General features: G+C 48.0%; 49 protein-coding genes, 1 tRNA gene and 1 riboswitch (1 of these 51 running past the window's edge). Of the genes, 36 read left to right on the plus strand and 14 right to left on the minus strand.

Annotated elements, in window-relative coordinates; genetic code table 11:
• The first annotated feature begins 49 nt into the window (after window positions 1–49).
• The 4 genes from Q3O60_RS01260 (at window position 50) to rimI (ending at window position 3190) form a co-directional block, all read left to right on the plus strand.
• Window positions 50–2080, plus strand: a complete 2031-nt coding sequence (locus tag Q3O60_RS01260; RefSeq protein ID WP_305892091.1) for a S9 family peptidase — start codon at window positions 50–52, stop codon at window positions 2078–2080.
• Between the two features lie 149 nt (window positions 2081–2229).
• Window positions 2230–2306, plus strand: a tRNA-Trp gene (locus Q3O60_RS01265).
• Window positions 2307–2361: 55 nt separating this feature from the next.
• Window positions 2362–2745 carry a DNA polymerase III subunit psi gene (locus Q3O60_RS01270; RefSeq protein ID WP_305892092.1) on the plus strand — a complete coding sequence of 128 codons (384 nt, stop codon included), beginning with the start codon at window positions 2362–2364 and terminating at the stop codon, window positions 2743–2745.
• Entirely contained in the window at window positions 2732–3190 is a 459-nt protein-coding gene (gene rimI, locus Q3O60_RS01275; RefSeq protein ID WP_305892093.1) for a ribosomal protein S18-alanine N-acetyltransferase, read from the plus strand. Before Q3O60_RS01270 ends, rimI begins: the two co-directional genes overlap by 14 nt.
• Here the strand turns inward: rimI and Q3O60_RS01280 are convergent.
• Together Q3O60_RS01280 and Q3O60_RS01285 are read right to left on the minus strand one after the other, a co-directional pair.
• Complete coding sequence (locus Q3O60_RS01280; RefSeq protein ID WP_305892094.1) at window positions 3171–4109, minus strand: sodium-dependent bicarbonate transport family permease; 939 nt, start codon at window positions 4107–4109, stop codon at window positions 3171–3173. The genes rimI and Q3O60_RS01280 overlap by 20 nt on opposite strands.
• Before the next feature lie 125 nt (window positions 4110–4234).
• Window positions 4235–5134: a cation diffusion facilitator family transporter gene (locus Q3O60_RS01285; protein WP_305892095.1), complete on the minus strand. Its 900-nt coding sequence runs from the start codon at window positions 5132–5134 to the stop codon at window positions 4235–4237.
• 165 nt (window positions 5135–5299) lie between these two features.
• On the opposite strand from Q3O60_RS01285, the gene Q3O60_RS01290 reads away from it, so the two are divergent.
• The 5 genes from Q3O60_RS01290 (at window position 5300) to Q3O60_RS01310 (ending at window position 11064) form a co-directional block, all read left to right on the plus strand.
• Window positions 5300–6181: a LysR family transcriptional regulator gene (locus tag Q3O60_RS01290; protein ID WP_305892096.1), complete on the plus strand. Its 882-nt coding sequence runs from the start codon at window positions 5300–5302 to the stop codon at window positions 6179–6181.
• Window positions 6182–6305: 124 nt separating this feature from the next.
• Window positions 6306–7892 (plus strand): peptide chain release factor 3, encoded by a 1587-nt coding sequence (gene prfC / locus Q3O60_RS01295; protein WP_305892097.1) that lies wholly within the window; start codon window positions 6306–6308, stop codon window positions 7890–7892.
• Window positions 7893–7904: 12 nt separating this feature from the next.
• On the plus strand, window positions 7905–9644 hold the full coding sequence (gene argS, locus Q3O60_RS01300; RefSeq protein WP_305892098.1) for an arginine--tRNA ligase: 1740 nt from the start codon (window positions 7905–7907) through the stop codon (window positions 9642–9644).
• Window positions 9644–10282, plus strand: coding sequence for a pyridoxamine 5'-phosphate oxidase (gene pdxH, locus Q3O60_RS01305; protein ID WP_305892099.1), 639 nt, complete (start codon window positions 9644–9646; stop codon window positions 10280–10282). Before argS ends, pdxH begins: the two co-directional genes overlap by 1 nt.
• Window positions 10273–11064 carry a TatD family hydrolase gene (locus tag Q3O60_RS01310; RefSeq protein ID WP_305892100.1) on the plus strand — a complete coding sequence of 264 codons (792 nt, stop codon included), beginning with the start codon at window positions 10273–10275 and terminating at the stop codon, window positions 11062–11064. The genes pdxH and Q3O60_RS01310 overlap by 10 nt, the downstream gene beginning before the upstream one ends.
• Here the strand turns inward: Q3O60_RS01310 and Q3O60_RS01315 are convergent.
• Complete coding sequence (locus tag Q3O60_RS01315; RefSeq protein ID WP_305892101.1) at window positions 11044–11634, minus strand: AhpA/YtjB family protein; 591 nt, start codon at window positions 11632–11634, stop codon at window positions 11044–11046. The genes Q3O60_RS01310 and Q3O60_RS01315 overlap by 21 nt on opposite strands.
• 48 nt (window positions 11635–11682) lie before the next feature.
• Between Q3O60_RS01315 and serB the strand changes: the two genes are divergently transcribed.
• Together serB and Q3O60_RS01325 are read left to right on the plus strand one after the other, a co-directional pair.
• Window positions 11683–12783 (plus strand): phosphoserine phosphatase SerB, encoded by a 1101-nt coding sequence (gene serB, locus Q3O60_RS01320; protein WP_305892102.1) that lies wholly within the window; start codon window positions 11683–11685, stop codon window positions 12781–12783.
• Complete coding sequence (locus Q3O60_RS01325) at window positions 12780–13685, plus strand: alpha/beta fold hydrolase (protein ID WP_305892103.1); 906 nt, start codon at window positions 12780–12782, stop codon at window positions 13683–13685. Before serB ends, Q3O60_RS01325 begins: the two co-directional genes overlap by 4 nt.
• Before the next feature lie 29 nt (window positions 13686–13714).
• Here the strand turns inward: Q3O60_RS01325 and Q3O60_RS01330 are convergent, their stop codons facing one another.
• Window positions 13715–16195, minus strand: a complete 2481-nt coding sequence (locus Q3O60_RS01330; protein ID WP_305892104.1) for a PilZ domain-containing protein — start codon at window positions 16193–16195, stop codon at window positions 13715–13717.
• Window positions 16196–16387: 192 nt separating this feature from the next.
• Between Q3O60_RS01330 and radA the strand changes: the two genes are divergently transcribed.
• Window positions 16388–17752 carry a DNA repair protein RadA gene (gene radA / locus Q3O60_RS01335; RefSeq protein WP_305892105.1) on the plus strand — a complete coding sequence of 455 codons (1365 nt, stop codon included), beginning with the start codon at window positions 16388–16390 and terminating at the stop codon, window positions 17750–17752.
• Window positions 17753–17828: 76 nt separating this feature from the next.
• Here the strand turns inward: radA and Q3O60_RS01340 are convergent, their stop codons facing one another.
• A complete protein-coding gene (locus Q3O60_RS01340; protein WP_305892106.1) occupies window positions 17829–18590 on the minus strand; it encodes an outer membrane protein assembly factor BamD in 762 nt (253 codons plus the stop codon).
• 127 nt (window positions 18591–18717) lie between these two features.
• Between Q3O60_RS01340 and rluD the strand changes: the two genes are divergently transcribed.
• The 6 genes from rluD to Q3O60_RS01370 all read left to right on the plus strand — a co-directional run bounded on the left by rluD (window position 18718) and on the right by Q3O60_RS01370 (window position 26629).
• Complete coding sequence (gene rluD, locus Q3O60_RS01345) at window positions 18718–19692, plus strand: 23S rRNA pseudouridine(1911/1915/1917) synthase RluD (RefSeq protein ID WP_305892107.1); 975 nt, start codon at window positions 18718–18720, stop codon at window positions 19690–19692.
• Between the two features lie 28 nt (window positions 19693–19720).
• Complete coding sequence (gene pgeF / locus Q3O60_RS01350) at window positions 19721–20452, plus strand: peptidoglycan editing factor PgeF (RefSeq protein WP_305892294.1); 732 nt, start codon at window positions 19721–19723, stop codon at window positions 20450–20452.
• Between the two features lie 101 nt (window positions 20453–20553).
• Window positions 20554–23124, plus strand: a complete 2571-nt coding sequence (clpB, locus tag Q3O60_RS01355; RefSeq protein ID WP_305892108.1) for an ATP-dependent chaperone ClpB — start codon at window positions 20554–20556, stop codon at window positions 23122–23124.
• A gap of 214 nt (window positions 23125–23338) precedes the next feature.
• A complete protein-coding gene (gene pssA, locus Q3O60_RS01360) occupies window positions 23339–24157 on the plus strand; it encodes a CDP-diacylglycerol--serine O-phosphatidyltransferase (RefSeq protein ID WP_305892109.1) in 819 nt (272 codons plus the stop codon).
• 129 nt (window positions 24158–24286) lie between these two features.
• A complete protein-coding gene (gshA, locus tag Q3O60_RS01365; protein WP_305892110.1) occupies window positions 24287–25882 on the plus strand; it encodes a glutamate--cysteine ligase in 1596 nt (531 codons plus the stop codon).
• A 126-nt stretch (window positions 25883–26008) separates the two neighbouring features.
• A complete protein-coding gene (locus Q3O60_RS01370; RefSeq protein ID WP_305892111.1) occupies window positions 26009–26629 on the plus strand; it encodes a transglycosylase SLT domain-containing protein in 621 nt (206 codons plus the stop codon).
• 41 nt (window positions 26630–26670) lie between these two features.
• On the opposite strand, the gene Q3O60_RS01375 is transcribed toward Q3O60_RS01370, so the two are convergent.
• The gene (locus Q3O60_RS01375) at window positions 26671–27948 is read right to left on the minus strand and encodes an HlyC/CorC family transporter (RefSeq protein ID WP_305892112.1); all 1278 of its coding nucleotides are present in this window, start codon (window positions 27946–27948) and stop codon (window positions 26671–26673) included.
• 69 nt (window positions 27949–28017) lie between these two features.
• The gene (locus Q3O60_RS01380) at window positions 28018–28830 is read right to left on the minus strand and encodes a cytochrome C assembly family protein (RefSeq protein WP_305892113.1); all 813 of its coding nucleotides are present in this window, start codon (window positions 28828–28830) and stop codon (window positions 28018–28020) included.
• Window positions 28831–28997: 167 nt separating this feature from the next.
• Between Q3O60_RS01380 and ffh the strand changes: the two genes are divergently transcribed.
• The 8 genes from ffh to tyrA all read left to right on the plus strand — a co-directional run bounded on the left by ffh (window position 28998) and on the right by tyrA (window position 35605).
• Window positions 28998–30365: a signal recognition particle protein gene (gene ffh, locus Q3O60_RS01385; protein ID WP_305892114.1), complete on the plus strand. Its 1368-nt coding sequence runs from the start codon at window positions 28998–29000 to the stop codon at window positions 30363–30365.
• Window positions 30366–30477: 112 nt separating this feature from the next.
• Entirely contained in the window at window positions 30478–30729 is a 252-nt protein-coding gene (rpsP, locus tag Q3O60_RS01390) for a 30S ribosomal protein S16 (protein ID WP_305892115.1), read from the plus strand.
• A 27-nt stretch (window positions 30730–30756) separates the two neighbouring features.
• The gene (rimM, locus tag Q3O60_RS01395) at window positions 30757–31284 is read left to right on the plus strand and encodes a ribosome maturation factor RimM (RefSeq protein WP_305892116.1); all 528 of its coding nucleotides are present in this window, start codon (window positions 30757–30759) and stop codon (window positions 31282–31284) included.
• Complete coding sequence (gene trmD / locus Q3O60_RS01400; RefSeq protein WP_305892117.1) at window positions 31284–32060, plus strand: tRNA (guanosine(37)-N1)-methyltransferase TrmD; 777 nt, start codon at window positions 31284–31286, stop codon at window positions 32058–32060. Before rimM ends, trmD begins: the two co-directional genes overlap by 1 nt.
• A gap of 22 nt (window positions 32061–32082) precedes the next feature.
• On the plus strand, window positions 32083–32442 hold the full coding sequence (rplS, locus tag Q3O60_RS01405) for a 50S ribosomal protein L19 (RefSeq protein ID WP_305892118.1): 360 nt from the start codon (window positions 32083–32085) through the stop codon (window positions 32440–32442).
• A 116-nt stretch (window positions 32443–32558) separates the two neighbouring features.
• Window positions 32559–33152, plus strand: coding sequence for a DNA-J related domain-containing protein (locus Q3O60_RS01410; protein WP_305892119.1), 594 nt, complete (start codon window positions 32559–32561; stop codon window positions 33150–33152).
• Between the two features lie 267 nt (window positions 33153–33419).
• Window positions 33420–34478 carry a 3-deoxy-7-phosphoheptulonate synthase gene (locus Q3O60_RS01415; RefSeq protein WP_305892120.1) on the plus strand — a complete coding sequence of 353 codons (1059 nt, stop codon included), beginning with the start codon at window positions 33420–33422 and terminating at the stop codon, window positions 34476–34478.
• Window positions 34475–35605, plus strand: coding sequence for a bifunctional chorismate mutase/prephenate dehydrogenase (tyrA, locus tag Q3O60_RS01420; protein WP_305892121.1), 1131 nt, complete (start codon window positions 34475–34477; stop codon window positions 35603–35605). The genes Q3O60_RS01415 and tyrA overlap by 4 nt, the downstream gene beginning before the upstream one ends.
• A 17-nt stretch (window positions 35606–35622) precedes the next feature.
• On the opposite strand, the gene Q3O60_RS01425 is transcribed toward tyrA, so the two are convergent.
• Window positions 35623–36537 carry an LOG family protein gene (locus Q3O60_RS01425; RefSeq protein ID WP_305892122.1) on the minus strand — a complete coding sequence of 305 codons (915 nt, stop codon included), beginning with the start codon at window positions 36535–36537 and terminating at the stop codon, window positions 35623–35625.
• 158 nt (window positions 36538–36695) lie between these two features.
• Here Q3O60_RS01425 and Q3O60_RS01430 point away from each other — a divergent pair, with 158 nt between their 5' ends.
• The 3 genes from Q3O60_RS01430 (at window position 36696) to Q3O60_RS01440 (ending at window position 40372) form a co-directional block, all read left to right on the plus strand.
• A complete protein-coding gene (locus tag Q3O60_RS01430) occupies window positions 36696–38303 on the plus strand; it encodes a Na/Pi cotransporter family protein (protein ID WP_305892123.1) in 1608 nt (535 codons plus the stop codon).
• The gene (locus Q3O60_RS01435) at window positions 38293–39699 is read left to right on the plus strand and encodes an MBL fold metallo-hydrolase (protein WP_305892124.1); all 1407 of its coding nucleotides are present in this window, start codon (window positions 38293–38295) and stop codon (window positions 39697–39699) included. Before Q3O60_RS01430 ends, Q3O60_RS01435 begins: the two co-directional genes overlap by 11 nt.
• Window positions 39700–39781: 82 nt before the next feature.
• A riboswitch (cyclic di-GMP riboswitch) is annotated at window positions 39782–39872 on the plus strand.
• 128 nt (window positions 39873–40000) lie between these two features.
• Window positions 40001–40372 carry a DUF3718 domain-containing protein gene (locus Q3O60_RS01440; protein WP_305892125.1) on the plus strand — a complete coding sequence of 124 codons (372 nt, stop codon included), beginning with the start codon at window positions 40001–40003 and terminating at the stop codon, window positions 40370–40372.
• 67 nt (window positions 40373–40439) lie between these two features.
• Here the strand turns inward: Q3O60_RS01440 and Q3O60_RS01445 are convergent, their stop codons facing one another.
• Both Q3O60_RS01445 and Q3O60_RS01450 read right to left on the minus strand, forming a co-directional pair.
• Window positions 40440–41588, minus strand: coding sequence for a chorismate mutase (locus tag Q3O60_RS01445; RefSeq protein ID WP_305892126.1), 1149 nt, complete (start codon window positions 41586–41588; stop codon window positions 40440–40442).
• A gap of 175 nt (window positions 41589–41763) precedes the next feature.
• Window positions 41764–44121, minus strand: a complete 2358-nt coding sequence (locus Q3O60_RS01450; protein ID WP_305892127.1) for a penicillin acylase family protein — start codon at window positions 44119–44121, stop codon at window positions 41764–41766.
• Between the two features lie 53 nt (window positions 44122–44174).
• Between Q3O60_RS01450 and Q3O60_RS01455 the strand changes: the two genes are divergently transcribed.
• Complete coding sequence (locus Q3O60_RS01455; RefSeq protein WP_305892128.1) at window positions 44175–44831, plus strand: cytochrome b/b6 domain-containing protein; 657 nt, start codon at window positions 44175–44177, stop codon at window positions 44829–44831.
• A gap of 52 nt (window positions 44832–44883) precedes the next feature.
• Here the strand turns inward: Q3O60_RS01455 and Q3O60_RS01460 are convergent, their stop codons facing one another.
• The gene (locus tag Q3O60_RS01460) at window positions 44884–45345 is read right to left on the minus strand and encodes a c-type cytochrome (protein ID WP_305892129.1); all 462 of its coding nucleotides are present in this window, start codon (window positions 45343–45345) and stop codon (window positions 44884–44886) included.
• 139 nt (window positions 45346–45484) lie between these two features.
• On the opposite strand from Q3O60_RS01460, the gene Q3O60_RS01465 reads away from it, so the two are divergent.
• The 3 genes from Q3O60_RS01465 to Q3O60_RS01475 all read left to right on the plus strand — a co-directional run bounded on the left by Q3O60_RS01465 (window position 45485) and on the right by Q3O60_RS01475 (window position 52981).
• Window positions 45485–48451: a bifunctional diguanylate cyclase/phosphodiesterase gene (locus Q3O60_RS01465; protein ID WP_305892130.1), complete on the plus strand. Its 2967-nt coding sequence runs from the start codon at window positions 45485–45487 to the stop codon at window positions 48449–48451.
• Between the two features lie 73 nt (window positions 48452–48524).
• On the plus strand, window positions 48525–51659 hold the full coding sequence (locus tag Q3O60_RS01470) for an amidohydrolase family protein (protein WP_369812609.1): 3135 nt from the start codon (window positions 48525–48527) through the stop codon (window positions 51657–51659).
• On the plus strand, window positions 51659–52981 hold the full coding sequence (locus Q3O60_RS01475; RefSeq protein WP_369812610.1) for an amidohydrolase family protein: 1323 nt from the start codon (window positions 51659–51661) through the stop codon (window positions 52979–52981). Before Q3O60_RS01470 ends, Q3O60_RS01475 begins: the two co-directional genes overlap by 1 nt.
• Window positions 52982–53038: 57 nt before the next feature.
• Here the strand turns inward: Q3O60_RS01475 and Q3O60_RS01480 are convergent, their stop codons facing one another.
• The 3 genes from Q3O60_RS01480 to Q3O60_RS01490 form a co-directional block, all read right to left on the minus strand.
• The gene (locus Q3O60_RS01480) at window positions 53039–53773 is read right to left on the minus strand and encodes a PEP-CTERM sorting domain-containing protein (protein WP_305892131.1); all 735 of its coding nucleotides are present in this window, start codon (window positions 53771–53773) and stop codon (window positions 53039–53041) included.
• 192 nt (window positions 53774–53965) lie between these two features.
• A complete protein-coding gene (locus tag Q3O60_RS01485) occupies window positions 53966–54760 on the minus strand; it encodes a response regulator (protein WP_305892132.1) in 795 nt (264 codons plus the stop codon).
• 92 nt (window positions 54761–54852) lie between these two features.
• Entirely contained in the window at window positions 54853–55257 is a 405-nt protein-coding gene (locus Q3O60_RS01490) for a translation initiation factor (protein ID WP_305892133.1), read from the minus strand.
• Between the two features lie 160 nt (window positions 55258–55417).
• Between Q3O60_RS01490 and Q3O60_RS01495 the strand changes: the two genes are divergently transcribed.
• The 3 genes from Q3O60_RS01495 to Q3O60_RS01505 form a co-directional block, all read left to right on the plus strand.
• Window positions 55418–56161, plus strand: coding sequence for a GAF domain-containing protein (locus tag Q3O60_RS01495; RefSeq protein ID WP_369812611.1), 744 nt, complete (start codon window positions 55418–55420; stop codon window positions 56159–56161).
• Window positions 56162–56177: 16 nt separating this feature from the next.
• Window positions 56178–57371 carry an amino acid aminotransferase gene (locus Q3O60_RS01500; protein ID WP_305892134.1) on the plus strand — a complete coding sequence of 398 codons (1194 nt, stop codon included), beginning with the start codon at window positions 56178–56180 and terminating at the stop codon, window positions 57369–57371.
• 93 nt (window positions 57372–57464) lie between these two features.
• Window positions 57465–57671: the 5' portion of a CBS domain-containing protein gene (locus Q3O60_RS01505; RefSeq protein ID WP_305892135.1), read on the plus strand. The gene runs 210 nt beyond the window's last position; the window shows 207 of its 417 coding nt (coding positions 1–207); its start codon is at window positions 57465–57467; its stop codon lies beyond the right edge, outside the window.

Raw genomic sequence — 57671 nt, forward strand, 5'->3', positions numbered from 1 at the left:
GTGTTCTGCTCTACTATGGTTTTGAAACCTAGGTCTGGAAAATATAACTATGCAAAAAATAATACAATCTATATTAAGTGTCAGTTTGTTGCTGCTTACGCTGCACTTATGGGCTGATACAGTCCACCCCCTGAAATATGATGATGTATTCCATCTTGAGTTAGTGACTGATCCTCAGGTCAATGCCAAAGGCGAACAGGTGGTGTTTGTTCGGAACTGGATGGATCGTCAAACGGATCGGCGTCGAATGGCGTTGTGGATCATGAATACCGATGGTTCATCAATGCAGCCATTGACTCAAACCGAAAACAACGCCAGCTCTCCTCGTTGGTCGCCTGATCAGCAACGTATTGCTTATGTGCAGGATGGCCAAATTCATGTGTTGTGGCTTGACTCCGGTCGTTCGGTGCAAATTAGCCAATTGCCTCATGCCCCAAATAATTTGATGTGGTCACCCGATGGTAAATGGCTATCCTTCTCTATGTTTACGCCAAAATCATCACCTGCACCGGTCACGTTGCCAGGCAAGCCTGCTAATGCTACTTGGGCAAAGCCACCTATCTATATTGATAGCATGCAATATCGCGCGGATGGTGCTGGTTACTTACCGAGCGGTTTTCGCCATCATTACATGATCGCTGCTGACGGTGGTTCTGCCATTCAATTGACTGATGGTGATTACAATCACAGTGGTGAATTGAGCTGGCAAGCAGATGGTAAAGCGGTCTATTTCTCCGCCAATCGGCGTGAGCAAGCGTATCGGGCACCAGTGAACTCAGCAATTTACCGGCTGGAGCTTGAAAATCGTCAGGTTGATGTGGTGTATGATCCAGATGGTCCTGCATCTCAGCCGATGCTATCACCAGATGGTAAACTTATCGCATTCCTCGGCTTTCCTGACCGGAAGCTCGCTCACCAAGCCAGTCGTCTTTATGTCATGAATGTTGATGGCAGTAATGTTCGGGCATTAACGGATGATTTGGATCGCCATATTAATGCGTTTCAGTGGCAGAGCAATAACCGTGGACTTTACATTCAATTTGATGATAAAGGTTTAGGTCAGATTGCTTTACAGCCACTGCGCGGTAATCGTGAAGTACTGGTTCAGGATCTTGGTGGTGTTAGTTATAGCCGCCCCTACAGCGGTGGTCAGTTTAGTGTAGCGGATAATGGCTACATCGCGTATACCCAAGCCAGTACTAATCGACCAGCTGAACTTGCGATGCAGCATCGACGCAGTCAGCGCACATTGACTAATTTCAATGCTGATTTACTGTTTAAACGAACCATTGGTCGTGTTGAGGAGATCTGGTACGACTCTTCTATTGATGATGAAAAGATTCATGGCTGGATTATGTATCCACCGGGTTTTGATAGCAGTAAGAAGTATCCACTGATCTTAGAGATCCATGGTGGGCCCCATACGGCTTATGGACCCGTGTTCGCTATGGAACTGCAGCTGATGGCAGCCCAAGGCTATGTAGTGCTATACACCAACCCTAGAGGCAGCACCAGTTATGGTGAGGACTTTGCCAATTTGATCCATCACAACTATCCAAGTCATGATTACAATGACTTAATGGATGGTGTTGATGCGGTCATCGCGCGTGGTTATATCGATGAAGACGAGCTTTTCGTTACCGGAGGCAGTGGTGGAGGAGTGTTAACCACCTGGACCATAGGTCATACTGATCGTTTTGCAGCTGCAGCCGCTATCAACCCAGTGATCAACTGGTATAGCTTTGTACTCAATGCTGATATGTACAACTACTTTACACAGTACTGGTTTCCGGGTTTACCTTGGGATATTCCTGAGCATTATTTAAAATACTCACCCATCTCTTATGTTGGTAATGTGAGTACACCTACCATGCTATTTACCGGCGAATCTGACTATCGAACACCTATTTCAGAGACTGAGCAGTATTATCAAGCATTGCAGTTGCGGGGTATTGAAACGGCTATGGTACGTATTCCTGATGCTTCGCATTCATTGCATGCGCGACCAAGTAACCTGATGGCAAAACCAGCCTACGTGATTCACTGGTTTGAACGTTATCGGAAGTCCAATAAAGATTAACAATAGATTGATACACTGAAAGCCCAATGCATGCATTGGGCTTTCTTCTTTTATTGAAGAGGTGTATGTTTTGTATGCATTCAACTGGAGATAGCATGAATTCTGCTTTACCTTTCAGCCGGCTTTTGTATAATGGCGCGACCAAAAGTAGGGGCATAGTTCCAATTGGTAGAACAGCGGTCTCCAAAACCGACGGTTGGGGGTTCGAATCCCTCTGCCCCTGCCACTTTGGTCTGAATCATCTGATTCAGCCAGCGCCAGACCAGCAATAGGTAAAGACCGTGCTTAGTCCAGCTCAACATCAATTACTTCAATTGCTAAAAATTCAGCCGCTGCAACTGCGTTCTCAGTTTGCTAGCCAGTCAGATACAACTGCAGTAAAACCTCCAGAGTTAGAGTATGCAACCGTATCCGAGCCACAACCCTATGTGCCCGATCTTTCTGATGTCATTTGCCAGGACATTATGAGCCTGTTTCAGCAGACACCCGTTAAAAGCGAGTTATCCTTTCAGTTGGGGTCATTAAGCTGGTTCATTGATCATCGCGCGACAGAGTCGCTGTTGACTGAAAGTCAGCTTATCACGCCACCGCTGTCATTATTGCGACAGCCCGCTATGAAACGTCAGCTATGGCAACAATTAAGTTGTTACCTTGATCAGCTTTAAACCCGTTGAGCCTGCTGAGATTGACGTGCTGGTTGCGCTGGAGCAACAAGCCACTGAATATCCATGGAGTCGGGCCTTATTCGAAAGCTGTCTGCAGCCCGATTACTCTAATTATGTGCTAAGACAGGGCCAGCAAGTGCTTGGCTACTACTTTGCGCAGCAGGTGCTCGACGAAGTGACTCTATTCACCATAACTGTTGCTGCTGATCAGCAGGGTAAAGGGTACGGCAGATCACTGTTACAGCATATGATACAACAAGCAAAAAGTGCTGGTTGCCGCCAAGTCTGGCTGGAAGTTCGTGCATCAAATCAACCGGCAATTAACTTATACCACTCTGCCGGCTTTCAACCGGCAGGGGTACGTAAAGGGTATTATCAGAATGCTGCGGGCAGCGAAGATGCTGTTGTGATGCAGCTTTTGTTGACTAAATCCACCACTGAATAAGCTGTAAATACAGCGGGATCCCCAAAAGAACATTCAACGGGAAGGTAATACCTAACGCCGCCAGTAAGGATAAGCCAACATCAGCATTTGGTATGGCAGTTCGAATCGCCACCGGCGCCGCAATGTAAGATGCACTCGCCGTCAGGCTTGCCAGAATGAGAATTGAGCCGACGGGTAGATCCAGCCAGAACCCGGCAAAAATTCCTGCGATCCCTAAAAATACCGGGGCGACCAGTGCAAAACAAATGACCCGCCAGTAGCGTAAGGACAGTCTGCTCATGGTATCGGCAGCTGTTAAGCCCATTTCCAATAAGAATAGTGCCAGTACCCCTTTAAAGGCATTGGTAAAGAGCTCGGTCACCGCTGAGCCTTGCTGTGGCCCGTACATGTAACCAATAATGACGCCACCCACCAGTAAAATCACCCCACGGTTGGTCAGCGTCTCATGCCAAAGTGCGCTCTGGCTACTTTTCGCTTGCTCCGTTTGACGCCAGCGGTACAAGGCCAGTGCAACCATAATCGCTGGCAACTCAAGCATCACCAGATACAGAGTAACCTGAGCACCAATGGTGAGCTGCATGCTCTCTGCATAAGCTAAAGCGACAGCAAAGGTACCAGCACTGGCCGAGCCATAATGGGCGGCAAAACTGGCGCTATCGGCCGATGAAAGGCGAACCAGGCTTCGTAGTAATGGATACAGTAGTAACGGGAACAGGGCGCCGATCAGGATCACACTACCAAGCTCAGGCAGTAGCTGTAGGTTGAGATTGCCATGCAGCGCCATACCGCCTTTTAAGCCGATGGTCAGCATTAGCAGTAAACTAAGAATATCGTAGGCAGCTTTAGGAATCGTTAAATCAGAGCGAAGCAGACCAGCGACTAAACCAAGTACAAAAAACATCACGACTATATCAGGCATGGCTCCTCCCCATTAGCTACAAGCAAAACCTGCGCATTGTATACCTCGTTGAGCAGAAAGTGAAACATAAGCGCTAAGAGCAGACCAGTTTGTGTGATGCTAAGGGGGATGCAACGGTAATTATGTTAAGCAAGTCGTTGCGGACTAGCACTTTGCTTGCAGTAAAAATCCAGCCAAATCACCGGCTCCAGTGGCAGCCGCGCTAATTTACGTTCCAGCTGCTTTTGCACCCCCTGCATTTGTTCAACCCGCTCAATGCCGATGCGAACTTCCAGCAGCAGATAGCTGCCGCTTTTGGCCATCTTGCACTGGCGGTGGGAAATGCCGAGGATTTCCAGTTCACGGTATACTTGCTTACGAAGCTCAGCCGGCGGGCTGACCATCAAGAGCTCATTGACTGAATTTTTAACCATCTTGAGCGGTACCTGAATAAAGTAACCGGAAACCAGGATCACCAGCACCGGATCGGCGTACAGCGCCCAGTGTGCAATGGGCGTATAGTACAGCGACCAGGTCAGCACAAAGCCCAGCAACACTGCCAAACTCAACACGCCATCCATCCACCACTGGTTCTGTTCGGCTTCAACCAGCATTGATTGCAAGTTAGTATTGGCTTTACGCAGCCGCCACCAGATAAAGAAACACAGCAGCACACTGAACAGTGCAAAGAAAATTGCTTTGCCCGCGGCTACTTCCCGTCCACCATGCACTATCGCCAGTACTGCAGCGCCAAACGACACTATGCAAACCAATAAAATCACCAGTCCTTTCACGGCAATAGCTAAAGGCTCAGCTGGTAAGCGGCCAAAGTTAAAACGACTGTCGGCTGGTGAGGTCGCTACCCGCAACGCCATTAAGGATAGCAGCGACAGACCCAAGCTAACCAGTGAATAACTACCATCAAAGACGATAGCCATGGAATGGGCCCATAGCCCCCAACCAATACCTGCCAGTGCAAATAAACCAGCGCCGGCAGCAGAAAACTTTATAATCGATGACTCCGAACGGATGTTCAGCGACAGCATAGCAACCTCGATTTATGGAAAAAAGTGACAGTTTATTCGTCAGCATATTATGCTGGTGAATGAAGCAGATCTTGTTGGTCTGCCTCTATGGCGCTATTCTAAGTGAGGTGTAACGGTAGCAGATAATCGCCGGCCGACGATTTTTTCGGCGCTGATAGGGGTGGCATGAAAGTTATTCAGGCTGAAGTATTTTTGGTGGTGCTGGAGGAGGGGTCGGTAGCCGCGGCTGCTCGTCAGCTTGGCCGCAGCCGCACCACCATCAGCAGTGTGCTCAGCAGCTTTGAAGATGAGCTGGCAGTGACTTTGTTTGAACGCTCCGGCAATGAGCTGGCGGCTACGCCGATTGCCTGGGCCATCAAGCCGGATTGCATTCGGCTATTGCAATCGGCCAGACAGATTGAGCAGCGGTGTCAGCAACAGCGTAGCGGTATTGAGTCGACATTACGGATAGCCCGTGATGATGCACTACCAGAGAGCTTCTGGCGTGAGACTATGACGGCACTGAAACAGCAGTTTCCACTGACTGGGATTTCAGTTTATCTGGCACCGCCTCAGGAATTGCCGGAGTTGGTCGATTGGCAGTCGGTCGATCTCGCCTTTGGCCTGGCGCAGCAAAATGAACCGCACGAAAGTCTGCAGTTTCGGCCGCTAGGTGGGCTTAGAGTGATGATGGTGACCTGCCCGGAGCACGCGCTCTACCGTTTACCCTTGGTGCACGATGATGACTTGCAGCAGTACACACAGGTGACCACCGCCTATTTGCAGGATGATTTGCTGGTACCGCAATTATCAGGGGCGTCCAACTACTTGGCGCTAACCCAGTTTGAACTCATTCGTGATGCGGTGATCAGTGGTGCAGGTTGGTCGCGTTTGCCGCAGCCGGTCATTATGAAGCAACTTAAAGCTGAGCAGCTGCGGGTGCTGAAGCATCCAGGGGCGTTGAACTGGCAGTCCTATCAGTTAATTTGTGAACAGGGTTATGCCATCGGGCGTGTGGCTAGCTGGCTAGAACAGCAGGTTGTGCGTTATTTGACCCAGTTTGGCTAAGTTAAAGTCGACAATAAGGTTTCCCCCGATCCATCATTCGCGGTAAAATATGGCAACTTTTTTATGCATTGCAGCGGATCCAAGGATCCTTTGCTTTTTTTGCTATTGTCGCTACGAGTATTGAATGAGCAACCAACAGTTACAGCAGGAAATCAACAGCCGGCGTACCTTCGCTATTATCAGTCACCCGGATGCCGGTAAAACCACCATCACCGAGAAGGTATTATTATTTGGCGAACTGATCCAAAAAGCAGGTACCGTCAAAGGCAAAAAGTCAGGTCAATATGCTGCATCAGACTGGATGGAGATGGAAAAAGAACGGGGCATTTCTGTCACCACCTCGGTGATGCAGTTTCCATACAATGATTGCTTAGTCAATCTGCTGGATACCCCCGGCCACGAAGATTTCTCCGAAGATACCTATCGTACCTTGACGGCGGTTGATTCCTGTTTAATGGTGATTGATGCCGCCAAAGGGGTTGAAGAACGTACCATCAAGCTGATGGAAGTAACGCGGCTGCGTGATACCCCTATCCTGACCTTTATGAACAAAATGGATCGTGATATCCGCGACCCTATAGATCTGCTGGATGAAGTAGAAAGTGTCTTGAATATCGCCTGCGCGCCCATCACCTGGCCGATTGGGTGTGGCAAGGAGTTTAAAGGGGTCTATCACCTGCAGCGCGATGAAATCATTTTGTATAAATCGGGTTTGGGCCATACCATTCAAGATCTGCAAGTGATTAAAGGGCTGAATAACCCCGAACTGGATGCTCGCATTGGTTCTTTAGCCGATGAGCTGCGCGAAGAGCTTGAGTTAGTGCAAGGGGCCAGCCATGAGTTTGATCAGGAGCTGTTTTTAAAAGGCGAATTAACCCCGGTATTCTTTGGTACTGCCTTAGGCAACTTCGGTGTGGATCATATGCTGGATGGTTTAACGGCCTGGGCACCAACGCCTCAGCCACGTGACACTAACACCCGTACTGTGTTGCCAAGTGAAGCTGGCTTTACTGGCTTCGTTTTTAAAATTCAGGCGAATATGGACCCAAAACACCGTGATCGGGTGGCTTTTTTACGGATTTGCTCCGGCAAGTACGAAAAAGGCATGAAAATGCGCCATGTACGAATTGGCAAAGAGGTACAGATCTCACATGCATTGACCTTTGTCGCCGGTGATCGTGAGCATGTTGAAGAAGCATGGCCTGGCGATATCATCGGCCTGCACAACCACGGTACCATTAAAATTGGTGATACCTTTACGGTCGGTGAAGACATGCAGTTTAGCGGTATCCCCAACTTTGCACCTGAACTGTTTCGCCGGATCCGCTTGCGTGATCCTTTGAAACAAAAGCAGCTACTAAAAGGTCTGGTGCAGCTATCGGAAGAAGGTGCCGTGCAGGTTTTTCGACCCATTGATAGCAATGATTTAATCGTTGGAGCTGTCGGTATACTGCAGTTTGATGTGGTGGTGCATCGCCTGAAATCTGAGTACAACGTAGATGCCATGTATGAAAGTGTGAACGTCTCGACGGCGCGTTGGGTTTACAGCGATGACAGTAAAGCGATGGCTGAGTTTAAGAAAAAAGCCAGCCAGAATTTGGCGCTGGATGGCGGTGATAACCTGACCTATATAGCTCCAACTATGGTGAACCTGAATTTGTCGATGGAGCGCTATCCAAAGATTCAGTTTATGAAAACCCGTGAACACTAACAGGCAGAGCGCATGAATATTAAGCAATTATTGACCGAGAAAACTCAAGCTGCATTTGCCGTGCTGGGGGTACCCGCCGAAACGAATCCTGCAGTCACGGTAAGTACCCGCACGGAATTTGGTGATTATCAGATCAATGGCGCTATGAGCGCTGCTAAGCAATTGAAAACTAACCCGCGTCAGTTAGCACAACAGTTGGTGGATGCGTTGGATCTGGATGCAGTAGCCGACAAGGTGGAGATTGCCGGTCCTGGCTTTATCAATGTGACGTTAAAAGCGGACTGGCTGGCAGCACAGTTAACCGAGGCTGCGGCTGACCCACGACTTGGCGTCAGAGAAAATCCTCAGCCGCAGCGGGTGGTGGTGGATTATTCAGCGCCAAATCTGGCGAAAGAGATGCACGTTGGCCATTTACGTTCGACCATCATCGGTGATGCAGTAGTGCGTTGTCTCGAGTTTTGGGGCGATACGGTGATCCGCCAGAATCATATGGGAGACTGGGGTACTCAGTTTGGTATGTTGATTGCTCATCTGGAAGATCAGCTGGCTGCTGGTGTTGATTTAGAGCAGGTGGCGCTGGCTGATCTGGAAAATTTTTACCGCGAAGCGAAAAAGCGCTTTGACGATGAAGACGGCTTTGCCGATAAATCCCGTGACTACGTGGTGAAGTTACAAAGTGGTGATGCGCATTGTCAGAAGCTGTGGCAATTGTTCATTGATACGTCGATTAAGCACAGCGATGAGCTGTATCGTAAGCTCAATGTCACCCTGACCCATGATGATATCAAGCCGGAAAGTGCTTATAACCCGATGTTGCATGACATTGTGGATCAACTGAAAGCCAGTGGTCTGGCGGTGGAAGATCAGGGCGCTCTGGTTGTATTCTTGCAGGAGCTGGCCGATAAAGAAGGCAAGCCATCCCCTTTTATTATTCAGAAAACCGGTGGCGGCTTTCTATATGCCACTACCGATTTAGCCGCGTGTCAGTACCGTAGTCATGACCTGGCGGCAGATCGCATCATTATTTTTACCGACGCACGCCAGGGCTTGCACTTCAAGCAAGTTGAACTGACTGCGCGTAAAGCTGGCTTGTTGCGCGATGAAACGGCCTACCATCATTGCCCGTTTGGCACCATGATGGGCGAGGATGGCAAACCCTTTAAAACCCGTACCGGCGGCACCGTCAAGCTGACTGACCTACTGGAAGAAGCCGTGGTTCGGGCTGATGCCGTGGTGCGGGAAAAATCTACCGGGCTGAGTGAAGCCGATATGCAATTGGTGGCTGGTAAAGTGGGGATTGGAGCGGTTAAATTTGCCGACTTATCAAAAAACCGTACCAGCGATTACATCTTCAGCTGGGATGCGATGCTAAGCTTTGAAGGTGCCACAGCGCCATACTTACAGTACGCCTATAGCCGGGTACGCAGCATCGTGCGAAAAGCCGAATTGGCTGATGATTTCAGTGCTGTGATTCAGCTGCAACAGCCGCAAGAAAAGCAGCTGGCGGTAAAGCTACTTCGTTTTGAAGAAACACTGCAGCTTGTCATCAAGGATGCGCAGCCGAACCTGCTATGCAACTATCTGTATGAGCTGGCAAGTTTATTTATGAGCTTCTACGAAGCGTGCCCAATTTTGAAAGATGGGATTGAACCAGAGCTACGGGCCAGCCGTTTAATGCTTAGTATCGTATCGGCCCTGATGTTGAAGCAAGGTCTGGATTTACTGGGTATTGAGGTGATGGAGCGGATGTAATGAAAATTGATGCCATTCGGCGTAATTACACCAGAGATAAGTTGGATATGGATAAGCTAACGGCTGATCCACTGGTGCAATTTGAACATTGGTTGCAGGATGCTGTTGATGCTGAATTACCCGACCCGACTGCGATGTGTGTCGCTTCCGTGGATGCATCAGGTCAACCGTCGCAGCGGCTGGTCTTACTGAAAGATCTCAATCCGAATGGCTTCGTTTTCTACACCAACCTTGGCAGTAAAAAGGCCACTGAGTTAGCAGCCAATCCGAAGGTGTGTCTGCACTTTCCCTGGCACCCACTGGAAAGGCAGGTGATTGTGTATGGCACTGCTGAGCGGGTACCGAGCAGTCAGGTGATGAAATATTTCTTATCACGACCGAAAGAAAGTCAGCTGGCGGCCTGGGCCTCTGAACAAAGCCGGCCCATTTCTACCCGCCAGGCGCTGTTGCAAAAATTTGCGGAAATAAAACACAAATTTGAACATGGTGACGTCACTCTGCCCTCATTCTGGGGTGGTTTTTTAGTGCGTCCGCATCAGATCGAATTCTGGCAGGGCGGTGAACATCGTTTGCATGACCGTTTTATGTACTCTCAGCAGGACGACGGCAGTTGGTCGATTGACCGGCTATGTCCCTAAAGCTGTTTGATAGTCATTGCCACTTGAACCTTCCAGAGCTTGCCAAAGAGCAAGCTCTTCACTGGCAACAGGCACAGCAAGCTGGTGTCGCTGCCTTACTTATTCCGGCGGTTGAGCGTGCGGCCTGGGTGGATTTACTGCAGTTGCATCGTAAGCATCCGCAGTGGCCTGTCGCTTTGGGGATTCACCCCTGGTGGGCTCATTCGCATCGTTTGAGTGATGTGGATGAACTGTCCGTGTTGCTGCAACAGCAGCGCGATAACGTCTGCGCTATCGGTGAAATCGGCCTTGATTTTGCGCTGTCCGCAGATACCTTCGATATTCAACAACAATTGTTTGAAGCGCAACTGGCGTTGGCCGCAGAGCTTGGTAAGCCAGTGGTGCTGCATCATCGTAAGTCACAACCACATTTACTGGCAGCTATTAAGCATATTGGCTTTGGTGAAGGGGGGATTTTGCATGCATTTTCCGGTAGCCCCGAGCAAGGGCAGGCGTTTATTGAACAAGGGTTTAAGTTAGGTATTGGTGGCACCATTAGCTATGAACGTGCGCAAAAAACTCGCAAGGCCGTGCAGCAATTGCCACTAAGTACCTTTGTGCTGGAAACCGATGCACCATCGATGCCATTGGCGGGCTTTCAGGGGCGAGTCAATACACCCGCCCGGCTGGCACAGGTATTTCAGCACTTTTCTTCCTTAAGGGCTGAACCCAAAGAGCAGTTGGCAGAACAACTGTGGTTCAATACTTGTCAGGTTTTACGGCTAGGGCTTGCGTACTCGTAGCGATAATCTGGAAAAGCGGGAATGACCCCGCTTTAAAAAAAACGTCACCAGACCAGCCAGCACCAATAACCACAGTACTTGTTGCATCAGTTGATGCCAGCCTCGTTGTAATGGCAGATTTTGCTGCTCTGTGCGCAGGCTTATGCGGATATAGCCCAGCAATTCGCCATGCTCATTACGAATATCATGCAGCAATGGTAGTAGCTTTTCCTGGTAATCCAATGCATAGAGTTGGCGTGCTGGCAGTGTTGGCTCTGAGCCACTGATCCGACTGCCATTACTATCATACACTGCTACATCATAGACGTAAGGGTTGGTGGCAATATGGTGATTAAGCTGATTCAGTGCATCTAGTTGATCATTTTCCAGTAAGTAAACTGCTGTATCAGCCATCGACTGCAACGTGCTTCGCATTAACTGTTCGGACTGTTGCTGCAGCAGCAGGGTCCCTTGAGCTTTCAGACTGACCCAGCTGTGCAAAATAAGCCACAGGCCTAATACCGCTAGCAGCAATTGCAACAGCTTTACAAGGCGTGATGTTTGACTTAATTTCAGTGATTCTGTCTGCATTGGTCTCCTGAAACACTGACAGCTAGGGTGTTTTTTGAGTAGAATGCCATGGTGTATAGCCAAAGTATAGGTGAAAAGGTGTCGTATTGTTATCAACTGGACCCAGCCGCATGGTCTGATTTGTCCCTGTTATCCTTGTGTCAGAGTCGTGGCGGAGCATGGCTGCATTGGCAACCAGGCCAGTTACAATTGCAACTGACTCAGGATGTCGCCGTGTTGAGTGAGGCGCAATGCAAGCTAGAACCATTACAGACTGAAACACATGCAACTATTCGGTTATTTGGTACAGAACTGACTCTGAAACCACTGCATCAATTGCTGGAATCGCTCGATGTGTTACAAGGGGAATCCATTTGCATGAGCGTGTTGCAGCCGCATGCTGAGCTTGAGCCTGCCTTATTATTGTCATTGCCTGTGACCTTAGATCATCATGCGCAGCAACAATTGATGTTGCTGGGACAAAGTATGGAATTGGAGTTAGTGTATTTGGAGCAGGCACCTAGTTTGCTGCAGCCAGGTTTACTGGTGATGGACATGGACTCTACCGCGATTCAGATCGAGTGTATTGATGAAATTGCCCGGCTAGCTGGCGTTGGGGAAGAGGTTGCCAAAGTGACTGCCAAGGCTATGCATGGCGAGTTAGATTTTGCGGCTAGCTTACGCGAGCGGGTTAGTGCATTAGCGGGAGCGGAAGAAAAAATCTTAGCTGAAGTGCTAAGTACATTGCCTTTGATGCCGGGGCTAACTGAGTTGGTTCAGACCTTGCAACAGCATGGCTGGCATGTCGCCATTGCCTCCGGTGGCTTTACCTATTTTACCGATGCTTTGCAGCAGCAGTTGAAGCTAAGTGCAACCTTTGCCAATCACTTAGAAGTTGTTCAAGGGAAACTGACTGGCCGGGTAAAGGGAGAGATTGTCGATGCAAGCAGCAAAGCTGAAGCGCTGAGGCAATTGGCTATTCAATACCATATTCCTAAACCGCAGCAGGTTGCGATTGGTGATGGGGCCAATGATCTGCCTATGCTGGCGGCTGCCGGCCTTGGAGTTGCTTTTCATGCCAAGCCTTTGGTCCAGGCTCAGGCTAAAGCAGCTATTCGGCAGGGATCACTACTACAGCTGTTGTACCTGTTGGATGATGTGCCTGCATGAAACATCAGCAGCATTCTTACTATCTCCCAGTAAGCAATTATCAGTTGCATATTCGCCGATTGCTTCCGCTTGCAGAACCGAAAGGCTCGGTATTAATGTTGCATGGCGCCATTGAGAATGGGCGTATTTTTTACAGCTCCTCAGGAAAGGGATTAGGCTGTTATTTAGCGGATCATGGTTTTGCTGTCTATTGTGCTGATTTTGCGGGCCGAGGCCGTTCGTTGCCTCACAGCTCCAGTGGCTTTGATCACAGTCAACAGCAACTGATTTGTCAGGATATCCCTGCCTTATTGCAGCATGTACAGCAGCTCCATCAGCAGCCTGTGCATATTATCTCGCATTCTTGGGGCGGTGTGCTGGCTGCAGCTAGTCTGAGTCGTCATCCAGAACTGTTGAGTCAGGTGCGTTCTAAAGTCTGCTTTGGTACCAAGCGAAAAATCCACAGACGAAGTTTGGAAAAGCGACTAAAGATTGATTTGATCTGGAATCAGCTGGGCTCTTGGCTGGCTCGTAAGCATGGTTACTTTCCAGCCCGGCGTTGGCGCTTGGGAGGGGATGATGAGCCACGTCAATTTTTAGCTGATTGTATCCATTGGATACAGTCGGATGACTTTGTCGATTGCAGTGATGGCTTTGACTATGGTGCAGCAGCACAGCAGGTGTCATGGCCACCCTTATGGCATTTTGTTGCCGAGCGTGATCGGGTACTCGGTCATCCTGCTGATGTTCAGGCTTTTATCACAGAAGCGGGCCAACATCAGACAAAGTTAACTCACTTGGGATTGGCTGCAGGGGCCTTGCTTGATTACGATCACATAAGCATGCTGACCCACCCGAAGGCAATGAATGATCACTTTCCTCAGCTTGTGCAATGGCTATCGGAGCTCTGCCGGGCGCCTTAAGCGGTTTACACTGAAGTTGGTCTTTTCCGTTATCCAGTGATGCGGTGTTGACGCATTTGATGTTGTTCAGCGCGCTGTTCTGGGGGAATGGCAAATCGAAGCAGCACTTCATCGGTGATATCGATTAACTCGCCGACACCGACCACGCTCCATAGCTCTTCCTCGATCATTTTTGCTTTGTGAATGGCATACTGGCTAATGTAGTCCAACTCTTGGGAGATATAATCGCTATCAGGCCTGCCGGTGCGAGATAACCATATTTTATACGCCAAAACCAGACTGCCTGACGCAATGGCTTGTTGGAAAAATGCCTGCTTTTCTGGTTCAGTGGAAAACTCATAGTCGTAATTACAACGAAACCCTTGTTCTGGCTGCTGTTGCCAATTGTCCGACAATTGAATATACAGCTCATAAGTCGTCGGTGGGTCTTGTCGCTTCATATTTTTCAGCTGGTTGGCAAAATGCAAACTAACGGCATTGTGTTTAATCAGTGGCTCGATGATCAAATGCTCTTTATCGGCGTTCAGCTGCTGCAAAAGCAAGTGCAGACTGTTTAGTTGGCTGCCAGCCGCCACAGCTTTTAAGTCGTAACGGATCCCTTTGCGGTGAATATAGAATGGAAAGCTATCCAAGGCTTTGACATACATATTGCGCAGTGCGGGAGCCAGCCCCGGGTGCTTCACTGGCTCTTCTGCCACCGTGAGCTTACTACGATTATTCTGGATCAGCAGTTGAAAAAACTGCTTACCTGCATGGCCCTCATCTGTGCTTAACGCTTTAAGGTTCATGATGGTGCCACTTTTACTCACCGCCATTACTTCGTAAGGGAGGTGGCTAAGCGTATATTTATTGCTGATTTTTTGCAGATCAGGCAGGTTTAGTCGAACGATATCCCCTTTATTGATGTGCAGAGGCAACATACTTTCAATTTGCATACCGTTAGGAGAGAAATCCCGGCTAAAGGATTGAGGAAGTGCCTGTTGCGCTGAATCAAATAACTCGACAGTGGTTTTGTACAGGTAGCGTGCCTCAAAGCGTAAATTGACATACTTAACCGGAATGGCTTCGCAAAAAGGTAGTTTGGCGAGCTTGGCATGCGCAAAACGATTGAGTTGACTCAATTGCGCTTTATCAAAGCGGATTTGTTGGTACCAAGAGTTGCTTTGTTCGCTGCTAATATCTGCCATACTGACGATAAAGCGTAAATTTTTTAGATAACCATCCAGTAAATGGGGGCTTCCTTTAGTTTGCTCCTTGGCTGTTGTGCCCGGAATTTGGAACTGCAACTGACTGAATTTAAGCGATGTAGGTTGTAAACTCAGTTGGAAGACTTTCCAACTTTTTTTACTGGCACCGAAACCAAGAAATAAAGCGCTTAACTCCGGTTGCTCGGCCAGCTCCTGCGCTGTGGCGCTGTAAAAGTACAATTTACCCTTGGAGGCATGGGTAAAACAAAACAACTGGCTACTGCGTTGAGTGGATGGTTGTTGCAACAGTTGTTTTAACCGTTTGGCATTGAGCACTTGCGGCAGCACTGAACGCTGCAGCTCGTCTTGAAAATAGTGGAAGCTGGGGCGACTGTTTTCGGTGGTAAGGACACATTGAGGGTTCGATTTGCCTTCATGCACCGAAACAAATACGGCAAGAGCACTCATACGAGGGACGAAAAATTGCTCATATCCTTTGATCACCACAGCATCAAGGGTGTTATCTAAATTCAGCTTATAGCGGCGTTTATTGCCCCTGATAAATTTATCCAGAAAGTTAGAAAATTCAATGTCCTGCTCGCTGGTACCATCTAGTCGTTTCAGCCGTAGCTGTTGATACTTAGAGTCCAGTGGGCTGACCTCAAGGACCTTATAGCGAATAGGAGTCTGCCTATCGAGAGTATACTCTTGCTCTAGCTCCCGAAAAAAAATGCCCAGGTTACTATTCAGTTCTACGTCGATGGCTTTCGCCAACTTAAGTTTGCACCCTTGTACGGAGATATCGGTGGTTTGAGCGCTGTATTTCTTGCCATCATCAAGCATCACTTCTACGGTGATGCTGTAATTCATTCGTTCTTCAATCCGGTTAATGTAGCTGGCAAATTGAAAAAAACGAGCTTGATGTTGGTTGGTTGGTTCCGCCTGCTGCTCCGGCTCAAGTTCAGACTCACTGGCATTGAGTGCTTTTCGAATACGTTGTTCTGTTTCTTTACGATGCATGACCCGATAGTTATTATCGGTGTTCATTACTTCTTCGTACAAGCCAAGGGTAAAGGTACCGTATTGTTTGATACCTTGCTCAAAAATCTTAATGGCTTGCTCATCCATGTAATGAGTTTTCCCTTGAAAAGGGAAAGGCTTCACATCACCATCAACATGGCCACGTAGATCAATAAAATAGTCACAAGGTTGAGCCAGACGTTTCAGCTCCATCTTGAGCAGAAATTGTTTGGATTTAGGCAAATCACTGGTCAGCATAGTAAACATCTGATCAAAATCAGATGTCTGGACTAAGCTTTTCATACGCTCAATAATACTGAGGTGTTCTTGTAAGTCAGGGGCTGTCATAATCTCAATGATTCAGCGTCATCGTATTGGCACCATGCCTGTATAATGACAGTACGCTACGTTTTTCTTATTTGAAAAGCAATATCTATGCCTTTAATTCCAATACTTAGTATGATTTATCATCTACTAGGGTAGCTAAGGAGCATCATGGCCAAAAGTAAAACCGCTTATGTCTGCAATGACTGCGGCGCCGACTTCATGCGTTGGCAAGGACAATGCAATGAATGCGGGGCCTGGAACACCATCACCGAGGTAAGGTTGGGGCCTGCAAAAGGGAAATCAAGCCGCTTTGATGGCTATGCAGGAACTGCCGCCGCTAAGGTGTTGCGACTGGATGAAGTTGATCTGCAAGATGTCCCTCGCTTTAGTTCCGGCTTTTCTGAACTGGACCGCGTGTTAGGCGGCGGAATTGTGCCGGGGTCTGCCGTATTGATTGGCGGTAGCCCTGGTGCGGGTAAGAGTACGTTATTGCTGCAGATGATGTGTGGTTTGGCAGAGCAACACTCGGTGTTGTACGTGACTGGTGAAGAATCATTGCAGCAGGTTGCATTGCGAGCGAATCGTCTCAGCTTGCCAACGGCACAGCTGAAAATGCTGGCAGAAACCAATGTGGAAACCATTTGTCATTTGGCACAGCAAGAACAACCGAAAGTCATGGTGATCGACTCGATACAGGTCATGCATATGGCCGATATTCAGTCCGCGCCGGGCAGTGTGTCTCAGGTGCGGGAAAGTGCCGCCTATTTAACCCGCTTTGCCAAGCAGCATCATATCGCGGTGATCATGGTAGGTCATGTCACCAAAGACGGCAGCCTGGCCGGGCCAAAGGTGCTCGAGCACTGTATCGACTGCTCTATTATGCTTGAAGGCGATGCTGATAGTCGGTATAGAACTTTACGTGGCCAAAAAAACCGCTTCGGAGCTGTCAATGAGCTGGGGGTGTTTGCTATGACCAGTCAGGGTATGAAGGAAGTTAAAAACCCATCGGCGATTTTTTTAAGCCGTAGTGAAGAAGTGCAATCTGGTAGTATCGTTATGGTGTTATGGGAAGGGACCCGACCGTTGCTGGTTGAAATTCAGGGCTTGGTAGATCACTCCCCGCTCAATAACCCGCGACGTGTTACCTTGGGGATGGATCAAAATCGTATCTCCATGTTGCTGGCTGTGATGCACCGCCATGCTGGTATGCAAATGGCGGATCAGGATGTCTTTGTCAATGTAGTCGGTGGGATCCGCGTGCAAGAGACCAGCGCAGATTTGGCGACGTTACTGGCCTTGGTATCGAGCTTTCGCAATCGGCCTTTACCGCATGATTTGGTGGTATTTGGTGAAGTAGGTTTGTCTGGTGAAATCCGACCGGTACCCAGTGGGCAGGAGCGATTGCGTGAGGCGGCTAAACACGGTTTCCGTCGAGCCATTGTACCGAAGTCGAATGCACCAAAAGAGCCGATTGAGCACATGACGGTCACCGCGATTTCTACCTTGGCTGAGGCATTGGAAGCGATCAGTTAGGTCGCCAACAAAAAAGGTGTCCAGCAAGGGACACCTTTTATTATCAAATCGTCAGAACCCTGGTTATGAATAGGATTTAAATACGAGTATTGTTGGCTGGATAGTTCAACTTTAATACGGCATAGGCATCGTCACGTAGTTTCACCAAGCCTAGTTTGTCGTAACCTTGCACCATAAGTTCCAGTGCTTGCTCAACCTGTGGTGATTCGCGGAAAAACTCCACCACGTATTTACCGCGGTTAGCCGCAGCCAGATAAGCACCGCGGCGCATGTAGTAATCGGCAATCAGCAGCTCATGTCTGGCCAGCGTTTCGCGAATGTGTTGCATCCGGCCACGCGCATCTGCACTGTATTTGCTGTCCGGATATCTGGTCAGCAGAATGCGGAAATCATCAAAGGCTTGGCGGGTGCTGGCTAAATCTCGATCCGCTTGATCAATGCCAAAGAATGATTGAAAGGCGTTCTCATCTGCTTTTAAATTTGTCAGGCCACGCATGTAATAGACATAATCTAAATCTGGGTGGTTCGGGTTTAACCGAATGAAGCGATCAATGTTAGCGAGTGCCTGTGGTAAATTGTTGGCACTGTAGTAAGCATAAATTAAATCCAGCTGGACTTGGCGAGCCATAGGGCCAAATGGATAACGACTTTCTACCCCTTGCAACAGCTCTATGGCGCGGTTAAATAAACCAGAATCCAGAACTTGTTTGGCTTCAGCATACATTGCTTGAGCATTCTGCGTGGTAGAAATAGGCTCACGCTTGGTTTTCCCCGCGCAGGCACTGAGGGTGACTGCCATTACGACAACCAGTAATATCGTCGAAAACTTAGTATTCATGTATAAATCCATAACTCCGTCAGCCTTTAGCTGTCCAGTTGTTGGTAAAACCGTTAAAATAATACCTAGAGAAACCCGATTCTAACTCAGAGCTATCGGGAATGCACACAGGATAACTGCTTCCGTCATGACAAAACAAATTAAACTATCAGAAATCGTCCCTGATCACCTTTTTGGTAAGCGCTTAGATCAGGTCTTGGCCGAATTGTTCCCGGAATATTCACGATCACGTATTAAAAGTTGGATCCAAGCCAACCAAGTGCGTATCAATGGGGAGATTGAGGCCAAGCCCCGGCTGAAATTGATGGGTGGAGAACAAGTGGATATCGATGCAGAGCTGCAAGAAGAAGTGCAGCATAAAGGAGAGGATATAGCGCTTACTATCCTGTTCGAAGACGACGATATTTTGGCACTAAATAAACCAGCAGGGCTGGTGGTGCATCCGGGAGCTGGTAACCAAGCGGGTACCTTATTGAATGCATTATTGCATCATGCGCCGGATATTGTGGAAGTGCCACGGGCTGGCATTATCCACCGACTAGATAAAGATACGTCGGGAGTGATGGTAGTGGCTAAAACGGTGCCAGCACAAACCGCTCTGGTTGCCGCGATGCAGCAACGTTTTATTACGCGCGAATATGAAGCGGTATGTCACGGTACTCTGACGGGGGGCGGCATGGTAGACGCACCGATAGGACGGCATCAAACGCAGCGCACGTTGATGGCCATTGATGAAGGTGGCAAACCAGCCGTCACGCATTATCGGGTGATGGAAAAGTTTCGCGCTCATACCCGACTGCGTTTACGTCTTGAAACCGGCCGTACACACCAGATCCGGGTCCATATGCAATCGTTGCACCATCCATTGGTAGGAGACCCTGTGTATGGTGGTCGTCCTCGCCCGCCGAAAGGTGCCAGTGAGGTCTTTAAAGCCAACTTGAGAAGCTTTCAGCGGCAGGCTTTGCATGCAGCTTTGCTGCGCTTGGATCATCCTATCACAGGTGAAAGCATGGAATGGCAGGCGCCGATCCCGGATGACATGCGTGAACTGGTTGAAACGTTACGGGCAGATACGTTAGAGCATGGTATGGAAGATGCCTGAGTTGTCACGGTATCAGCAGCGGAATGCCTTGCAATTGATCACACCTGACTGGCCGGCTCCTGCTTGTGTAAAAGCATTCAGCAGCACGCGCTTAGGTGGGTGTTCGTTGGGCGATTTTGCCTCGCTAAACCTTGGTGACCATGTAGGTGATAAGCCAGAGCTGGTGCGTCAGAACCGACAAGTTTTGCAACAGCATGCGGGCATGCCCACTGAACCCGTCTGGTTGCAGCAGGTGCATGGTATCAATGTAGTGCGCTTGCCCGAACAAGCCAAGACTTCATTGCAAGCTGATGCTGTGGTTAGTTCGGTAGAGGCTCAGGTATGTAGCGTAATGACGGCTGATTGTTTACCAGTATTATTTTGTGACCGCTCAGGCCAGCAAGTTGCTGCAGCCCATGCTGGTTGGCGGGGCCTGCTCGGTGGAGTTTTAGAGGCTACGGTGGCCCGGTTTGAGCAGCCTGCTGAAGTGTTGGCATGGTTAGGGCCAGCGATTGGGCCTGAAGTATTTGAAGTCGGGCCAGAAGTACGGCAACAATTTATTGCGACTCAGGCGACTGCCGAAGCGGCTTTTCAGCCGAGTAAAGCTGATAAATGGTTGGCGAATTTATACCTGTTAGCTCGGCTGCGTTTGCAAGCGATTGGTGTAACCGCCATTTATGGCGGTGACTACTGCACCCTGAGCCAACCCGAATTGTTTTTTTCTTACCGCCGTGATGGCCAGACTGGCCGGATGGCCAGTTGTATCTGGCTGCAATCATAAGTTTGATCTCAGTCAATAATTTGACGCATCCTGCTTGAAAAGTACCCAACCACACACAATATAAGCTATAACAGTTGTTATTGTTTTTCTTGGAGAGCGTCATGAGACTTGACCGTTTAACCAGCAAGTTCCAGCAGGCCATTGCCGATGCGCAATCATTGGCTTTGGGGCGGGATCATCAGTTTATAGAGCCAGTCCACTTAATGCATGCCTTATTGAATCAAGATGGCAGCACAGTTCGTGATTTACTAAATAAATTAGGCATTAATTTTAATGAGTTGCGTTTGAAGGTCACTCAGGCCATTGAGCGCTTGCCGACGGTTGAAGGTGTTGGTGCCGATGTGCAGCTTTCTGCCGCCATGGGCACCTTACTCAATCTATGTGATAAATACGCGCAAAAACGCAAAGACCAGTACATTTCCAGTGAATTGTTTGTATTGGCAGCTACTGAAGACAAAGGCACTTTAGGTTCTATTTTACGTGAGCAGGGTGTCACCAAAGACGCCCTTATGAAAGGCATTGATGATATGCGTGCTGGTCAAAAGGTCGAGGATCCTAATGCTGAGGATACCCGGCAAGCTTTGAACAAATATACCGTGGATCTAACCGCTCGGGCAGAAGCAGGTAAATTAGACCCTGTGATTGGGCGGGATGAAGAGATTCGTCGCTGTATACAAGTGCTGCAGCGTCGTACCAAAAACAACCCGGTCTTGATTGGTGAACCCGGAGTCGGTAAAACCGCGATTGTCGAAGGGCTGGCGCTGCGTATTATCAACAAAGAAGTCCCATCTGGTCTGCAAAATAAGCGAGTGCTATCGCTTGATTTAGGCGCTTTACTGGCTGGAGCCAAGTATCGTGGTGAATTTGAAGAACGGTTAAAGGCTGTGCTAAATGAATTGGCCAAAGAGGAAGGTCAGGTCATTTTATTTATCGATGAAATTCACACCATGGTTGGTGCAGGTAAAGCCGATGGTGCTATGGATGCGGGTAATATGCTCAAGCCAGCCTTAGCTCGAGGCGAGTTGCATTGTTTGGGCGCGACTACGCTTGATGAGTACCGGAAATACATTGAAAAAGACGCCGCCCTTGAGCGCCGCTTCCAAAAAGTGTTGGTGGATGAACCCAGTGTTGAAGATACCATCGCCATTTTACGTGGTTTAAAAGAACGCTACGAACTGCACCATGCCGTTGAAATTACCGATCCCGCCATAGTGGCTGCCGCCACCTTGTCACATCGTTATGTCAGTGATCGGCAGTTGCCTGATAAAGCCATCGATCTGATTGATGAAGCGGCATCGAGTATTCGTATGCAGATGGACTCGAAGCCAGAGGAAATGGATCGCTTAGAGCGGCGTATTATCCAACTGAAATTGGAAGATAACGCACTGGCTAAAGAGGTGGACGATAGCAGTAAAAAGCGCCGTGAAGCCATTCAGGAACAAATTCAGGAGCTAGAACAGCAGTACAAAGATTTGGATGAAATTTGGGAGTCTGAAAAAGCCGCTTTGCAAGGCACGCAAAATATCAAAGCAGATTTAGAGCAAGCTCGGCTTGATTTAGAAGTTGCACGCCGTGCCAGTGATTTACAGCGAATGTCTGAACTGCAGTATGGCCGAATTCCTGCACTGGAAAAACGGCTTGATCTGGCAAGCCAGGCAGAAATGCAAGACATGCAACTGTTGCGCAACCGGGTAACCGAGCATGAAATTGCCGATGTATTGTCACGAGCGACGGGTATACCTGTTAGTAAAATGCTGGAAGGTGAGCGCGATAAACTACTACAGATGGAAGACGCACTGCATCGGAGCGTGGTTGGGCAAGAAGAAGCGGTCGCTGCTGTTGCCAATGCTATTCGTCGCTCGCGCGCGGGTTTGTCGGATCCGAACCGGCCAATTGGTTCGTTTTTATTCCTTGGGCCAACTGGGGTAGGGAAAACCGAGCTGACCAAATCATTGGCTACGTTCTTGTTTGATAGCCCGGATGCCATGGTTCGTATCGATATGTCAGAGTTTATGGAAAAACATGCGGTGTCGCGTTTGGTCGGTGCTCCGCCTGGTTATGTTGGTTACGAAGAAGGGGGCTATTTGACCGAAGCCGTGCGCCGTAAGCCTTATTCAGTGATTTTATTGGATGAAGTGGAAAAAGCGCATCCGGATGTGTTTAACATTCTGTTGCAGGTGCTGGATGATGGCCGCTTAACTGATGGTCAGGGCCGTACCGTCGACTTTAAAAACACTGTGATTATTATGACATCAAATTTAGGTTCCGATGTTATTCAGGAGCATAGTAGCGAGTCTAGCTATCAGGATATGAAACTGATGTTATTAGATGTACTTGCTAAGCAGTTCCGGCCTGAGTTTTTAAACCGGGTGGATGAAACGGTGGTCTTTCACCCACTGGGGCATGCTCAGATCAAGTCCATTGCCGGTATCCAACTGCAACGGTTGCGTCAACGTTTAGAGGATCGCGATTATCAGTTGGAGGTGAGTGAAGCCGCTTTGGATAAACTAGCCGCAGCAGGCTTTGATCCCGTTTACGGGGCTCGGCCATTGAAGCGGGCCATTCAGCATTATCTGGAAAACCCGCTAGCACAAGCCCTATTGAAAGGTGAAATTGTGCCAGGCAGTACCGTGTCCATTGACACTGATGGCGATGATTTTGTAATTCGTTAAGCTAGCGTTGTCTGTCCGTACTGAGAAAATGCCCACCGTATTGGTGGGCATTGTTTTTGAACGATGGCCAGGCTGTAGTCTATCAGACCGTTCCTGGCCGTAATTTTAAAAATCAGTTTGCTATACTGAGTGCGACAGCTTTTCTTTTGCGATTTTCCGATCCATGATACATTAAGCGATTAAAACTCCGTTTCTTTCTTCGTTAAGTGGACTTATGACCGAATCCAATAAAGCTGATACTCAGCCCCGTAAAGGCATTTATTTATTACCCAACCTACTCACTACAGCAGGTTTATTTTCAGGCTTTTACGCTATTATTTCTTCGATGAATGGCTCCTTTGAGGCTGCTGCAATCGCTATTTTCGTTGCTATGATCTTCGACGGCCTGGATGGACGAGTGGCTCGCTTAACCAATACTCAAAGTGAATTTGGTGCCCAATACGATAGCATGGCGGATATGCTCTCTTTTGGTATGGCGCCTGCCATGGTGGTATATACCTGGGCCTTATCCGATTTAGGTAAGTTTGGCTGGCTAGCGGCATTTTTGTTTGTGGCATGTGCTGCGCTTCGGCTGGCACGCTTCAACGCCAACTTGTCGGTCACAGATGGCCGTTACTTCCAAGGTTTAGCCAGCCCTGCGTCTGCTGCCCTTTGTGCTGGTATGGTGTGGACGGGCGCCTATTACGAAATTGATGGGCAATCTTTGGGCTATCTGGTTGGTTTAATCACGATTTTGGCAGGCTTATTAATGGTGAGTAACCTGCGCTACCATTCTTTTAAAGATGTAAACTGGCGCGACAAGGTGTCATTTATCACCATCTTGGTGGTGGTGCTAATTTTCGTGGTGATAGCTGCCCGTCCGGCTGAAATGTTGCTGTTGATATTCTTGATATATGCCTGCTCAGGCCCAATCACCACCTACCGAAGTGTGAATAAACTGACGTTGGAGCATGTAATCGGTGATGCTGAAGATGTCGAACTTACCGAGGTAAAGACGACTGAAGCTATTGATGACCCAAAAAAGCCAGAGTAATCTGAGCCGTAAGCTTTAGCAGACAGCGCCTGAGGGGGACTGTTTGAGTGTTTGTCCACAGCGCAACAAGCCTCAGGAATTGAGGTTTGTTGGCATTGACCACCATGATGATTAGGTAAGGGTGTTTTTTTGAATCCAATTCTGAAGCAACGTTTAGCAGACTTGTCTGCCGCTGAGCATGTCAGCAGTATTGTTGGGATCCGTCGAGGTTTGGAACGAGAGTGTTTGCGAATTCAAAGCAATGGAACTTTGGCGCCAACATCCCATGCGAATGCACTGGGCTCTGCGTTGACGCACCCGATGATTACCACTGACTTTTCTGAGTCACTGCTTGAGTTTATTACTCCGGTTGATACGGATATCAACACTACGCTAGCGCAACTGGCTGATATTCACACTTTTACCCTGCGACAGCTCGGTGATGAGCGACTGTGGCCTGTGAGTATGCCGTGTTATATCTCCCATCAAGATGAGATCGAGCTGGCGCAGTATGGCTCTTCCAATGTCGGGCGAATGAAAACCTTGTATCGACAAGGGCTGAAAAATCGTTATGGCAGCATGATGCAGGCCATCAGTGGTGTTCATTTTAACTTCTCATTCCCGGCGGGCTTCTGGCCACATTACCGTCAGGTTTTGGGGGCTGTAGCCGCTGATCAGGCTTTTATTTCTGAGCAGTATTTGGCGCTGGTCCGAAACTACAAACGGTTGGCCTGGTTGATTGTGTACTTGTTTGGCGCCTCTCCGGCGCTTTGCCGCTCATTTTTGCAAGGAAATGAAAGTCGTTATGCATTTCAGGAAACAGGCAAAGGAACCTTGTATCTGCCCTATGCCACTTCACTTCGAATGAGTGATTTGGGTTACACCAATAGTGCGCAATCCAGCTTAAAAGTAACCTATAACTCGCTGGATGAATACATTGCTGGACTACATCAGGCTATCACAACGCCATCGGCTGAATATCAGCAGATCCCCTGCGATGCAAGTGCTGGCTATCAACAGCTCAATAGCAACATTCTACAGATTGAGAATGAGTTTTACTCGACCATTCGGCCCAAGCGTACTGCTGAAAGTGGTGAGCGACCAACCTGTGCGCTGGCTGCCCGGGGAGTCGAGTACATTGAGGTTCGTGCTTTGGATGTCAACCCATTTAGCGCGGTGGGCATTTCCGCCGATCAGATGCGTTTTTTAGATGTGTTTCTCTGTTATTGTTTATTGAGTGATAGCCCTGACCTTAGCCACGAGGAACAGCTCATCACCGAGCAGAACTTACGTAAAGTTGTCACCGATGGTCGCAAACAGACGTTGGATTTGATTGATTCAGGTCAGCCCAGATTGATGCTTGACTGGGCAGAGAGTGTGTTTGATGAGTTGATGGCTGTTGCTGGCTGGTTGGATCAAGCTTATGGTGGTGATCACTATCAGGCCACGATAAAACAGTTTTATATTTGTTTACTGGATCCTGCGCAGACGTTTTCGGGGCAATTACTCAATACCTTGTTATCCAGCCAGCAAGATAATGGCCCATATGCATTGAAGTTATCCGAGCGGTACCGTGATGAATTGACACAGCGTGATTATCAATGCTTTAGTGAGCAAGACTTTCTGGATATGGCTAAGCAATCGCTGTTGCAACAGCAAGCAGTTGAAGCTGGGGATACCGTAAGTTTCGATGCTTATCTACAGGATTATTTCGCTCCCAAGCCTTGCTCTTTAGAGAGTGAGTAGCGCAAAAAAAAAGCGGCCACCAGGAGAGTAGTGGCCGCATAACAGGAATAAAATCCAGGGAAACGTAAAACTTGTTTTGCATCCTTGCACCAGATTAGAAGCTATTGGATGATGAAAGTTCACACCATGAAAAAAATATTTGTAATGAGTTCGGCTGCAGCGGTGATGTTAGTGCTTTCCGGTTGCAGTACTCCACCGCCACAAAATAGTAGTAATATCTGTGATATTTTCAAAGAGCATCGCTCCTGGTACCGGGCAGCGGCAAACACCCGTGATAAATGGGGAGTACCCATCCATGTGCCGATGAGCATGATGTTTCAGGAGAGTAGCTTCCGTCACAATGCTCGTCCTCCGATGCGCTATTTCCTTGGTTTTATTCCTTATGGTCGCGCTAGTTCTGCTTATGGGTACTCACAGGCAAAAACGGAAACCTGGGCGGATTATCAACGTGAGACCAACCGTCGTTTTGCCAGCCGGAGTAATTTTGCTGATGCCATTGATTTTATGGGTTGGTATATGGATAAGACACATCGGATTAATGGGGTATCCAAGTGGGATGCGTACAACCAGTATCTTAATTATCACGATGGCTGGGGAGGGTATCAGCGTGGAACCTATCGCAGCAAAACCTGGTTGATATCGGTAGCTCGCCGGGTGGATGATCGAGCTAAAATGTATGCAACCCAGCTGAGTAGCTGTGAAAAAGAGCTGCAGCGTGGTTGGTTCCGGCGCTTAATCGGTTTTTAAGCGACTGGTATCGTCTTACTGTCAGTCGAGATAGCGTCGTATCAGTGATCGCGACGCTTCTTCATATGAGGCAAGATGCGGATGGTTTTAATCATATTGTCTTGCACCTCAACAATTTCGAGATGGTAGCCCGCCAGTTTGAGGCTGAGGCAGCCTTGCGGGATCTCTTCTAAATACTCCAGCACCAGACCATTCAATGTCTTTGGCCCATCGGTTGGGAATTTGAGTTGCATTTCACGGTTGAGATCGCGCAGGTTGATACCCCCTTCGATCAGAAAGCTGCCGTCAGGCTGAGCAATGATTTCTTCATGTTTGTCATCAACAATGTCAGTGGTGAAGTCACCGACCACCTCTTCCAGGATATCTTCCAATGTCACCAGCCCCTGAATATCACCATATTCATCCACTACCAGACCGATGCGCTCTTTTGAGGCTTGAAACTTCAGCAATTGAGTACTGAGCGGTGTGCCTTCGGGAATAAAGTAAATATCCCGTACCGAACGAAGTAGGCTGGCCTTGGTTAATTGCTTTTTCAGCAAAGGGCGTACTAAGTCTCGCGTATTTAAAAAGCCTAATGCGTCATCGATGGTATCGCGATACAGCAGCAAACGACTATGTGGCGAGTTGGCCAGTTGCCGAACCAGCTGCTTCCAGTCGTCATTGACATCAAGGCCATTGATTTCGTTACGTGGGATCATAATATCCTCTACCGTGGCATGCTCCAAATCGAGCACACCAACCAGCATATTCTGGTGTTGCTCCGGGATCATTGCTCCGGCCTCATGCACCACAGTACGCAGCTCTTCTGAACTTAAACTATGGCCTTTGTGTTGCTCGGCACTCACCCCTAACAGCCGTAAGAGGTTATTGGTGATTTGATTGATCAGCCAGACCAAAGGGTAAAGTATTTTGAGTAAAGGCTTTAATAACGCTGAGCTTGGAAAGGCTATCCGCTCCGGATGCAAGGCGGCAATCGTTTTTGGCGTGACCTCAGCAAAAATCAGGATCACCAGTGTGAGTACAACGGTCGCCAACAAAATACCAACATCACCAAACAAACGCATACCAATAATGGTGGCAACTGCAGAGGCAGCAATATTCACTAGGTTATTGCCAATGAGGATCAAACCAATCAACCGGTCAGGACGCTTCAGAAGCTGAGTGACCCGGATTGCGCCTTTATTATTTTCATTGGCTTGATGTTTCAGGCGATACGGGTTCACAGACATCATACCGGTTTCAGAGCCGGAGAAGTATGCGGAGATGAAGATAAGTACGCCAAGAATTACAAATAAAGTACTGGTGGAAATCGCGTCCAAAAGTGGGTTACCTATATGGCCTGAAAGCTAAGAATGGATAGTATGGACCTTTGCTTTTCACAAGTAAAATCATCCGACCACTCCGGCGATAAGAAACTCCCGCACAAAGCGGCTACCAAAATACGCTAGGGTCAGCACGATGCTACCTATTAAGGTCAGCGTGATAGCAATCTTTCCACGCCAGCCTAAGCGGGCATGGCCCCAACTCAAAACGGCAAAAAGCAGAAAGGCCATAAGGCTCAGCACATTCTTATGCAGGTTTTGTTTCGCAAACCAATCCGCAGTGAAGAGCGCGCCACTGAGTAAGGTTAAACCCAATAACAAGGTTCCAATGAGTAGTAATCGAAATTGCAGCACTTCAGCCTGCATTAAAGGCGGCAAATAGGAGGGCATGGTTAGCATTGCTTTATGTTTGAGCTTATAGCTGATGTAACTGACTTGTACGCTATACAAAGTCGCTAGAATTAAAATGACGTAGGCGATAAAGGCAATCAGGATATGCAATAACAGCACGGGGTTATGTTCAACATTCACCATCTGTGAGCCCTGAGGCAATAGCATACTTGCTAATTGCACTAAGGCGGCACAGCCATAAACCACGGGTAACAGTAAAATCAGGGGCGAGCGCAGTGCGGTCAGAGTGACAGCGACGGTAATGAGCCAACTCACCAATGAGCTGACATTGAGCAGGCTAAAGTTCTGTCCTTCAGCGGTAAACAAAGCTGCTGATAGTACTATTGCATGCAGCAATAAACCCAGACAAGCTGCACTAAAGGTGAACTTTAACTGGGGGCCTGCTGGATGGAACAGGCGACTTAATACAGCCCCGGCTGCTAGCGCATAGGCAAGCATGGATAATAGAGGCAGCAACAGCGTGTACATGCAAAACTTTCCCTGAATTACAGTCAGATAGCCATTGTATTGCAAGTCGCCAGTGAATACCAATGCCTTTACCAGGGTATGTACTTGGTACTGCGTGCCTTGGGTGGCTGACTGTATGAAGTGAGTCAGGTATACTAGGAGTAATGTGATGATTCAAGGTAGTGACTATGTTTGAAAATTTGTCTGATCGCCTGACCAAAACACTGAAAAACATCAGTGGTCGGGGTCGTCTGACCGAAGATAATGTGAAAGAGACCTTGCGTGAAGTCCGAATGGCTTTGCTGGAAGCAGATGTTGCTTTACCGGTGGTGCGTGACTTTGTCAGTCAAGTAAAAGAGAAAGCCGTAGGTCTTGAAGTCAGCAAAAGCCTGACACCTGGACAAGAATTTATCAAGATTGTCCGTAAAGCGCTGGAAGAAGCAATGGGGCAGGCTAATGAGGAGTTGGCCTTAAATGCTCAGCCGCCCGCTGTGGTGCTGATGGCCGGTTTACAAGGGGCGGGTAAAACCACTTCAGTCGCCAAGTTGGCTCGCTATTTAACGCAGCGTAAAAAGAAGAAAGTACTGGTAGTTAGCGCTGATGTCTATCGCCCTGCAGCGATTAAACAGTTAGAAACTTTGGCGATGGAGGTGGGCGTAGAGTGCTTCCCGAGCGATATCTCGCAGCAACCAGTGGATATCGTCAATCATGCTATTGCCCATGCCCGGACCAGAATGTTCGATGTTTTGCTGGTGGATACTGCTGGTCGTTTGCATGTCGATGACAGCATGATGGCAGAGATCCAAGCGCTGCATGCGGCGGTAAAGCCGATTGAAACGCTGTTCGTGGTCGATGCTATGACGGGACAAGATGCGGCCAATACGGCTAAAGCATTTAATGATGCCTTGCCGTTAACCGGTGTTATTTTAACTAAAGCCGATGGTGATGCCCGCGGTGGTGCTGCTTTATCCATTCGTCATATTACGGGTAAGCCCATCAAGTTTATTGGTATGGGCGAGAAAGTTGATGCGCTGGAGCCCTTTCACCCTGATCGCATTGCGTCGCGTATCTTGGGTATGGGCGATGTACTGAGTCTGATTGAAGATATCGAGCAAAAAGTCGATAAAGACAAAGCGGCTAAAGTCGCGCAGAAGATGATGAAAGGCAAAGGCTTCAGTCTGGAAGACTTTCGTGATCAATTAAGTCAGATGCGCAACATGGGCGGCATGATGTCGATGATGGATAAGCTACCCGGCATGAAAAACTTACCTGCCGGCGCGGCCAGTCAGATGGATGACAAGCAGTTTGTCCGAATGGAGGCTATTATTAACTCGATGACACCAAAAGAGCGGCAATTCCCCGACTTGATCAAGGGCTCGCGGAAAAAGCGCATCGCGGCAGGCTCTGGTAATCAGGTGCAAGAAGTCAATAAGCTGTTGAAGCAGTTCAGTCAAATGCAAAAGATGATGAAGCAGATGTCTGGGAAAGGTGGCTTATCCAAGATGATGCGTAGCATGGGCGGCAAGTTACCACCTGGTATGTTGCCCCCCCGATAAGCCGCGAAACTCCTTGCAATTGGGATGAAAATCCGTACAATGCACCAGCCCTCCGAACCGTCGGAGGTGTTGTTGTTTTTTTAAAACCTGAACGATAATTTTAGAGGACGGTATGGTAACTATTCGTTTACAACGTGGTGGCGCGAAAAAGCGTCCTTTTTACCAAGTTGTGGTTGCGGACAGCCGTTTTTCCCGTGATGGCCGTTTTATTGAGCGTATTGGTTTCTTTAACCCAATCGCCACCGGCACGGAAGAAAAACTGCGTCTGGACCTGGAGCGCGTGAACCACTGGGTTGCACAAGGTGCATCTTTGAGTGAGCGTGTGACTAACTTGGTAAAAACCGCTAAAAAAGCAGCTGCTTAATTTAGCGTTGTCTGTGGAGTTGTCGGCTTGAGTGAGAAAGATTTCATCGTTCTTGGCAAGTTTGGTGCTGTTTACGGCATCAATGGCTGGCTAAAACTGAACAGCTACACGGATATCCCGGAAGGGATTTTTGATTACACACCCTGGTTCGTTAATTTTCAGGGTAACTGGCAACCAATGCAGGTATCCAGCTGGAAACGCCATAGTAATGGTTTGATTGCCAAGCTGGAGGGTATTGCTGATCGTGATCTGGCACAGCGTTATGTCAATGCTGAGATCGCAGTGCAACCAGAGGTGTTACCGCCGCTTGCGGAAGGTGATTACTACTGGAAAGACCTGATGGGTCTGGCTGTGGTCAATGAAGCAGGCTATCACCTGGGTGAAGTGACTGATTTGATGGAGACTGGCTCCAACGATGTTTTAGTCGTGAAAGCCAATCGAACCGATGCATTTGGTAAGAAAGAACGGTTGTTGCCGTACTTAGCCGATACAGTGGTTAAGCACGTTGATTTAACCGAGCGTCGTATTCTTGTCGACTGGGATCCAGCGTTTTAATGCCGGAACAACACAAGCTTTGGGTTGGAGTGGTTTCACTGTTTCCCGAAATGTTTCAGGCCATTACAAACTTTGGTGTCACTGGGCGCGCAGTAAAGCAAGGGGTAGTTCAGCTGCAATGTTGGAATCCGCGGGATTATGCCACGGATAAGCATCGCACGGTGGATGACCGGCCTTACGGCGGCGGACCAGGTATGTTGATGATGGTACAGCCACTCACCGATGCTATTCGTGCTGCAAAACAGGCAGCCGATGGTCCGGTACACACGGTTTACCTGTCGCCGCAAGGTCGTAGGTTAGATCAGCAAGGTGTAACAGAGTTGGCAAAGCACGCACGGCTACTTTTAGTCGCTGGCCGTTACGAAGGGATTGACGAGCGCGTAATCGAAACTGAAATTGACGAAGAATGGTCAATTGGTGATTACGTGTTAAGTGGGGGCGAGTTGCCAGCTATGACATTGATCGATGCAGTGTCGCGATTGGTACCCGGCGTGTTAGGACATGATTTATCGGCAGAGCAAGATTCATTTGCTTCCGGTTTACTGGATTGTCCGCACTATACCCGACCAGAAGTGTTATCAGAGAAAGAGGTGCCTTCAGTGCTGCTGAGTGGTCACCACGATAATATCAGACGCTGGCGTTTGAAACAGGCCCTTGGTAGGACCTGGTTACGACGGCCAGATATGTTAAATTCCCTGGCTCTGACTGAGGAGCAACGAAAACTACTGGCAGAGTTCCAACAGGAACACCAGACGTTGCAGCGGCAAGACAGTTAATTCCAGGTATAGAGAGATTGTTATGAGCAAAGTTAGCCAAAACATCATCAAAGAACTTGAGCAAGAGCAACTGAAACAAGATGTTCCTGCATTCGCCCCGGGTGATACCGTGGTTGTTCAGGTGAAAGTAAAAGAAGGTGAAAAAACGCGTCTTCAGGCCTATGAAGGTGTCGTGATTGCTAAGCGCAACCGTGGCCTGCACTCTTCATTCACAGTACGTAAAGTATCCAGTGGTGAAGGTGTTGAGCGTGTATTCCAGACGCACAGCCCGATGATTGATAGCATCACTGTTAAGCGTCGCGGTGCGGTACGTCGTGCCAAACTGTACTACTTACGCGATCGTTCAGGTAAATCAGCGCGTATCCGCGAAAAGCTTAACTAAGATTGTTTTAGCAAAGCAATGCAAAAAGGCTGGCCTTATGGGCCAGCCTTTTTTGTATCCATTCACTCTTATCATTTTAACTTGTAAACTGCTTGCTGCTTTGGCATGGTAGTTCTATGCAATGTCCACTCCCCGAACCTCAGCTTCGCTTATTGCGTGGTCAGCTTGAAGCCATTGTACTGCAAAGTAACGAGGTACAAACCGAGCAATCCTTATTGCAAAAACTAGGGTTGCATCTAACCTCGGCACCATCCGACCCTCAGCTGGCTTTGTTTCAGCGGCACTTTATTGTGCAGCATTTATTGTATCAGCTACAGCTGCAATGGGCTGAACAGCAGTTTGCCTGGCTGGAGATTGGTCTGGCTAAAGTGCAGTTGCATACCTACCAGGCTCAGCAACCAACTGAGTATGATCAGGGCCGGGCCGGTTATTACCTGGATTGGCAGCACTTTTATCAGATGAGCTCGGCTACCTTAGAGCAACAGCTGGATGATTTTTGGCGTTATGTGCAGCGACCTGCCGAGGCTGATCCTCTTTCGCTGCAACAAGCCTGTCAGGTGCTACAACTAAGCTGGCCTTGTTCTCTATTACAGCTGAAGCGGCAGTATCGTAGTTTAGCCTTGCAATACCATCCTGATCGTGGCGGTGACGGAGAGCAGTTTTTGCAGGTACGACAGGCTTATCAGCGCTTACGGACAGAGTTTCGTTAAATCACTGACATTGATTGTGTTCTCTTTACTTCTGTTTGTACACTTATTTATACGTTTTTCATTCTCCCATGATTTGGTTTTCCCCTTTGTTTTATTGGCTTTCATGGGTTGACCTGACACCGGATGGCAAGTACTATGCTTTAATTGTAATTAATTTAGTACGAAATGTACTCTTAAGTTTACGGTTGTCTGGCGCTGGTGTAATACGACAGCATGACTCCAGCTTCTACCTTACACTTAAGGGTGCTTCACAATCAGGAGTTTTCCATGACCACCCGCGTTGATGATCTGCGCATTGCTGCAGAAAAACCATTAAGCCCACCTATTGTTTTAAAACAAGCACTGCCGTTATCTGAGCAAGGCGCTGAATTTGTCCAGCAAGCAAGGCAAACCATTGCCGATATTATTCATGGTCGTGATCCCCGTTTACTGGTGATCACCGGGCCATGTTCCATTCATGATCCCGTTTCTGCTATCGAGTACGCCGAGCGATTAAAGCAGTTGCAACAGCAATACAGCGACAGCTTGTACATCGTAATGCGGGTGTATTTTGAAAAACCACGTACCACAGTGGGTTGGAAAGGATTTATTAACGATCCGCATCTGAATGATTCATTTGATTTGGAAACTGGCCTGACTTGGGGGCGTGAATTGCTATTGAAACTGGTTGATATGGAATTACCGACTGCGACTGAAGCATTGGATCCTATCAGTCCACAATATATGTCCGATTTAATCAGTTGGGCTGCGATTGGTGCTCGTACTGTAGAGTCACAAACGCACCGGGAAATGGCCAGTGGCTTATCCATGCCTGTTGGTTTTAAAAATGGTACTGATGGCAATTTAGGGATCGCTTTGAATGCTCTGCAATCGGCGGCGAGCCCACATCGTTTTATCGGTATGAATCAACGTGGTGAAGTGGCGTTGGTGGAAACCGAAGGCAATCCTGATGGCCATATTATCTTGCGTGGCGGCAAAAAGCCGAACTATGATGTAGCCAGCATTGCAGAGGCGGTAACTGCGTTAAATAAACTTGATTTAGCGACTGCAATCGTAGTGGATTGCAGCCATGGTAACTCGAATAAAGATCACAACCGTCAGGGCGCTGTTGCTACGGATGTCATTGCTCAGCGTCAGGCAGGTAATGCTGCCATTATTGGTATTATGCTGGAAAGTCACTTGCATGCGGGCCGACAAGATCTGATTGATGGTAAAGCTGAAAAATATGGCGTATCGGTTACCGATGCCTGCATTGATTGGGACACAACCGCTGAATTGTTAGCCCGTTGCCATCAGCAAATGCAGGCGCTGGTTGCTGCGGCATGAGTCAGACCCCGGAACAAGCACTAACACCACTGCGTCAGCAAATTGATGCATTAGACAGTGAACTGGTGCAGTTGCTGGCCAAACGTGCAGCAGTAACGGCTGAAGTAGGTCGGATCAAACAGCAGTTTGGTTTACCGGTTTATATGCCAGAGCGTGAGCAGTCTTTGTTAAAAGCCCGGCGTCAGCAAGCTGAGCTCAATCAGGTCTCACCTGAGCTGGTGGAAGATGTACTTCGCCGTATTATGCGTGAGTCGTATCAAACGCAAGAAACTGGCTTTGTTTGCAGTCGCTCTGGCGGTGGCAAAGTCGTCGTCGTCGGGGGGGCTGGTGCGCTAGGACGTCGGTTTGTCAGTTTGTTTCAACGTTCTGGTTATCAGGTTGAAGTGATAGAAAGTGCCGACTGGGCTCGGGCAAGGCAGATATGTGCTGATGCTGTCTTGGTATTGATGGCTACGCCTATCACCCTGACCTGTCAATTGATACAACAACTACCGCCATTACCGGATGATTGTATTTTAGCAGACTTGACCAGTATCAAAGCCAAGCCATTGGCATGCATGCTGGCACAGCACCAAGGTCCGGTGATCGGTTTGCACCCGATGTTTGGACCGGATGTAACCCACCTGGTCAAGCAAGTCATTGTTGTTTGTCCGGGGCGGGCTTCTGAGCAATGTGATTGGTTAGTGAATCAGCTGTCGATATGGGGAGCCGAGCTTACCGAGCAAAGTGCAGACGTGCATGATGAGCGTATGCAGCTAATCCAGGGAATGCGTCATTTTACTTCCCTGGTGTATGGTGTGCACTTGGCTGAAGAGCAGGCTGATCTGACAGAGTTGCTGCGATTGAGTTCACCCATCTATCGATTAGAGCTTGCGATGATAGGGCGCTTGTTTGCTCAGAACGCTGAGCTGTATGCTGATATCATGTTGTCCTCGGTACAAACAGCAGAGCTGCTGCAACGATATCTACAGCGCTTTCAGCAGGTATTGCAACAGGTACAACAGCACGATAAAGCAGCGTTAATGGCTGAATTTAATAAAGGCCAGCAGTTTTTTGGTACACTAGCGGAACAGTTTTTAGGCGAAAGTCGGCAACTTCTGCAAAAAGCCACCGATGGTAAGGGATAGTCAACAAGCTCTGTTCGCTAGGTAGCCCCTAAATCGTAAAAATCATAAATGACCTGCCAAGCGTGCTCAGGTGAGTCGACAAAGGTGATCAACTCCAAATCGCTGGCGCTGATCACGCCAGTTTCGACCAACATGTCAAAGTTAATCAGTCGACGCCAGAATTGTTCGTCATACAGGATGACCGGTACGGCTTCCGCTTTGCGGGTTTGCAATAAGGTCAAGGTTTCAAATAACTCATCTAAGGTGCCAAAACCACCAGGAAAAGCAACCAAAGCGCGGGCACGCTGCAAGAAGTGCATTTTCCGAATGGCAAAGTAGTGAAATTGAAAACAAAACTCTGGTGTAATGTAAGGGTTGGGGTGTTGCTCTCTTGGCAGCACAATATTCAACCCAATGCTTTTGCCACCCGCCTGCATGGCTCCACGATTGGCTGCTTCCATAATCCCCGGACCACCGCCACTGATAATCATTAATGAACAATTCGGATTCAACTCACTATGGGTCGTCACTTGATGGGCAAACTGTTGTGATGCCTGATAATAACGACTATTCGTTAGATCGCGCTTCGCAGTTTGCAACTGCTTTTGATGGAAAGGATCGTCTGGCTCTGCTGTGAGTGCTGCTTCAGCTTGCTCTAACGCAGCATTAGCATCTTCTGGTGCCAAAAAGCGAGCACTACCAAACACCACAATGGTTGCTTTCACTTGATGTTGTTCCAGTACCAGTTGAGGCTTCAGATACTCCAGTTGTAGCCGGACATGGCGTAACTCATCCTGCATAAGAAACTCATGATCAGCAAAGGCTAACCGATAGGAGGCATGATCTTGCAAGGTATTAATGGCTTCAACTGAGTTTTGAGCTGAGTTGAGATGGCGCCGATACAGTTGACTTTGTTCACCATGGGTGGATTTGTTGTGATTGGATTTTGACATCTGTACTCCAGACTAAAAGCGACAAGGCTATTTCAGCCTAAGCATAAGTTATCATCAAGCGAACGTCATCTTGTTTGATATAGGCTAAGCTTAGGTGAATAGTAATCCTGTATAAATAGATGAAATAAAATAGTATTTATGGAGTTGATGACAAGCTGATGATCACTGACCTCTTTATGGCGCTGGGCGCACTTGGCCTTATTCTGCTGGGCATGGACTGGATGACACAGGGGCTGAAGCTGGCTGCGGGGCCAGGGCTGGTGCAAGGATTGCAGCGTTTTACCGGCTCGCCATTATCTGCAGTGGCGATAGGAACCGCTGCGACTGTCGCGGTTCAGTCTTCCAGCGCAGTGACCGTGACTATCATCGGTTTTGTCAACGCTAATATCCTTTCGTTACGTAATGCCGCTTATGTCATTTATGGCAGCAATGTCGGGACTTCATTTACCGGGTGGTTTGTCGCCTTGGTTGGTCTGCAATTTAAAATTGATGCACTGGCATTGCCTGTGATTGGTATCGGTATTGTAGCGAAAACCTTCGTCAACAAAGCTTTGTGGCAGGGTATCGGGCAGGGGATTGCAGGTTTTGGCTTATTGTTTTTGGGCATTGGCTTTTTAAAAACCAGTTTTGATGCTGTATTTCTTGATATCGAATTTGATGCATTGGCGCAACTAGGGATTATGGGGCTGCTGTTAGCCGTTCTTATTGGTGCCGTGTTAAGTACGCTCATGCAAGCTTCAGCTGCGGTAATTGCTTTAGTGATTACTGCGGTAGCCACCGGGGCACTGCCGCTGACGCTGGGTGCTGCTTTTGTGATAGGAGCCAATCTGGGCACCACTTCAACGGCTTTGCTTTCAACGCTGGCTGCTACAGCTAAAGCGAAACGCCTTGCCTGGTTACATCTCATTTTTAATGTACTGACTGGCGTTGTGGCTCTGCTGATCTTGCAGCCATTACTCTGGCTAATTGTCTGGTTGCAGCAGTACTGGTTTGACAGTAGCCATGCCGCTTTCAGCCTGGCTTTATTTCATACCTTGTTTAATGTGTTGGGTGTGTTACTGATGTGGCCTATTACTGGTCGGCTGGTGATTTGGCTTAATCAAAAGTTTCGTGGTCAGGCTATGCTGCAATTAACCGTATTGGATCGATCCAGCCTTGCCTTGCCGGCCCTTGCCCTGAAAACACTAAGCATGGAGCAACAGCGCGTATTGCAAGGGTTTTGCCAGTTGATGGCGCAGATGATCAAGCAACCTATCGACCAAAATAATCTGGATGAACTAAAGCAACTGCAACGCGATATTGCCAGTTTTGCAGGGCAGTTGGGACAGCAGGCATTAAGCTCCGAAGAGTCGAAAGCTTTACAGCATGTCACGCAAAGCCAATTGCGCCTTGAAATGCTCTTTCAAATGGTGCCGCAGCTTGAAAAGCAAGTATCAGACAGTCCCGCTGCTTTTCAGAGCTCAGCCACTTTTTGGCAGCAGCTCGCTCAATTGCAGTTACCTGAAGAGGCGGAGCAAATTGCGCGTCTGTACCGAGACATTAGCCGTTCCAGACTCGAATTAAAACAACAGCTGCATATTATGGTGATGACGGATCGTTTGAGTCATGATGATGGCGGTAGACAGTTATTGCAATTGGCCGAGCTACGTCGCTTTCATCATCAACTGACCAAAGCAATGTACAGCATTGCATCAGTGCAACAGTTATACAGCCAAGCTCATACAGAGCAAACTACTATCTTATCGGAGGTTACCAATGCCCATTAATGCTCAGTTAACTTTTATTGGGGGGGCTGGGCAGGTTACCGGTTCCTGCTATTTGCTTGAACTCAATGGCAAAAAAGTTTTGCTCGATTGTGGCATGGTGCAAGGACGTGATCAGATCCGCGAGTGGCATAAGTTTCGCTTTCAATTTAAACCAAAAGACATTGATGCCGTGATTTTATCGCATGCCCATATTGATCACAGTGGCTTATTGCCCTTGCTGGTTGCTAAAGGCTTTCAAGGCAAAATTTATTGCACTAAAGGGACTGCTGAACTGTTGCCAGTGCTATTGAAAGATTCCGTATTTTTGTATTTAAAGGATCTCGAGTGGCAAAACCGAAAGGCTGCGCGAGCGGGCAAGAAACAGCATGATCCAGTGATGCAAATCATCGATGCTGAGCGGGTGTCGGCTCTGTGCGAAGCAACCACTTACAACAAGCGTATTCATCCCCTACCGGGTTTGGAGCTGGAGTTTAGCGATGCGGGTCATATTCTAGGATCTGCTATTGTTCAGCTTTGGTTGAAAGGGCAGCAAGGCATGCGTCATCTGGTATTTTCAGGTGATTTAGGGAACCCGGCGACGGTGCTGATGAATGATCCTGCTCAGATTTCGTCGGCAGATATCGTGTTGATGGAAAGTACCTATGGCGATCGTAATCATAAGGTTTTAGAGGATACCGTGAATGAATTTTCCGCTGCGCTTGATGAAGCTTATGAATCCGGTGGTAACGTATTTATTCCTGCGTTTGCGCTTGGGCGCTCCCAGGAGATACTGTATTATTTAGGTGTGTTGTATCATCAAGGTAAGTTGAAGCAAAAAATCGTTTTCCTCGATAGTCCAATGGCAATTGCCATTACTGAAGTATACAACCGACACTTCCATAGCTTTGACCAAGACGACACCAGAATGATGAAAAAAAAGCAAGTCAATGATTTGGCTTCATTTCTACCGATTCTGAAGTTATCAGAATCGGCTGAAGACTCTATGGCGATCAATCGTTTTAAACAAGGAGCCATCATTATTGCAGGCAGTGGCATGTGCAATGGTGGTCGTATTGTGCATCACTTCAAACACAACCTTTGGAAAAACTCGAATCATCTTATTTTTGTTGGTTTTCAGGCGCAAGGCACACTCGGACGACGGTTAGTTGATGGTGAGCAGCGTATTAAACTGTTCGGTCAAGATATCATGGTCAAAGCGAAGGTACATACTATCGGTGGCTTTTCGGCCCATGCTGGTCAAAGCGAGTTGCTGCAATGGGCTCAAGCGATCGGTGGTCACCCTCAGTTTTATCTGGTGCACGGTGAACCTAAGGCGCAAGAGGTGTTGCAATCATTGATGCAACAGCAAGGTTGTGCTGTGGCAATTGCTGAGCAAGGACAGACTATCCCGCTGTAGTGATGCGATAGTTGTCATGGTGTAACGGATAAAATGCAACAAAATAGCTTGCGAAGTTATTTTGCATTGTATAAAATACACTCACTTCGAAAGGCACGACATCCGAAAGGGTGCTCACGCAAAGCCTCAGATCTAAAGGAAACTTTGTTTCCCATGATAGCTGGGCTGCCATTGAGCTTCTTCCTGAACTCAATGTGAACTGCAACAGCAGTAGTCTGATAGACCTTTCGCAAGCACGACCTAGCATATCATTCACTGACGAATGTATTCTGACTATGTACTATTGTTTTGGAGCCAGAAAATGAAATTGAAATTTGTAGCTTTAGCGTCTGTTCTTGCCGCCACTGGTGTTTTTAGTTCACAAGCCTCTGCTGATCAGCAGCTGGCTGAATCTATTTGTTCCTATGTTGCTGCCGATAGCCGCAACAACTTGCGTAAAACGCTGAGCGATCACCGCCTGCGTCTGCGTAACGTTTACGACGGCATTTTATGCGATGGCCTGCCACTGGTACGTCATGCAATCCGCCACAGTGCTAATGACACTGCTGACTTTATTATTAAGCAATTACCAGGTAGCCAGGTAGCTGCTTCAGGTGATATCGAGTGGGCCGAAAGCAATGGCTTCTCAGGTTCACCGGTGATTGATGCTATTCGTACTCGCGCGAACAGCTAATTTTATACACGGTTTACCTCCCTGTTGTTTTTGAAGGCGCCTTAATGGCGCCTTCTTTTTTATGGCTTTAGCTGACTTGAGTAGGCTCAATGTCTTCGCTTGGGTAACAACCCAATACTTTAATAAACTTGGTAATGCGGTTTAACTCTTCCAAAGCTCTGGTCATGGCGTAGTCATTCAGGTTGGCAAAGACATCGACATAAAACATTTCTTCCCAAGGGTTGCCAGGAATGGGGCGTGATTCTAACTTGGCCATACTAATGCCATGCTGTTTTAAAATAGTCAGTGCATCGACCAGCGCCCCCGGTTGCTGACCGGTAAACATGATAAAGGTGGTCTTGGCAGGAATGGCTTTGGCAACAGTCACCGCTTTGCGAGCCACGACAATAAAGCGACTGACGTTGTCTCGTTGATTGGCTAAATCGCTAGCGAGCACCTGTAAGCCATATATTTTTCCACCAGCCTCACCACCAATAGCAACGATGGTAGGATCATTTTTTTGCTGGACACGTTGGAAGGCATCGGATGAGCTATCACAGTATTCAACTTTGACGTTGGATAACCCGAGCAGAAATTGGCTACATTGAGCGATAACCTGAGGGTGAGCACAGATTTGACGGATCTGATTGAGATTGGTTCCTGCCAGACCTAGCACACAGTGATCAATCGGGTGAGTGAGCTCACCAACAATGGATAGGCGAGTATGTTGTAAGATATCATACACTTCATTGATACTGCCGGAAGAGGTGTTTTCAATAGGTAACACGGCATAGTCTGCATGGCCTGTTTCCACTGACTTCACGATGTCGTTAAAACTATCGCAACCGATATCCACTATCTGCTCTGCTCGGCGGGTAAAGTATTTATGGGTAGCCCAATAACTGTAAGACCCCTGGCCGCCCAAATAAGCCACTTTCACACTTGGGCCCTGCATTCCCTTCAGCTCGCCTTGCAGCTTGGCTTGTTGTTGCAGTACCGAGTCTTCAATAATGACATGAAAAAGGCGGGTCACATAGTGGGCATCTAACTCCAGTGGTTTACCTGCCTCAATCAGCCGCAGCAGCAATTCTTCTTCACGCTTTTGATCTCGAATGGCTTTATTTTGATTCAGCTTGGCATCCGCTACAGCCAATGCTAGCTTGCGGCGTTTGGATAGCAACTCCAGCAGTTGTTGATCGGTTTGCTGAATATGTTCTCTTACTTCATTTAGTTCCATGGGTTGCACGTCCTCATTAAAAGCTGGCAAAAAAAAACCTCCCGACAGGGAGGTTTTAGTGTTCACGCGCCCGCGACTCACTACCTCCCGAATAGGGTGGTAAAGAGAGTAAAAAAGAAGCGGATGGCGATATATCTGTTCATAGAAATACTTTTATCAGTCTGGATGGCTAAAGTCAATGTTTAGGCAGTAGCTGCAAGCTATATTTTACTGGCCCTGGTAAAAAGGGCAGTGGCTGCTCTTGCAGCCAAAAATCATGATCAGCTCGATAAAAGGGGGAAAGTGGATGACCTGATTGTCCGGTCGGGATGGTTAAAATGCCGTACTTTTCATGCCCGGGCGCGACCACCATGCGCTGTGACTGACCAAAGCCAGGCCGTTGCACGCGCGGCATATGGCTATCGCCAGCCAAATCGCTGCTGGGCATATTTAATCGCTCTCCAAGCCATGGAATGGCGGATGCTAACGGATGCAGGATACGAGCCTGATTGAGCCTGCCCCAGTTTTGTTGTGATAAAGGACCATAGCGCTGCGTAAGCTCAGCCTGACTTTGCAGTATGGCTTGCTCAAACAGCACAGACCAGCTATCGAATGCCTCTGGCAAGGTATCTGGACGTTGCTGTTGAATCATGGCCCAGCCCGCGGTTGCCAGTGGGTACTTTAGATCCCAGCTTCTTAAACCTCGTTGTTCCAGATAACTTGAGAGAGGAGCGAACAATAACTCCAATGTTTTTTGCCGAAAGGCTCGAACCAGCGTGTAACCGACCGCATCGATTGCTGCATAATCACTGCTTTCAAACACGGCCGTTTGGTAGGCATGCAATTGATGCTGTTGCACAAAATCATCATCGAGGTGGTGTAGCAATAATTGTTGCCAAGGCGCCAGCATCAAGGCTTGGTGATCTAGCTGGATGGCATGTAAATCCTGTTCATTAAATTGTTCTTTGGCAAACAGGCGTTGTTTAATTTGCCAGTTACGGGCCCCTAAATCGTAGCCACCATTACCAAGCAACGCGTAGTAGTCGCCACCCACTACCCGGGCATTTGCCGACCATAACCGATGTTCTGGTGGATTCACCACGTTTGGATACTGCTCGGCGGTTAAATAGCCATGCCATTGATTCTGTGGTTGGCTCCAGTCTTGTGGTTTGTCCCAATTTTGCAAGGTATGTTCAGGGATGGGGCCCATGATGGTCCATCCCAATTGCCCTGATTTATCGGCGACCAGAAGGTTTTGCGCAGGGATCCCAGCTAAAGGAGCGATAGCCATGGCTTGTTGCACCGTGGTTGCCTGCTCCAACCGGACTAGCTCCATGTTATTGGCTTGAATATCGTAACCAACCCAACGCAATGCATAAGAATGGTTCTGGGTTGCAGCGCCGGTCATTACTGGTCCCCAGATTGTTTCTTTCACTCTGATCACGGTGGCAGGCTGACCTTTGACCTCGATGATCTCTTCATATCCATCAAAATCTTGCCAACCAGCCGGGGTTTTATACTGGGATTTTGAATCATCCAGTTGCAAACGGATCACATCATGCCAGTCAGCAGTACTATTCGTAAAACCCCAAGCAATATGCCCATTGGAACCAACAACGATGGCTGGAGCACCCGGCAAACTTAGCCCAGTGACTTTATGCTCGCCGCTGCCAGATGACCAGTTTAGCTGAGTTTTAAACCAAGTGCCCGGAACCCGGATCCCCAAATGCATGTCATCGGCTAGCATCGCTGAACCATGTAAGGTTAGGGCACCACCAACCGCAAAATTATTACTGCCAATATCAACACTGTCTTTGATAGTACAGTCGAGGCACGCTGTCTTTATTGCTTTCAGTACATCGGGGTAGAGAGACTCAGGCATTGGTACGGCGGCTTTGTTTGAACCATCAATAGCTGCATGGTACTCGGAGGCATACTGTTGTAAAAAAGCCATCCAGTCAGCGGGAATGGCCTCTGCCAAAGCAGCCATCGCCAGCTCGTCTTTACCCAGTGAGCTTTGTAAGTCGAGATACATGCTGTATATGGTGAGTAATGAGTCTTCCTCACGCCAAAGCTCAGGCTGAGCACGCAGTATCATGTATTCAAACGGGCGAACGGTCAGGCTTTGTAAGCCATCATTCACGCCACGACTATAGGCTGTTAGCAGTTGCAACTGCTCTAACGATAACTGTGCCAGTGCCTGTTCTGCCCGGTAACGAAAGCGATGCTGGCGTAATTGCAAATCAGCACTAAGTGCCCGCTTGCCAAATAAGGCTGCAAGTTCTCCCGCTGCATTGCGGCGTAATAAATCCATTTGAAAAAAGCGCTCTTGCGCATGCACAAACCCCAAAGCATAAGCAGCGTCAGGCCGATTGCCAGCATGAATTTGTGCATAGCCTTGAGCATCTCGTTGAATGGATACGGGATCAGATACGGCAACCTGAACACTGCCTTGATAAAGGGGTAAGCTGGCCCTGAGTAGACCATAGAGGCTTATTGCGACTACACCGGCCACAATAAGCAGACCAGCCAAGATCCATTTCAACCAACGCATATGCTAAACTCTTTGACATAAATCAGAAGGTTAGCATAAATCAGGAGCAATGCATGACAACACTCAAAAAAGTCTGGGATCCAGCCGTGCGTTTTTTCCATTGGAGCCAATTGCTGTTGCTAATTGGCCTTTGGTACACCGGCTCTGAAGGGTTAATGGATTGGCACCAGTTGTTGGCTTACACCTTGGCTTCGGTGCTGGTCGCAAGGTTGCTATGGGGATTTTACGGTAGTCGCAGTGCTCGTTTTAGTGAGTTTGCCGCATCTCCAAAACGGGCCTGGCATTATTTCCGTCAGCCGACTCCGGTGATGGGACATAATCCGGCATCGTCATATATGATCTTTGCTTTGCTGCTATTGGTTAGTCTGCAGTTGATTTCCGGCTTGATGACCACGGATCATATTTTTACCGACGGTCCTTTAGTGCGTTATGTACCTAGCGATGTGGTGTCATTGGCAACGCGTTGGCACAAATTGGGTATTGATCTCATTATCATTGCTTCTTTGGTCCACATTGCTGCTGCTATATGGCATAGCTGGCGCCATCATAACGTGATCATGGGGATGCTGCATGGCAAGCTATCGGAGGTCGAATCATCAACGGTGAAACCGCTGAAGTCGAGTTGGAGTTACTTTGTCTTGGTTGGGGTGTTTATGCTGTTTTTTTATTGGTGGCAGGGCGCTGATTTGATTAGGATGCTCAGCTACTGACTGATACTTCAAAGGGGCCGACAGGGCCCCTTTGTATTCAACAAACGCTGGATTAATCCGCTCGATAGTTATCGTGGCAAGCTTTGCAGTTATTGGCAAACTCACGAAAAGCGCCTTGGATTTGGCGACGGTCACCGGCTTGGGCGGCCTCATGCAGTGCAGCAGCATCAGCAGCAAATTTATCGCCCCGGCTATTAAAGTCATCCAGGTTTTGCCACAGCGCCGTTTTCACTTTGCCACTAGCATGGTCTGCTCCCGGAATATTAAAAGCCTCCCAAGGCAATTGAGTTAATGCGGCTAAAGCTTCTGCCCGGCGTTGCACTCGCTCTAAGTCGTAGGGCACATTGCCACGGAACATATCGTTGATATCGACCAAGTTAAATCGAATGGTTTGAAATGCAGCTTGTCGGTAGCTAACAGCGTCCTCACCGTCTACAAAGGCATTGGCAGCTGCTTGCCCACTAAATAGACTAGCTGAGCAGAGTAGAGCTATAGTTAATGCTATTTTTTTCATGATCATTCCTGGTTGCTTGTCCTGCATTCATACTAAGGGACTTGCAGTAAAATGTGTAGTATCTTATGTTTGATAAGACTATAAACACTGCTTTTTTGGCTTGACGACCATAACTCATCGCTAACAACAGGCAACTTACGTGAAAGATGTACACCTGCACAAGCCAACCGGAATTCGCTCACTTAGTGTGAAACTGGCTATTTTGGTCTTTATGTGTACCTTGTTGGCAGGGATTGCTGTGCTTTGGGGGGTATTATTTTTGCAGCGAATGGTGTTGCTGGAGCAAGAAAAAGTAAACCTTCAATTGATGGTGCAGCGGACCGCAACTCAGATTGAACAACTGATCATAGAAAAAGAAAAAAAAGCCGTCACGGCCAATCAAATTTTTACCCGAGCGCTGACCGAAGTCTCCCTTCAGGACAGCGTACCATTGCAACGTGATAGTGATGGCAGCATTCGGCAAAGCGACCGGCTTTCGGGTGCCTTTCTTGCCCGTCATCATGCAGACACTTCAGCTACTGAGTGGTTTGAGAAAAGCAATCGAGTCTGGCCACAACTGGCTCCATTGATGGTGCAAGACTTCTTTAATTTTTATTTTATCGCCAACGACCAGTTTATTCGTATTTCTCCAGCTGGCTGGGCTGAACAGGTCGAAGCCGACCATGATTTTCATCAAGATGTTTTTTACGCCATTGCTACCCCAGAGCGAAACCCTGCGCGGGTGCCCCGCTGGACCCCGGTGTACTATGACTCAATCTGGCAACAGTGGATGACTAGCCTAATTGTGCCGGTGTATATCGACGATGAATTTGTCGGTGTGACGGGCGCTGATTATGTACTGGATAGTTTATTTGCTGACGTGTCGGCAGCCGCATTGATGACCCAACAAAAGAAAATCATGCTGTTTGAACGTTCTGGCCATCTTGTTATAGCGCCGGATCTTCAGCTCAGTGACGCTCATAGAATGAATACCTTACTTAGTTCTCAAGACCAAGGGGTTGAACAAGTGGAGCTTAAGCAGTTTAAAGAGCAATTGCTGGCCCAGCCTGAATCAATAGCACGTTATCGTGCGGTGACTGAACAATTCTTAATTCAGGCTGCAAGTATTGACCGGTTGAATTGGTTTCTGCTGATGTACCGTGAAAAGGATGATGTATTCAGTATTCTAAAATCGATTCAATCAAAGGTGGTGTTTTTTTTCATTTTGATCGCGTTGCTGGTGGCATTAATGCTTCAGTTCTTTATTTATCACCTTGTTTTAAAGCGGTTAAATCGTTTGTCCAACACGGTGCATCAGCTGGGCCGCGGTGATTATCAAGAACTTTATTTTGATCAGAGCCACGATGAAATTGGGGTACTGAGTAAAGCATTTTCAGGCATGTCAGATGAAATATCACTATTGCTGGATGGCCTGAATGCTCGCATTGCCGAGAAAGAAGAAGCTGAACGTTCAACCAAAAAACTCACCAAAGCAGTCGCGTTTTCCAGCTCAGGTATTGTGTTAACCGATGCCAGTCTGGCTATTGAATATCTCAACCCTTTTTTGGTGGATATGTTGTCTTTGCATGGACAGGACGTGGAAGGCAAACCGCTCACTAGCCTAATTGCGGATGAAATGGGCTTTGTCAGCAAGGATATTGAGCAAACCATTTTTTCACGTCATCACTGGCGTGGCGATATTTTGTTGGCTTACCAAGATAAGCAGTTTTGGGTCTCGCTAGCGATAGCACCCATCCGTGATGAGCGGGGTAGCGTGACCAATTATGTTTGTGCTTTGCAGGATATTTCTTTTATGAAAGAAAGCCAGAAAAAAAAGGAGCAGCTGGCTTATTTTGATGTGCTGACGGGCCTCGCTAATCGTGGCTATTTCCGTGAACAGCTACGAAAAGCACTCGCTATGTCGCAACGGGGGCATTATCACTTCGCATTATTGTATTTTGATTTGGACGAATTCAAACTTATCAATGATACCTTAGGCCATGACGCAGGCGATGAGTTATTAAAAGAGGTTGCTCGGAGGTTGATCAGTCGCTTGCGAGAAGAAGATACCATTGCACGTTTGGGAGGTGATGAATTCGCTGTGATTTTAAGTGGAGTTGAAAATCGGGAGCAAGCTGCACTTATTGCGGAAAATCTGCAGCATGCCTTTGCTGCTGCGGTTCGTCTGGGAACGCAGGAGGTCTCGATTAGTGCCAGCATTGGCATTACCATGGCACCAGAAGATGCCAATGACGAAGAGCTATTACTAAAGCATGCTGACTTGGCTATGTACGAAGCCAAAGCTCGCGGTAAAAATACCTTTCATTTCTTCAGTCAGGATTTAAAAGATGCTGCTAAAGATAGGCTTGAACTAGAGAACCAGCTACGGGAAGCCATTCGTGAGCATCAGTTCATGTTGTACTATCAACCAAAAATCAACTTAGAAACACAGGCTATTGTAGGCTATGAAGCGTTGATCCGCTGGTTACGGCCTGATAATTCACTGATCCCACCAAGTCGTTTTATTCCGGTAGCAGAAAGTACCGGGTTGATCGTAAAAATTGGCGAGTGGGTGATCTGGGAAGGCTGTCGCTTCCTGGCACGTCAACGCAGCCGAGGTTTGGATGTTGACTTGTCGATTAATTTGTCAGTTCGCCAGTTTAAGGATAATAAACTAGCTGAAACTGTGGAGCGGATTTTACAACGCACTGGTGTAGAACCACGGCGTATTATTTTTGAAATTACTGAAAGTATGCTCATGGGAGACACCGATGCGGCTATTCATCAGTTAAATCAGTTGAAAAGCCTTGGCGTGTCTTTATCTATTGATGATTTTGGTACAGGCTACTCTTCACTAAGTTATTTAAAGCGCTTTCCGGTTGATGAGTTGAAAATTGACCGCTCTTTTGTGCAAGATATTCCTGGTGAACAAAATGATATGGATATTGTGGCTGCAATTATAGCCATGGCGCAGCAAATGAACTTGCGAGTGGTGGCTGAAGGTGTAGAAACTGCGGAGCAGGCTAAGTTTTTAAAAGACCATGCTTGCTTTGTGGTGCAAGGCTATTACTTTAGCATGCCACTGGCCGAACAAGAGCTTGGACAACTCAGTTTTACCGTGAATTAAGCTTTGCGCTCAAAGCTCTGCTGATACAAATACACTCAGTAATGTCCAACATGCCTTAACTTGCAGGATAATAATGATGAAAAAAAATGCACTATGGATAAGTGTGGTCTCGGCATCTTTGGTTGCCCCCATGCTGTATGCAGATCAAACATCTCCCCAGTTGGGGATTCGCGATAAAACCCCTAATTTGGTAGCACTGACAAATGCCACTGTGACTACTGAACCAGGGCGCAAACTGAATCAGGCCACTATTCTAATAAAAGATGGTGTGATTGAGTCGGTACAAAGTGGTGGCTCAGTGCCTGCTGGTTATCAAACACATGATTTGAGCGGTTATCATGTCTATGCTGGCTTTATCGACCCTTACACACAGTATGGTATTGAGCAAGCTACAAGCGTTGAAGGTTTTCGCTTTGGTCAGCCACCTCAATACAGCCATGAACGAAAGGGTGGCAATGCTAGTAATGCTGCGATCCATGCTGAACGTCGCTGGGTTGATGATTTCAAACCGGACGCATCTGCAGCGAAAAGTTTGACTGAGCAAGGCTTCACGACGGTTCAATCTGCACGGCATGATGGTATTTTTCGGGGTGCTGCGCTCGTGGCTTCTTTGCAGCAGGCCTTACCGGGTGATGCCATTCTTCGTGCTGAGGGTCGTCACTTTTTATCTTTTAGCAAAGGAAGTTCGACCCAAAGTTACCCATCCTCACTGATGGGCAGCATGGCTTTGATGCGTCAGACGTTATCGGATGCTAATTGGTATGCTTCAGCCCAAGGCAAAACCGATGTCCGTTTTCATGGTGGGCCTATTGAGTTTAATGCTTCGCTGGCTGCATTAGGCCGTTTGCCTGAGCAAGGTGTATTATTTGAAACTACGGATGAACGCTCCTTGTTGCGTGCTCATCAGTTACTGGCAGAGTTTAGTCTGGATGATGCCGTCCTGGTTGGATCCGGTTTTGAGTATGCCCGGCTAGACCAAGTGAAAGCCACCAACCGCCCGCTGATCCTACCGCTTAATTTTCCTGCCGCACCAGATGTGCAGTTGGTTGATACGCAGCTGGACGTTAGTCTGGCTGATCTACGCCACTGGGAGCGTGCGCCGGCCAACCCTGCAGCTGTTGCTCAGGAAGGTATTCCTTTCGCTTTGACCAGCCATGGGTTGGAGAAAAAATCAGAGTTCTGGCCTAACTTACGCAAAGCGATACGGGCTGGCTTGACCGAACAACAAGCATTGGCTGCGCTTACCACTGTGCCTGCAGGTATGGTTGGTTTTGCCGATCGGTTGGGTAAGGTTGCTGCTGGGTATCAGGCTGATCTCGTGGTGAGCCGTGGGGATTTGTTTGCTGATGGTGAGATCGTCGCCACCTGGCTTCGTGGTCAAGCGCAGCAGCACAGCCCAGTAAATCCAGTCGGTTTTTCAGGTCGTTATGCCATCCATATTGCTGATCAAGCTGCTGAGTTGGTTCTGACTGGCCGTGCACCAAAGCTAAAGGGCGAGGTTTCTCTGGCTGAAAAAACGGTGAAGTTGGAACACTTACATACTTTAGGTTCGCAATTGCAGTTCAGCTTGCCACTGAAGGAGCTAACTGGTCAAGCGGTCGTATTGCAGTTTCAAGGGCAGCTACGAGAGCAAGAATTAAGAGGAACCTGGTCGGATGCAGCTGGTGATACACATAGCATGCAAAGCCAACGTCAACCAGTTGAGTCGAAGGCGTCTAAGCCGTCAGATACAGCCGCTTCAACGATGATATCTCGTTTGACCTTCCCAAACCGCGCCTTCGGTGTGACTGCGCTGCCTCAACAACAGAATCTGCATATCAAAAATGCCACGGTTTGGTCCGCTACTGATGCGGGCGTGCTAGAGCAAACAGATGTCATTGTTCGGGATGGCAGGATCCGCCAACTAGGTCAGAATTTATCTACCCCCAGGGGCTATCAGCTGGTTGATGCCACCGGCATGCATCTTACTCCAGGTATCATTGATGAACACTCGCATATTGCGACAGAGCAAGGTGTGAATGAAGGTTCCCATGCCAATACCGCTGAGGTAAGACTCGCAGATGTGGTCAACCCGGATGACATTAATATTTACCGTGGTTTAGCGGGTGGTGTAACCACTGTGCAGCTATTGCATGGTAGTGCGAACCCGATTGGTGGTCAGGCGCAAATTTTGAGTTTGCGCTGGGGACAAGATGCAACTGGCATGAAGTTCCGTGAGGCACCACCGAGTATTAAGTTCGCCTTGGGTGAAAACGTGAAACAATCGAACTGGGGAGCTCAATTTACCTCACGCTATCCACAGACCCGCATTGGAGTTGATACCTTTATTCGTGACCAGTTTCAAGCGGCGAAAGAGTATCAGGCGCAATGGGAAGCCTATCAGGGGCTGTCTCGTCGTGAGCGCAATCAAGTGGCTCCGCCTCGTAAGGATTATCAATTAGAAACACTGGTCGAAATTTTGAATGAGCAACGCCATATCCATACGCATTCGTATGTGGCTTCAGAAATTTTGATGTTGATGGCGCTAGCCGACGAGATGGGCTTCCGTATTAATACCTTCACCCATATTTTGGAAGGCTACAAAGTAGCCCCTGAAATGAAAGCGCATGGCGCTAGTGTTTCGACCTTCGCTGATTGGTGGGGTTTTAAGATGGAAGTCAATGATGCCATTCCAACCAATGCGTGTTTGATGCATGAGCAGGGCTTAAATGTCAGTGTGAATTCAGATGATCCAGGCCTATTGCGGCGACTGAATCAAGAGGCAGCTAAGTCGGTGATGTATTGCAACATGGATGAGCATGAAGCCTTGAAAATGGTTACCATCAACCCTGCTATCCAGCTAAAAATAGATGATAAAGTGGGCTCTATTGAAGTGGGTAAGCAAGCTGATTTCGTGCTGTGGGATGGGCATCCATTGTCGGTGTACAGCCAGGTTCAGCAAACCTGGATTGAAGGTGCTAAGTACTTTGACCGCGAGTCAGACTTACAGCAACGTCAGCAATTGCAGCAAGAGCGGCAGCAGTTGATCCAGAAAGTGTTAACCGCTGGCGAGTCGGCTCGTCAAGGCAGCACCACTGGGTACAAAGATGATGATCCAATTTGGCATTGTGATGATCGAGCCGATTGGTTGCATATTCGTTTTGGCCACCAGTATGGCCATTCGCATGCACATTCTCATGCCCATGGACACCAACAGGAGCACCACTAATGATGAAGGCTAATGATGTTTCTAAGGCGCTTCAGTGCCTGATGCTGATAGTAGCCCTTGGCTACCTTACTGTTAGTCAGCCTGTGTTTGCTGCAAACCCAGTACCTGGCCCGGCACAGAGCCAACCGATACTACTGCACAATGCCACTGTTCACACAGCAGTCGGCGAGGCGGAGGTGCAGGATGTCTTGTTGGTGGATGGAAAAATTGCTGCGGTGGGGCGTCAGCTAGCGATCCCAGCTGATACCGAGCGGTTTGATTTAACCGGTAAGCACCTTTACCCTGGTCTAATTGCTTTGATCAATCAGCTAGGCTTAATAGAAGTGGGGGCGGTTCGGGCGACTCGAGATGATCGAGAGATCACCGACACCAATCCTGATCTGCAGGTGCAGGTGGCGTTTAATGCCGACTCAGTGGTGATCCCGACCATTCGTAGCAATGGTTTCAGCCACAGTTTAATTTATCCAGCAGGCTCAATGATTGCGGGCCGCTCAGCTTTAATGCAGCTGGATGGCTGGAATTGGCAGGACTCATTGGTGCAGTCGGATGTTGGTTTGCATGTTAATTGGCCGTCTATGTCGATCCGCACCGGTTGGCGTAGCCAGCATAGCCCAGACAAGCAACGAGAGCAGCAACAGCAGCAACTGGAGCAGTTACAACACTACTTTACTCAGGCTCACGCCTATTACTTAGCAGAGCAGGCGGGTAAAAACCGAGGTAAAGATTCACGTTGGCACAGCATGTTGCCTTTCTTTGCTGCCGAGCTACCTCTGTTCGTTCATGCCGATGATCCACGGCAAATCCGTCAGGCCATGCAACTGGCCCAGCAGTATCAAGCTCGCTTGGTAATTGTGGGTGGGCGAGACAGCTGGCGTATAGCTGACGAGCTGGCAGCGGCAGATGTAGCTGTTATTTATACCGCTCCGTTCGGTTTACCCACTCGAGCGGACGAAGGCTACGATCAGGCCTTTATGGCACCGGGGCAACTGCGTGAAGCAGGAGTTCGGGTTGCATTGTCGTTAGATGGCTTTTGGGATACTCGTAATCTGGTGTTTGCCACCGGCCATGTCACCCGATATGGCTTATCCAAGCAGGATGCCTTACTAGCGTTAACGCTAGATGCGGCTAAGATCGCTGGTGTGGCTGATCAGTTAGGCTCGATTGAAGTAGGCAAAAGTGCCAGTTTAGTCGTATCAGATGGTGATATTTTTGACTACCTGGGACATCAGATTGAGTACATGTGGATTGATGGCCGTTTAGTCGATTTGGATAATCATCACAAGCAGTTGAATCGTCGATACCAACAACGATATCGGCAATAGGCCAAGCGTAAAAAGGTGTCCAATGGACACCTTTTTACGTTTTATGCAGCTAAATTTTTAATGACGTCGACGCCATTGTAAACCGAGTAAACCGGTTAGCAGCAATAATAGTGTTGCTGATGCAGGTACCGCGACGGTTGAAGCAATATCTGTATCGGTATAAAACATCATGGAGCCGACGACACCATTTGGATCAAAGTTAATCGTCATGCTGGTATAAAGATCACCATAAAAAGTTTGGCCAAACCATACTTGATTGCTGTAAACAACGCTAAGAGGCTCAAAGTCTGTTGAACCTGAAAATAAATCGACTTCAAAAAAAGCGCCACTTTGTGAGCCAGGTGTACCAGTTGAGCCAGCAAACATGTCTTTAGTATCAAAAACAATATTACCTGGCGCACCGTTCAGGTGGAGCTGGGTCACTGCGACACTGGTATCAAATGAAAACGGGTTAATATAACTATCACCCTGCAAACTTAGCTGCCAACCGTCACCGATTGCGGCTCCAAATGCTGCATTGCCTAAGCTACCATCAAATAAGACAGTTTGACATTCGTTGCTGACAAAGCAGGCCGTGACTGCAACCCCATTTAGATTTGCTCCACTACTGGAGTCAATGACTTCAGAGGTTGTATAGGAGGTGCCTGCATCAAAAATGATAGGGGTAGCATGCGTAAGACCTGAAAACAGGCAAACAGCGCTTGCAGTGAATAATAAATCCCTTAACTTCATAACTATTCCTTGAGCGATACTTAAACCACGAAGAATACAGGTATTTCTGCATTGCTTCACTACTGTTCAGAAAGCATGCAAAAATCATTCCCACAATTTATCTTTGTATTTGTATCAATAATTTACAGCATAACCTAATGATTGATCTATAAGCCAGCATCGAAGAGTGTAAAAATATCTGACAAAACATCACTTCTAGTAGCAAATAAAATTATCTCCAATTTTTCAAAACATAATACTGAAAGTTGGTTATTATTCCAACAGTTTAAATAATAAACTTTTCACGGTTTCCGGAGCAAAGGGTTTATCGCACACCGCATTGACACCTGCTTGTTCAATAGTGCTGAGGTGGGCATCATTGGCCTCGCTGGTGACCATCAAAATAGGAATATGAGCTTGCTGGCTGTGTTCTCGTATATAGCTGGTCAGTTCCCGGCCGTTGATCTCCGGCATATTGTAATCAGTGACAACCAGATCAAACATCTGTTGCTGCAGTATAGCAATGGCTTCTTTGCCGTCTTTGGCTTCAACCAGGTGCTGAATACCCATATTTCGTAACACCCGTTGGATATGATTCCGCGCCAGAGTACTGTCATCCACGACCAAAACGCGGACATCATGCACATCGAACATCGATAACTCAAGTTCAGAAGGTGTGAGTAGGTCTACCGCAGCATTTAACGCCATCCCCAAGTGATCGGCTGTGAAAGGTTTAGGCAAAATGGCAATAACGCCAGACTGTTTAAACTGCTCTAGTTGAGACTTCCGATGCTCGCTGGATACCAACATAAAAGGCAGGTGCGCCAATGTTGGTTGTTGATGAATAAAGTCGAGTAAATCAGAGGCGGTACCATCACTAAAGTGTAAGGCGGAAGCAATGAGGTCTGGCTGATGATTGTGTAGCCGTTGTTTGGCCTCGGCCAGAGTCGCGGCTTGATCAATATGCTGAATGCCTTCTTGTTGTAAGTGTTTCATAATGACTTTGCGTTGCATGTCCGATGGCTCGACCAGCAACATGGAAAGATCAGCAATTGAAATATGATTCATAAAAATCGAGCACCTATATCAAGACATTGTTGTAGAGTAAGCTTGTGTAAATGAAAGCCATCTTGTCACTATGGTGGTTTAGTTCGTGCCACTTAACCGCCGGACCATTTGGTTGTAAACCCCAGTCGCTGCAGTGCCTGTTCCAGCTTTTCACGTTGCTCACTCTGAATTTCAATCACACCTTCTTTCACCGTTCCGCCGCAAGCACAGGTTTTTTTCAGCTGCTGGCAGAGCTTGGTTAACTGTTCGTGCGGCTCTGCAATACCTCGAATGGTAATAACACGCTTGCCACCTCGTCCTTTTGACTCGCGCTGCAACAGCACTTTACCATCCGCAAACGCCTGACCTGACGCTTTGCTGGCTTTGGCAGGCATCACAGTACCGCCATCAGTTCGGTACACCAAGTCTTGATCAGACGGAGCTGAGATTGAAGAAGGCGCAGAAGCAGGATTGAGCTGTTGCTGCCAGTCTGCCAACGAGATGCTTTTTCGACTCATAACGACCATTCAAAGGAAATTTACCAATGCGGTCAAGAGTAAGCATCTTCCCGCTGTGTTGCAACCTGACATGAATTTATTTCTGTTGGCTTTTGCTGATTTTTTGCCTAGAATGCAGTTTGTGTTTTAGAAATCTGGATGGCTAAAAGCAGGGTGGCACGTGTTGATTGATCATTATTTACAACAAAGTGGGCTGGTTGAATGGGCTCAGCTGAATCAGGTTGAACTCAATCACACCGAGATTGAGCGTGAAGTTCAGTGGTTGGAACATTATCTGGATGAATGTTTAGCGACAGAGCATCAGCGCAAAGAACCATGTGAAGTGCAGTGGCAGTATGTAGTACCCGAGCTTGGTGAGGGTGGGGCTTGTTCGTTGTTTGGTCAGTTGGCGGATGCATCTTATGATTTATCCCTGATACTTGGTGGTAAAACGACCAAAAACGAGCAGGCATTGCAGCAATTACAGCGCTTTGGCCAAGCTTTTCAGCAGCGCACTGGTATGGAGTGGTTTGGTATTTATCAAGCCCGAGCCAATACAGAGCAGCAGCCTGTCTTGGTGAAGTTGGCCTATTATGGCGCTCCATCCCGGGCTGAGTTTCCACTAACGGCAGAATTTGCCCGTTACAGCAATAACAGCAGTGTTGGTTTAACTGGTAAAGCGCGCGTGATTAATGATATTCCGGCGTATTTAGCTCGAGGTGGCGATTATTACAGTTGCGATCCTAAAGTTCAGGCGGAAGCCTGTTTGCCTCTGTTTGACCAATCAGGCAAAATAGTCGGCATTATTGATGCTGAAGCATTTCAGCAAAATGTCTTTAACCCTGCGTCCCTGGTATTGTTGGTTGCCATTTGTCTGATGGTACCCGCATTTCTGCCAGCAGCAGATCTTCCAAGCAGTGACTAAATACAGGTAGAGCATTATGTTTTCTCAGTTACAGCCAGTGGCGACCGATCCAATTCTTGGATTGATGGCAGCGTATCAACAAGACACCAACCCCAATAAAATTGATTTGGGTGTTGGCGTTTATAAAGACGAACAAGGCCATACAGCCGTGTTGAAGTGTGTCAAAAAAGCCGAAGCGATGCGTCTGGCTAAAGAAGACAGCAAAACCTATATTGGCATGGCCGGTGATTTAGGCTTTAACCAGCATATCGAAAAGCTTGCTTTTGGTCCTGAGCATCCGGCTTTGTTAGCGGGCCGCCTGACTACCGCTCATACCCCTGGTGGTACCGGAGCACTGCGTGTTGCGGCAGAGTTTATTAAACGGGCCAATCCCGATGCGACGATTTGGGTCACGACACCAACCTGGGCCAATCATATCTCCTTGTTTCAGGCTGCAGGGCTTAAGGTCAAAGAGTACAGCTATTACGATTACGACACCAAAGAGCTGTTGGAAGCAGAAATGTTCGCTGAGCTGGCTGAAGTGCAACCGGGCGATGTGGTGCTATTACATGCCTGCTGTCATAACCCGAGCGGTTTGGATCTGACGTTTGCGCAGTGGCAGCGTTTTACTGCCTTGGCAAAAGAGCGTGGTTTTACTCCGTTGGTGGATATGGCCTATCAGGGTTTTGGTGTGGGCTTGGATGACGATGCCGCTGGCTTACGTCATCTTGCTGCTGAAGTCGATGAAATGATCTTGTGCAGCTCTTGTTCAAAAAACTTTGGCTTGTACCGGGAGCGGATAGGAGCTTGCACCCTGATGACAGCGACTCGGGCAATCACCGAGACGTCGCGGTCTGTGCTACTCAGTGTGGTGCGCAGTATTTATTCGATGCCACCCGCTCATGGTGCTATCGTCGTCAGTCATATTCTGGATAGCCAGGAACTGACCGCTTTATGGCACCAAGAGCTGGCCGAGATGCGTAATCGCATTAATGATTACCGTCAGTTGATCGTCGATAAATTTGCCGCCGAAGGAATTGAGCAAGATTTCAGTTTCATTACTCGTCAGCACGGTATGTTCAGCTTTTTGGGCATTTCAAAAGAGCAGATCGAGCGCCTTAAAAGCGAGTTTAGTATTTATATGGTTGGCTCGAGCCGAGTTAGTATTGCTGGCTTGAATCACAGCAATATCGATTATTTTGCCCAGTCTGTGGCAAAAGTGTTGAAGTAGACGTCTATAAAAAAGCAGCTAACCAGCTGCTTTTTTCATTTTTTATTAAAAATACCATACACTGTACTCAGACCCATCAATGAGTAAGCTGCTATGCCTTCGATTACGCAATTAATGAGCCGAAACCCTGTAAGTGTGGAGCCGGATGATAGCTTATTGGTGGTGAAAGAGATTTTTGACCAGGTGAAGTTTCACCATATTCTGGTAGTAGAAAATAATGTGTTGTTAGGCGTTATTTCCGACCGGGATTTATTTAAAGCCTTAAGCCCCAATCTGGGCACGGCCGCTGAGACCACCAAA

Origin of the sequence: Alkalimonas collagenimarina, assembly GCF_030717845.1 — a bacterium.
Lineage (GTDB): Bacteria > Pseudomonadota > Gammaproteobacteria > Enterobacterales > Alteromonadaceae > Alkalimonas > Alkalimonas collagenimarina.

Coding starts and splice junctions, on each gene's coding strand:
- Q3O60_RS01260 (WP_305892091.1), top strand. CDS start 50: ATGCAAAAAATAATACAATCTATATTAAGTGTCAGTTTGTTGCTGCTT.
- Q3O60_RS01280 (WP_305892094.1), bottom strand. CDS start 4,109: ATGCCTGATATAGTCGTGATGTTTTTTGTACTTGGTTTAGTCGCTGGT.
- Q3O60_RS01285 (WP_305892095.1), bottom strand. CDS start 5,134: ATGCTGTCGCTGAACATCCGTTCGGAGTCATCGATTATAAAGTTTTCT.
- Q3O60_RS01290 (WP_305892096.1), top strand. CDS start 5,300: ATGAAAGTTATTCAGGCTGAAGTATTTTTGGTGGTGCTGGAGGAGGGG.
- prfC (WP_305892097.1), top strand. CDS start 6,306: ATGAGCAACCAACAGTTACAGCAGGAAATCAACAGCCGGCGTACCTTC.
- argS (WP_305892098.1), top strand. CDS start 7,905: ATGAATATTAAGCAATTATTGACCGAGAAAACTCAAGCTGCATTTGCC.
- pdxH (WP_305892099.1), top strand. CDS start 9,644: ATGAAAATTGATGCCATTCGGCGTAATTACACCAGAGATAAGTTGGAT.
- Q3O60_RS01310 (WP_305892100.1), top strand. CDS start 10,273: ATGTCCCTAAAGCTGTTTGATAGTCATTGCCACTTGAACCTTCCAGAG.
- Q3O60_RS01315 (WP_305892101.1), bottom strand. CDS start 11,634: ATGCAGACAGAATCACTGAAATTAAGTCAAACATCACGCCTTGTAAAG.
- serB (WP_305892102.1), top strand. CDS start 11,683: ATGGTGTATAGCCAAAGTATAGGTGAAAAGGTGTCGTATTGTTATCAA.
- Q3O60_RS01325 (WP_305892103.1), top strand. CDS start 12,780: ATGAAACATCAGCAGCATTCTTACTATCTCCCAGTAAGCAATTATCAG.
- Q3O60_RS01330 (WP_305892104.1), bottom strand. CDS start 16,195: ATGAAAAGCTTAGTCCAGACATCTGATTTTGATCAGATGTTTACTATG.
- radA (WP_305892105.1), top strand. CDS start 16,388: ATGGCCAAAAGTAAAACCGCTTATGTCTGCAATGACTGCGGCGCCGAC.
- Q3O60_RS01340 (WP_305892106.1), bottom strand. CDS start 18,590: ATGAATACTAAGTTTTCGACGATATTACTGGTTGTCGTAATGGCAGTC.
- rluD (WP_305892107.1), top strand. CDS start 18,718: ATGACAAAACAAATTAAACTATCAGAAATCGTCCCTGATCACCTTTTT.
- clpB (WP_305892108.1), top strand. CDS start 20,554: ATGAGACTTGACCGTTTAACCAGCAAGTTCCAGCAGGCCATTGCCGAT.
- pssA (WP_305892109.1), top strand. CDS start 23,339: ATGACCGAATCCAATAAAGCTGATACTCAGCCCCGTAAAGGCATTTAT.
- Q3O60_RS01370 (WP_305892111.1), top strand. CDS start 26,009: ATGAAAAAAATATTTGTAATGAGTTCGGCTGCAGCGGTGATGTTAGTG.
- Q3O60_RS01380 (WP_305892113.1), bottom strand. CDS start 28,830: ATGTACACGCTGTTGCTGCCTCTATTATCCATGCTTGCCTATGCGCTA.
- ffh (WP_305892114.1), top strand. CDS start 28,998: ATGTTTGAAAATTTGTCTGATCGCCTGACCAAAACACTGAAAAACATC.
- rpsP (WP_305892115.1), top strand. CDS start 30,478: ATGGTAACTATTCGTTTACAACGTGGTGGCGCGAAAAAGCGTCCTTTT.
- trmD (WP_305892117.1), top strand. CDS start 31,284: ATGCCGGAACAACACAAGCTTTGGGTTGGAGTGGTTTCACTGTTTCCC.
- rplS (WP_305892118.1), top strand. CDS start 32,083: ATGAGCAAAGTTAGCCAAAACATCATCAAAGAACTTGAGCAAGAGCAA.
- Q3O60_RS01410 (WP_305892119.1), top strand. CDS start 32,559: ATGCAATGTCCACTCCCCGAACCTCAGCTTCGCTTATTGCGTGGTCAG.
- Q3O60_RS01415 (WP_305892120.1), top strand. CDS start 33,420: ATGACCACCCGCGTTGATGATCTGCGCATTGCTGCAGAAAAACCATTA.
- tyrA (WP_305892121.1), top strand. CDS start 34,475: ATGAGTCAGACCCCGGAACAAGCACTAACACCACTGCGTCAGCAAATT.
- Q3O60_RS01425 (WP_305892122.1), bottom strand. CDS start 36,537: ATGTCAAAATCCAATCACAACAAATCCACCCATGGTGAACAAAGTCAA.
- Q3O60_RS01430 (WP_305892123.1), top strand. CDS start 36,696: ATGATCACTGACCTCTTTATGGCGCTGGGCGCACTTGGCCTTATTCTG.
- Q3O60_RS01435 (WP_305892124.1), top strand. CDS start 38,293: ATGCCCATTAATGCTCAGTTAACTTTTATTGGGGGGGCTGGGCAGGTT.
- Q3O60_RS01440 (WP_305892125.1), top strand. CDS start 40,001: ATGAAATTGAAATTTGTAGCTTTAGCGTCTGTTCTTGCCGCCACTGGT.
- Q3O60_RS01445 (WP_305892126.1), bottom strand. CDS start 41,588: ATGGAACTAAATGAAGTAAGAGAACATATTCAGCAAACCGATCAACAA.
- Q3O60_RS01450 (WP_305892127.1), bottom strand. CDS start 44,121: ATGCGTTGGTTGAAATGGATCTTGGCTGGTCTGCTTATTGTGGCCGGT.
- Q3O60_RS01455 (WP_305892128.1), top strand. CDS start 44,175: ATGACAACACTCAAAAAAGTCTGGGATCCAGCCGTGCGTTTTTTCCAT.
- Q3O60_RS01460 (WP_305892129.1), bottom strand. CDS start 45,345: ATGAAAAAAATAGCATTAACTATAGCTCTACTCTGCTCAGCTAGTCTA.
- Q3O60_RS01470 (WP_369812609.1), top strand. CDS start 48,525: ATGATGAAAAAAAATGCACTATGGATAAGTGTGGTCTCGGCATCTTTG.
- Q3O60_RS01475 (WP_369812610.1), top strand. CDS start 51,659: ATGATGAAGGCTAATGATGTTTCTAAGGCGCTTCAGTGCCTGATGCTG.
- Q3O60_RS01485 (WP_305892132.1), bottom strand. CDS start 54,760: ATGAATCATATTTCAATTGCTGATCTTTCCATGTTGCTGGTCGAGCCA.
- Q3O60_RS01490 (WP_305892133.1), bottom strand. CDS start 55,257: ATGAGTCGAAAAAGCATCTCGTTGGCAGACTGGCAGCAACAGCTCAAT.
- Q3O60_RS01500 (WP_305892134.1), top strand. CDS start 56,178: ATGTTTTCTCAGTTACAGCCAGTGGCGACCGATCCAATTCTTGGATTG.